This window comes from Nocardia sp. NPDC060259, from assembly GCF_042728775.1.
GTDB lineage: Bacteria > Actinomycetota > Actinomycetes > Mycobacteriales > Mycobacteriaceae > Nocardia.
The window spans coordinates 1-57,671 of record NZ_JBHXAY010000033.1; the positions used below are offsets into that span (position 1 = coordinate 1).

Consider the following 57,671-nt stretch of genomic DNA (forward strand, 5'->3'; position numbering starts at 1 on the left):
GCTACAGGGGAGCGGGCGTGGTGCAGCGTGGAATTGCTTCCACGCCCGCCGTTTTCATTCAGTTGTCGGATTCTGTTGTGCGATGCAGTTGTCGATATTCAGTTGTCGAGGAGAAACGCTGGTGCTCAACAGTTCCGGAGTTCCGGACTCTGGTTGAGGAGCTGGGCCCGCGGGCTGATGTAGCGGGTGTAGGTCTCGCCGCCGACCGCCGAGAGCGGGAAGGCCGCGACCCGATGGCAGTTCTGGAAGGCGAGTTTCACGCCGAAATGCCGTTCCAGCCCGCCGCGAATCGCGTCGGAGGCAAGGGCGCGCAGCAGCTGGCCGCGGGCCACCTCGTCCGGCGGCGGTACCCGGTTGTCGGCGTACTCCTCGGCGCCTGCCTGCAGCTCACCGGCTACCCGGCTCACCACTTCCCAGGCGTAAGGCAGTGACGTGCGGACGCATTCGACGAATTCTGCGTCATCGATATCGCCCTGTTCGGCGCGCTCGAGCAGTGCTGCGGGAACATCGAGGGACATGGCGCTCTCCTCCTGCTTGGTGGTGGTCGGCGGGATGCGATGCCACTCGAGTCTAAACGAAATTCGTTGTCAACAACACTGGATTCACTCTGAAAGCGCTTTTCGGAGTGCGCTTTTCGCGTCGGCGTACAGGCCGCTGATCAGTTCGCCTACCGGTAGCTCGGTGGTCAGCGAATGCGCTTGCCCCGCCCACAGATTCACATCGTCGGGGTTGCCGGCGGCGCGGCCCGCGGCGCGCAACGGTGCGGTGGCGTAATGGATTTCGGGGTAGGCGGCAGGCGCGGTCGCGGTGTGCTCGGTGAGAAAACGGTTGCGGATTCCGCGCGCACGTCGTCCCGTGAACGCGCGCGTCAGCATGGTCGGTTCCGCCGACCCGAGCGCGGCGCGGTGCACGGCGTTGGTCCCGGCCTCCGGGCAGCGCAGCAGCGCGGTGCCGAGCTGCGCGGCGGCCGCGCCCGCGGCGAGCACGCCGGCCAGGCCCGCGGCGGTGGCGATGCCGCCCGCCGCGACGATCGGGCGGTCGGTGACGGCGGTGAGCAGCTGGATCAGCGTCAGCAGGCCGGGCGGGTCGACGGCGTCGTCGGCCGGATCGTCGAGGAAGCAGGCCCGGTGCCCGCCCGCCTCGGCGCCCTGCGCGATGAGGGCGTCGGCACCGGCGTCGATCGCGATCAGTGCCTCGGCGGGCGAGGTGACCGTCACCCACACCTCCGTGCCGACCGCGTGCAGCCGGTCGACCTCGACCGCGGTGGGACAGCCGAAGGTCGTCGACACCACCGCGACCGGGTCGGCAACCAGCAGGTCGAGCTTGTCGGCCCAGCCGTCGGTGTCGTGTTTGGGGGTGCCGAGCGGGAAGTCGGCGCCCAGCTCGGCGAGGTAGGCGGCGTAGATCGCGGGCTCGGCGACCGGGCCGGGCGCGAACAGATTCATGCCGAACGGGGCGGCGGTCGCGGCCCTGGTCGCCGCGATCTGGTCGGCCATCGCGTCCGCGGCGAGGTAGCCGGCGGCCAGTTGGCCGAACCCGCCCGCGTCCGAGACGGCGACCACCAACTCCGGGGTGGACGGGCCGCCTGCCATGGGCGCGGCGACGATGGGGACACGCAAACTCTCGATCACCATCTCCCGAGTCTGTCCTTTCGGCGCCCCGGCGGGGCGCGCCGACGGCGCGTGTGACCCGCTCGGCAACGGGATCGTTACTGTGAGACAGGCCTCCCACCTGCGAGTTCGAGATCGAAGGTTGCGGAATGGTCACGACCGGGTAGAGTTCCCGTCACAACGGATGCCGAACCGTTACACGCGGTTCGGTGACGGGAACCGCCAACGCGGATTCCGGGCCGGTCGCAAGCCGGTTTCGTTTTCCTTGTTGTCGGACGCTAGGACGAAACTTTGTCGCAGCACCGTGTGGGCCCCGAATCCATCTCCGTCAAGACCCTGCTGGGTGACGGAGGCGCCGGGCGCCCGAGCCGGCACCGCGCCGAACCGTCGCGTACCGATCGGGTGCGGGTCGCCGCCAGCGCCGCGGTCGCCGCAGGCGCCCTGGTCGGCACCGCAGCCTCGATCGCCCCGGCGATCTCCTACGCAGCCCCGCTGCTGCCGACGCACAACGACGACGTCGAGGAATCCGTCGTCTCCGATTCCGCTCGCGAGGCCGCCGAGGTCAGCCTGGTCGCCGCCAAGCAGGTCGCCGCGCCCGCCGCCGATGCGCCCGTGCAGGTCGACGCGGTCGCCGCGCCGATCGCCGCCCCCGTGGCAGCGCCGTTCGGCATCGGCAACCTGCCGCCGGAGATCTCCGGCCCGCTCGCCCAGGTCGAGGACATCATCCAGGGCATCCAGCACCAGGTCGCGCCGCCGCAGGCCGCCCGCCCGGTCGCAGGCCCGATCAGCTCCGGCTATGGCGCCCGCTGGGGTGCCATGCACTACGGCCTGGACTTCGCCGACACCCTCGGCGCCCCGATCCACTCCGTGTCCAGCGGCACCGTCATCGAGGCGGGCCCGGCCTCGGGCTTCGGCCTGTGGGTGCGGGTGCTCCAGGACGACGGCACCACCGCCGTCTACGGCCACGTCAACGAGATGCTCGTCAAGCAGGGCCAGCGGGTCAACGCGGGCGATGTCATCGCGACCGTCGGCAACCGCGGCCAGTCCACCGGCCCGCACCTGCACCTCGAGATCTGGGATCAGGGTGGCGGCAAGATGGATCCCCTGCCTTACCTCGCGTCCAAGGGTGTTCCGATGGAGTGGGGCCCCTCCTCGCACTGAGGGTTCGTGAGCGCGGATTCGTCCGTGAAAGCCAAGTGACGGTGGTTCGGTATGAGCCCCGTCACTTTGCTGTGTGATCCGGCAACACCGCTTGGCGCCGGGCCGATACTCCTCAAGGCCCTAGTACCCGGGGCCCGGGAAATTGGGGCTGTCGGCACGACATTCGGTCGGTATGCCGCTCCTCGATATGATGGCTCGATCTGCACGGGGCGGCCGTTCGCGCGCGTCCAGGCTCGATGAGAGGTGAATGAACCCGAATGGAAACTGCCCGCCGTTCTGCCCGCGGTAACCGCCGTCGCCGGTCGAGCAGTCCGACATTCGGGCAGTTGCTGACCGGGGCCGTCGAGTCGGCCGCCGATGCTGTCGCCATCCGGTTCAACCCCACCGGCGAGCCCGCCGACCAGCGTGAACTCACCTACCGCGCGCTCGACGAGGAATCATCGCGCTTGGCCAGGGAGCTGATCGCCCGCGGCGTCGGCCCCGGCGACATCGTCGCCGTCGCGATCACCCGCTCGATCGAATCGGTGCTCAGCGTCTGGGCGGTGGCCAAATCGGGCGCGGCCTACGTGCCGATCGACCCGGCCTACCCGGCCGAGCGCATCGCCCACATCGTCACCGACTCCCACGCGGTGCTCGGCGTGACCACTTCCGCGCACCGGGCCGGGCTCGGCAACTCGACGACCTGGCTCGAACTCGACGACCCCGGCGTGGCGGCTGCCGTCGCCGCGCAGCCCGCGCACGCCATCTCCTACAGCGACCGGGTGCGCACGCTCGACGAGCGCCACCCGGCCTACGTCATCTACACCTCCGGTTCCACCGGTCTGCCCAAGGGCGTGGTGGTGACCCAGGCGGGCCTGTCGACAATGGCCGCGGTGGGTGGGCAGTACCGGGTCACCGCCGAGTCGCGGGTGACCCACCTGAGCTCGCCCAGCTTCGACTTCTCCCTGATGGAGATGCTGTTCACCTTCACCGCGGGCGCGACCCTTGTTGTCGTCCCGCCGACCGTGTTCGGTGGTGATGAGCTCGCCGATCTCGTTCGCCGTGAACAGGTCTCGCACCTGCTGATCACGCCCGGCGCACTCGAGTCGGTGGACTCCACCGCGGTCGACAGCGTCCGCGTCGTCGTCACCGGTGGTGACAAGCTCGGCCCCGAACTGGTGGATCGCTGGGCGAGCGCCGGCCGTTCGGTGTTCAACGCCTACGGACCCACCGAGGCCACCGTCATGGTGACCACCGGCGAGATGGCCGCGGGCGAGCCGGTGACGCTGGGTTCGGTGATCCCCGGCGTGGCGGCGTTCGTGCTCGACGCGCGCCTGCGCCCGGTCCCCGCCGGCGTGGTCGGCGAGCTGTACCTGGCCGGTCCCGCGCTGGCACAGGGCTATCTCGACCGCCCGGCACTGACCACGGAACGCTTCGTGGCCAACCCGTTCGGCGCCGACGCCGGCGCGCCGGGCGGACGGCTGTACCGCACCGGTGACCTGGTGCGCCGCAACGCCTCCGGCGCGTTCGAGTACCTCGGGCGTTCGGACTTCCAGGTGAAGATCCGCGGCCTGCGCATCGAGCTGGGCGAGATCGACAACGCGCTCACCACGCACGCCGACGTCGACTTCGCGGCCACCCTCGGCCGCACACTGACCAACGGCGTGACCTCACTGGTCGCCTATGTGCTGCCCCGCGCGGGCGCCGCGGTGACCCCGGCCGACCTCGCCCACCACCTGTCGGGTCTGCTGCCCGCGTACATGGTGCCGGCGGCGATCATGCTGCTCGACGAGATCCCGCTGACCCCGGTCGGCAAGCTCGATCGAAAAGCGTTGCCGGAGCCCACCTTCACCGCCCGCGAGTTCCGCGCGCCGAGCACGCCGATCGAGGAGATCGTCGCGCAGGTGTTCGCGGCCCTGCTGGTGCCCGGTGACGACCCGCCGCGACCGGCGGGCCCGGAGGCGGTAGCGGAGCGTGACCACGCAGGGCCCTCGGGAGCGGCGACATCGGGCACAGCGCAGCGGGTCGGTGCCGACGACGACTTCTTCGAGCTCGGCGGCAACTCGCTGCTGGCCGCCCAGGCCGTGGCCAGGATCGGTACCGCGCTCGACGCCAGGGTGCCCGTGCAGCTGGTGTTCGAGGCGTCGACGGTGTCGGCGCTGGCCGCCCGGGTCGAGTCGCATGTGGGCGCGGGCACCGGCAACCCGCTGACCGCGCAGGCCCGTCCCGAGCAGATCCCGCTGTCGTACGCGCAGCAGCGGATGTGGTTCCTGAACCGTTTCGATCCGGCCAGCGGCGCCAACAACATTCCGCTGCCGGTCCGTCTGTCCGGCAAGCTGGATCTGGCCGCGATGCGTGCCGCGGTGACCGACCTGGTCTCCCGCCACGAGGTGCTGCGCACCATCTACCCGGTATATGGCGTCGCGACCGAGGGCCCTGCGTGGTCACGCTCCGCTACCTCCTCCGGGCCCGCCGATCGCAACGCGGTGGTCGACGGCAACGCCGTGCAGCTGGTGCTGCCGGTGAGCGATCCGCGCGCGGTCCCGCTGATGAAGGTGGTCGACGCGACGGCGGAGCAGCTGCCGCAGCTGATCGCCGAGCAGGCCGTGGCCGGGTTCGATGTCGCGGTCGCGCCGCCGGTGCGGGTGCGGCTGTTCCGCCTCGGCGCCGAGGAACACGTGCTGCTGTGCGTGGTGCACCACATCGCCGCCGACGGTTTCTCGATGGCGCCGCTGACCCGCGACCTGATCGCCGCCTACTCCGACCGGCTGCGCGGCAACGCGCCGCACTGGCACCAGCTGCCGGTGCAGTACGCCGACTTCACCCTCTGGCAGCGGGCGACGCTCGGCGCCGAATCCGACCCGGATTCGCTGCTGGCGCAGCAGATCTCCTACTGGCGTGACGAATTGTCCGGGCTGCCGGAGCAATTGGACCTGCCCGCCGACCGCCCGCGCCCCGCGGCGATGACCAACCGCGGCGCGAGCTACGACTTCCGGATCGACGCGGAGGTGCACGCCGCGCTGGATCGGCTGTCCCGCGAACACAATTCGACGCTGTTCATGGTCGTGCACGCGGCGCTGGCCGTGCTGCTGGCGCGCCTGTCCGGCACCACCGACATCGCCGTCGGCACCCCCGTCGCGGGCCGTGGCGAAGCGGTGCTCGACGACGTGATCGGCATGTTCGTCAACACCCTGGTGCTGCGCACCGAGGTGGACCCCGCGCGCAGCTTCGACGAGCTGCTCGGCACGGTCCGCGGCACCGATGTCGCCGCCTTCGGCCATGCCGACGTGCCGTTCGAGCGGTTGGTCGAGTTGCTCGATCCCGCCAGGTCGATGGCCAGGCACCCGCTGTTCCAGGTGATGCTCACCTTCCAGAACCTGGCGGGCACCGAGCTGCAACTGCCGGGCCTGACCGTCTCCGGCGTCGATCTGGCTGTGCCGTTCGCGAAGTTCGATCTCGAACTCACCCTGGTTCCGCTGGAAACCGACGGCGTGGCCGCCGGTGTGTCGGCGGCGTTCACCTACGCCACCGACCTGTTCGACGAGGCCACCGTCGCCGGTTTCGCCGATCGTCTGGTCCGGCTGCTGTCGGAAGTGGTGGCCGATCCGGCCCGCCCGGTCGGTGCGATCGAGCTGCTGGAGCCGGTCGAGCGCACGCGAATCCTGGAGCAGTGGAACGACACCCGGCACGAGCTCGCGCCCGCGCTGCTGCTCGACGGCTACCGTGCCGCGGTCGCCGCGCATCCCGATGCGGTCGCGCTGGCCTACGAGGGCGCCGAGCTGACCTACCGCGAGTTCGACGAGCGGGTGAACCGGCTGGCCCGGCTGCTGGTGGAGCGCGGGGTCGGCGCGGAGTCGCTGGTCGGGCTGGCCGTGCGCCGGTCGCTCGACCTCGTTGTCGGCATGTACGCGATCGTCACCGCGGGTGGCGCCTACGTGCCGCTGGATCCGGATCATCCGGCGGAGCGGATCGCCCACATCCTCGATACCGCGCAGCCGGTGTGCGTGCTGACCACCACCGCCGACGCGGTGGAGGTGGCTGCGCTGAATGGCGCCGCCACGCCGGTGATCACGATGGATACCGTTGCGCTGGACGGCTTCCCGGGTGAGCCGCTGAGCGCGGCGGAGCTGATCCGGCCGGTGCTGCCGCAGCACCCGGCCTACGTCATCTTCACCTCGGGTTCCACCGGCCGCCCGAAGGGTGTCGCGGTGTCGCATCAGGCGATCGACAACCAGATCGCGTGGATGCTCGCCGAATACCCGCTCGGCCCTGGCGATGTGTACCTGCAGAAGACCGCGACCACGTTCGACGTGTCGCTGTGGGGTTACTTCATGCCGCTGCGTAGCGGCGCGAAGCTGGTCGTCGCCACCCACGACGGACACCGCGACCCCGCCTACATCGCCGAAATCATTGCGGCGCAGGGCGTCACGATGACCGACTTCGTGCCCTCGATGCTGACCGTGTTCGCCGCGCACACCACCCCGGGCGCCATCCCCACCCTGCGCGACGTGTTCGCCATCGGTGAGGCGCTGCCGCCGGAGACGGTCGAGGCGCTGCGCGCGGTCTCGCCCGCGCAGGTGCACAACCTCTACGGCCCGACCGAGGCCGCCGTGTCGGTGACCTACTGGCCCGCGGGCGAGACCGACCGTGGCTCGGTGCCGATCGGTGTGCCGCAGTGGAACACCCAGGTGTACGTGCTGGATTCGCGGTTGCGTCCGGTGCCGTCCGGTGTCGTCGGCGAGCTGTACCTGGCGGGCGATCAGCTCGCGCGCGGGTATGTCGCCCGGCCCGACCTGACCTCGGATCGCTTCGTGGCCAACCCCTTCGCGCCGGGTACGCGGATGTACCGCACCGGTGACCTGGTCGTGTGGCGCACGCCGACCGCCGACACCCACGTCCTGGAATACCTGGGCCGCACCGACTTCCAGGTGAAGTTCCGCGGCCAGCGCATCGAGCTCGGCGAGATCGAGACCGCGCTGCTCGCCCAGCCCGCCGTGAGCCAGGCCGTCGCGATCGTGGCCGATTCGCCCGCCGGTGAGCAGCTGGTCGCCTACGTGGTGCCCAAGCCGGGCGAGCGGATCGAGCAGGCGCCGTTGCTCGCCGCCATCGGTGAGTCGTTGCCCGCGTACATGATTCCGGCCGCGCTGGTCGCGCTGGACGCGTTCCCGCTCAATCCCAGCGGCAAGCTCGACCGCAAGGCGCTGCCCGCGCCGACCTTCACCGCGGGCGAGTTCCGCGCGCCGGCCACCCCGACCGAGGAGATCGTGGCCGGCGTCTACGCCGAGCTGCTCGGGATGGCCCGGGTCGGCGCCGACGACGACTACTTCGCCCTCGGCGGCAACTCGCTGATGGCCACCCGCGCCATCGCCAGGATCAACGAGGCGCTCGACGCCGAGGTCACCATTCGCGACCTGTTCGAAGCGCCCACCGTGACCGCGCTGGCCGCCCGGATCGGCGCTGCCGGCGGTGCGTCCGCCCGGCCCGCACTGGTCGGCGCCGAACGGCCACAACGGATTCCGCTGTCGCTGGCCCAGCAGCGCATGTGGGTGCTCAACCAGCTCGACCCGGCCTCTGGCTCGTACAACATCCCGTTCGCCATCCGGCTGACGGGCGCGCTCGACGTCGCCGCGCTCGATGCCGCGGTGCTCGATGTGCTCGGCAGGCACGAATCTCTGCGAACCCGCTTCCCGGTGCAGGTCGGCACCACCGCGCGTGCTCACGCCGCCGGGGCTGATGCGGTGTCGAACGACGGCGCGCCGGAAGGCCGAGTCGTCGGGCTCGGTACTTCAGGCGGGGCGATCGAGGGCGCACCGGTCCAGGAGATCGTGGCGGTTGCCGATGTGCTCCCGAACGGCCTCGAGGTCGAAACCACCGCCGACGTCTTGTCGAGGGCCGCCGAACTGGCTGCCGCCGGGTTCGATGTGACTCGCGAAGTACCCGTGCGGGCGCGGCTGCTCACCGACGGGTCGACCGCCGACTGGCTGCTCGTCTTCGTCGTGCACCACATCTCCGCCGACGGCGCGTCGCTGGCCCCGCTGGCCCGTGACCTGATGACGGCCTATGTCTCGCGCGCCGGGCAGCAGGCCCCGGCCTGGACGCCGCTCGCGGTGCAGTACGCGGACTTCGCGCTGTGGCAGCGCGCGGTCGTCGGCGCGGACGACGAGCCGGGCTCGGTCGCCGCCGCACAGCTCGACTACTGGCAGACCCAGCTGGCAGGCGTCCCGCCGCTGCTCGAGCTGCCGCAGGACCGGCCGCGTCCGGCAGTGCCGACCCTGCGCGGCGCGACCACCGAACTGCGGCTGCCCGCCGACGTGCACGCGCAGCTGAACCACATTGCGCGCGAGCACAAGTCCTCGCTGTTCATGGTCGTGCACGCGGCGCTGGCTGTACTGCTGGCCCGGCTGTCGGGCACCACCGACATCGCCATCGGCACCGCCGTCGCCGGTCGTGGCGAGCGGGCGCTCGACGAGCTGGTCGGCATGTTCGTCAACACGCTGACCCTGCGCACCGCCCTCGACCCGGCCGGGTCCTTCGACGAGGCCGTCGACCTGGCGCGCGAGACCGATCTCGGCGCCTTCGCCCATGCCGACCTGCCGTTCGAGCGGGTCGTCGAGGTGGTCGCGCCGGGCAAGGGCAGCGCGCACAACCCGCTGTTCCAGGTGGCGCTGACCTTCAGCAACAACGAGGCTGCCGCGCTCGAACTGCCCGGCCTCACCGTGTCCGCGCTCGAGACCGCGGTGGCGGCCAAGTTCGACCTGCAGGTCGATGTCGAGCCCCGGTTCACCGCCGAGGGCGCGCCGGACGAGCTGGTCACCCTGTTCAACTACGCCACCGACCTGTTCGATGAGTCGACCGTGCGCACCATCGGCGAGCGCTTCGCCCGCATCCTGTCCGCGGTCGCCGCCGACCCGCAGATCCGCGTCGGCGACATCGACATCCTGGACGAGCAGGAACGCGCCCGGCTGCTCGCCGGGGCCGCGCAGGCGCCCGCGCCGACCAGCCCGTCGGGCGGCACCACGCTGGCGCAGGCCTTCACCGCGGCGGCCGAGGACGAGCCGGACGGCCCCGCGCTGGTCTGGGGCGACGACTCGCTGACCTACGAACAGCTCGACCACCGCTCCTCGCGGCTGGCCCGGCTGCTGATCGGCCGCGGCTTCGGCCCGGGTGCCGGTGTGGCCGTTGACCTTCCGCGCGGGATCGACTGGGCGGTGGCGGTCTGGGCGGTGCTCAAGGCAGGCGCCGCGGTGCTGCCGGTGTCGGGCGCGCTGCCTGTCGAACCCGCGGCCAAGATCGGCATCACCGCGGGCACCGCTCCCGAATGCGACTTCGAGTGGGTTGTCCTCGACGATCCGGCGATCCGGACGGAACTGTCGACGCAGTCGGCCCGCCCGGTGACCTACGCCGACCGCACCAGGGCCCTGCGCGGCGGCGACCCGGCGTTCGCCGGTGCCGACGGTGTCCGCAGCTACGACGAACTCGCCACGGCGGGTGCGCAGGTGCGCACCGGCACCGAGCTGACCTTCGAGTCGCGGACCTTCGGCAACGGCGCGGCGGACAGCTTCGCCGCGCTGGTCGAGCCGGTGGCCGCCGGTGTGGCTGGCGCGTCGATGGTGCTGGTGCCCGATGCCGAGGACGGCTTGTCGACGGTGCTCGCCGAGGAATGGGTGAGCCACCTGTTCGGTGATCGCGTCGGGATCGAGGCGGTCGACACCGCCGGTCTCGACGATCTGCAGGCGCTGATCGCCGCCGACGCCGCGCCGGGCAACACCGGCCAGGCCGAGGTCGTGCTGGTGCTGGGGGACCTGCGTACCCCGGTGGCCTGATCCGGTACCGGCGTAGCGGGGCAACGAGTTTTGGTGAGGTGGAATCGCGATGACTAGACCTGTACGGACGCGCCCGGTGCGGACCCGGCGCGCCAGGGTGACCGCGCTGCCGCAGCTGCTGGCGACCGCTGTGGAGATCAATCCCGACGGTGTCGCCGTGGTGCTCGCCGATGCCGGGCACACGCTCGGCAGTCTGGGCTACGCCGAGCTCGACGAGCGTTCCAGCCGGATCGCGCGGCTGCTGATCGACCGCGGTATCGGTGCGGGCGACCTGGTCGCCATCGGTATCCCGCGGTCGATCGAGTCTGTGCTCGCGGTGTGGGCGGTCGCCAAGACGGGCGCCGGTTTCGTGCCGGTCGACCCGAACTATCCGCCGGATCGCGTGGCGCACATGGTCACCGACTCCGGGGCCGTGTTCGGACTGACCGTCGCCACGGTCGCGGACCGGCTGCCCGCCGAGGTGGATTGGCTCGCCCTCGACGACGACGCGATCGTGCCCCGGCTCGACGAGGTCGCGGGCGATCCCGTCACCAATGCCGATCGGGTGCGTCAGATCCGTGCCGAGGACCTGGCCTACGTCATCTACACCTCCGGCTCCACCGGTCTGCCCAAGGGCGTCGCGGTGACCCAGGCCGGGCTGGCCGGGTTCTGCGAGGAGCAGCGCCTGCACTACGGCGTCGAATCCACGTCGCGCACGCTGCATTTCGCCTCGCCGTCGTTCGACGCGTCGCTGCTGGAGCTGCTGCTCGCGGTCGGCGCGGGCGCGACCATGGTGATCGTCGACCCGAGCGTCTACGGCGGCGACGATCTGGCCGCGCTGCTGCGCCGGGAACGGGTGACCCACGCCTTCATCACCCCCGCCGCGCTGGCCTCGATCGACCCGGCCGGACTCGACGACTTCCGGGTGGTGGCCGTCGGCGGCGAGGCGTGTCCGCCGGACCTGTTGCGGCGCTGGTCGATTCCGCTGGCTGACGGAACCTTGCGTGAGTTCCACAATGTCTACGGGCCCACCGAGACCACCATCGTCACCAATATCAGTGTGCCGCTCAAGCCCGGCGACCCGCTGACCATCGGCGGGCCGCTGCGTGGTGTCGCCGAGTACGTCCTCGACGACCGGCTCGGCCCCGTCCCGCCCGGTGTCACCGGCGAGCTCTACATCACCGGCGCCCAGCTGACCCGCGGCTATCACGCGCGGCCCGGCCTCACGGCGTCCCGGTTCGTCTCGAATCCGTTCGACCCGGCCGGTTCCCGGCTCTACCGCACCGGCGACCTGGTCCGCTGGACCGCCGACGGTGCGCTGGAATACGTGGGCCGCAACGACTTCCAGGTGAAGATCCGCGGTTTCCGGATCGAACTCGGCGAGATCGACGCGGTGCTCTCGGCACACGAGAGCCTGGACTTCGCCGCCACCGTCGGGCACGAACTCGACAACGGCGCGACGATTCTGGTGTCCTACGTGCACGCCGCGCCCGGTGCGAGTGTCGACAACGCCGCGCTCACCGCGTTCGCCGAGCGCAGCCTGCCCGCGCACATGGTGCCGACGGTGCTGATGGAGCTCGACACCATCCCGCTGACCCCGGTCGGCAAGCTGGACCGGCGGGCGCTGCCCGCGCCGGTGCTCGAGCACGCCGAATTCCGGGCGCCCGCGACACCGGTGGAGCAGATCGTCGCGGGCACCTTCGCCCAGGTCCTCGACCTCGACGCGGACACCCAGCTCGGTCTCGACGACGACTTCTTCGCCCTCGGCGGCAACTCGCTGCTGGCCACCCAGATCGCCGCCCGCCTCGGCGCCGCGCTCGACACCGACTTCCCGGTTCGCCTGCTGTTCGAGGCGCCGACGGTGGAGGCGCTGGCGCGGCGACTCGCCGAATCCGCCGGCGCCGGTGCGCGTCCCGCGCTGGTCGCGGGGGAGCGGCCGGAGCGGATTCCGCTGTCGCTGGCTCAGCAGCGGATGTGGTTCCTCAACCAGTTCGATCCGGACTCGGTCGCCTACAACATCCCGATGGCGGTGCGGCTGAGCGGCGCGATCGACGTGGAGGCGCTGCGGGCGGCCGTGGGCGACCTCGTCGCCCGGCACGAGACCCTGCGCACCATCTACCCCGAGACCGACGACGGGCCGATCCAGCAGGTGCTGCCGGAATCGGCGGCGACGCCCCAGCTCGAGGTGCGCCGGATCGCCGCCGCGGAACTGGGCGCGGCCATGCACGCGCTCGGTTCGTCCGGGTTCGATGTGCGCGGTCAGGTGCCATTGCGGGTCGCGCTGTTCGAACTCGGCCCCGACGAGTCGGTGCTGGCCGTCGTCGTGCACCACATCGCCGGTGACGGTTCCTCGCTGACCCCGCTGACCAGGGATCTCATGCTCGCCTACGCGGCACGCTCGGCGGGCTCCGCACCGGCCTCGGCGCCGTTGGCCGTGCAGTACGCCGACTACGCGCTGTGGCAGCGGGCGCTGCTCGGCAGCGAGGACGACCCGGCCTCGCTGGCCTCGGCCCAGCTGGCCTACTGGCGTCAGGCGCTGGCGGGCCTGCCCGATCAGCTCGACCTGCCCGCCGACCGCCCGCGCCCCGTCGTGCAGTCCTTCGCGGGCGGCCGGGTGCCGATCGAGATCGACGCCGACACCCACCGCGCGCTGCTGGCCCTGGCCCGCGCCCAGGGCGCCACCCTGTTCATGGTGGTGCACACCGCGCTGGCGGTGACGCTGGCCCGGCTGGCAGGCACCGGCGATCTCGCGATCGGTACGCCCATCGCGGGCCGCGGCGAGGCCGCCCTCGACGACCTGATCGGCATGTTCGTCAACACCCTGGTCTTCCGCACCACCCTGCGGCCGGGCGAACCGTTCACCGACCTGCTCGCCCGCCAGCGCGACACCGACCTGCAGGTCTTCGCCAACGCCGACCTGCCGTTCGAACGCCTCGTCGAGGCGATCAACCCCGCCCGCTCGACCGCGCGGCATCCCCTGTTCCAGGTCGGCCTGTCCTTCCAGAACCTCACCCGCACCGGCCTCGAACTCGGTGAGCTCGCGGTCGAGGGCGTCGACGTGGACTTGGCGGTCTCGCAGTTCGACCTGCACGCGGTCGTCGCCGACACCTACGACGCCGACGGCGTCGCCCAGGGCATCAGTGGTGTCTTCACCTACGCCACCGACCTTTTCGACGAATCGACCGCCCGCGATTACGCCGACCGTTTCGCTCGGGTGCTGGCCGCGGTCGCCGCCACACCGCAGCGTCCCGTCGACGAGCTGGAACTGCTCTCCGCCGCCGAGCGCGAGCGAATCCTGCACGGCTGGAACGCCACCGGGCATCCGTGCCCGCCCGCGACACTGGCCTCGCTGTTCGCCGAGACCGCCACCGGGCACCCCGACGGCGTCGCGCTGGTCGACCACGACGGCACACAGCTGACCTACCGCGACTTCGCCGACCGCGTGCATCGCCTCGCACGGCACCTGATCGCGAAGGGCGTCGGCGTGGAAGACCGTGTCGCACTGGCGATCCACCGATCCACCGAGCTCGTCGTCGCCATGTACGCGGTAGCCCAGGCCGGTGCCGCGTACGTGCCGATCGACCCGTCACAACCCGCCGACCGGATCGGGCACGTGCTCGACACCGCCGCCCCTGTCTGTGTATTGACCACGGCGGGATCGGGATTCATCCAATCTGCATCCTCGACGGCAGGCGTAGCCGCCATCCACACCGGCGAACCAGCCACCGCGCGTGCGGGATTCACATCCGGTGCGGCACCGGTGGCCGGTGTCGATACCGCCCCGGTCGGCGAACCAGCCATCGCACGGGCGGAATCCGCACCAGGTTCGGCGCCGCTGATCGTCCTCGACACGCTCGACCTGTCCGCATTGTCGGGCGCGCCGATCGCGGCGAACGAGCGGCGTGGTGTGCTGCGACCGGAGAACACGGCGTATGTGATCTTCACGTCGGGATCGACGGGCAAGCCGAAGGGTGTCGCCGTCTCGCACGGCGCGATCGTCAACCAGTTGCAGTGGAAGACAGCGGCCTTCGACCTCAGCCGGGACGATTCGGTACTCCTCAAGACGGCAGCCACGTTCGATCTGTCGGTCTGGGAGTTCTGGTCCGCCGCCGTGTGCGGCGGCACGCTGGTGATCGCCGCACACGACGGGCACCGTGATCCGGCGTACCTGCTCGGTGTCATGGCCGAACGCGCGGTGACGACCCTGCACGTCGTCCCCTCGATGCTCGACGCCCTGCTCACCGAATCCGGTGGCACGCTGCCGACGGCGCTGCGCCGGGTGCTGGCGATCGGCGAGGCGCTGCCCGCCGCGACCGCGCAACGCTTCCTCGCCGCGAATTCCGCCGCGCTGCACAACCTGTACGGCCCGACCGAGGCCGCCGTCTCGATCACCGACCACCGCGTGACCACCGCCGACCGCACGACGGTCCCGATCGGCGCCCCGGAGTGGAACAGCCGCGTCTACGTCCTCGACGCGCGCCTGCGCCCGGTCCCGGTGGGCGTGTCGGGCGAGCTGTACCTCGCAGGCGCCCAGCTGGCCCGCGGCTATTTCGGCCGCCCCGACCTCACCGCCGACCGGTTCGTAGCCGACCCGTTCGCCGGAACCGATGGCCGGATGCCCGACCGGCCGACTCCGCCGCGCCATGGTGCCGCCGGAGCCAGGATGTACCGCACCGGCGACCTCGTAGCGTGGACCGCCGACGGCGAACTGGAATACCGCGGCCGTACCGACTTCCAGGTGAAGATCCGCGGCTTCCGCATCGAGCTCGGCGAGATCGAGGCCGCGCTGCTGGCCGCACCGCAGGTCGCCACGGCCGCGGTGCTCGCCAAGTCCGATCCGCAGCTCGGTGACCGGCTGGTCGCCTACGTGGTGCCCGCACCGGATTTCGAGCTGACCGCGACGGCAGCGAAAGCCGCCGTGGCGCAGGTGCTCCCGTCGTACATGGTGCCCGCGGCCTTCGTCGTCCTCGACCGGCTGCCGCTGAACGCGAACGGCAAACTCGACCGCGCCGCGCTCCCGGAACCGGTGCTCGAACCGCGCCGGTACCGGGAACCGGTGGGCGAGAACGCGATCGCCGTGGCCGAGGTGTTCACCGAGGTGCTCGGTGTCGAACGCCCCGGCCTCGACGACGACTTCTTCTCCCTCGGCGGCAACTCGCTGCTGGCCACCCGGGTGGTGCACCGGCTGCGCGAGCGCACCGGTACCGAGCTCACCGTGGCCGCCTTCTTCGCCGACCCGACCGTGGCGGGGCTGGCCGACCGGCTCGCGGCCGGTCCGGCGGGCCTCGGCGGCGACCTCGACGCGGCACTCGCGGTGACCCTGCCCCTGCGCCGTGGCGGCGGGGAGCCCCTGTTCTGCCTCCACCCGGTCGCCGGTCTGGCCTGGGCCTACGCGGGCCTGGCCCCGCACCTGCCCGAGGACCGCCCGATCATCGGCATCCAGTCGCCCGCGTTGACCGATCCGGACTTCCGGCCCGCCACCGTGGACGACCTGATCGACCGCTATCTCGCCGAGATCAGGGCCGCCCAGCCGCAGGGGCCGTATCACCTGCTCGGCTGGTCCCTTGGCGGCGTCCTCGCGCAGGCCGTGGCGACCAGGCTCCAGGCCGCGGGGGAGACCGTAGCCTCGCTGACCATGCTGGACAGCCTGCCCGGCGCCGATCTGGCCCATTTCGGCGCCGAGTTGCGCGATGCCTTCCGTGAGCTCGGCATCCCCGATCAGCAGCTGCCCGCCGCCGACCGGTTGTCCGCACTGGGCGACGACGCCCTGGCCGCGCTGCACGCGGCGCTGGCCGGGTCGACGCCGATCTCGCTGCCGCGATTCGTCGGCATGTACCGCGGCGCGTTGCACACGATCGGATTGGTTACCCAGCTGACGCCGGCCCGATTCGTGGGTGATCTCACCTACTTCACCGCGCTGCGGACGACCGGGAACGTCCCGGGTGGCGCCTCCCGGTGGCGGCCGTACATCAGCGGGGTCATCGCCGATCATCCGGTCGACGCCAGTCATCAACAGATGCTCGGTCCGGTGGCCGCGGCCACAGTCGGTCCGGTAACAGCGCAGGTCACCGCCGTTTCCGGCCGTTAAATCGATAGCTCCACGTAACAGGCTCGCGGCAGTTTACGATTCTGTTGCTGAGAGTTCGGTGTGTCGTGGCGCACACCTCGGCGAGGGTCGGCGACAGTGGTTAGGTATGACTATGCTGTGTCCGACCCGGCTGCCGGACGCGAGAGGTGTATTGGTCTGTGGAAACCCCCCGCCGCACGGGCCGTGCCGGTCGTCGACGTACTGCCGGCACACCGCTGTTCGGACAATTGCTCACGGCCGCGGTCGAATCCGCGGCCGAGTCGATAGCTGTCCGCTACAACCCGACCGGGATGCCGGGCGGGGAGCGCGAGCTCACCTACCGGCAACTCGACGAGGAATCCTCACGCCTGGCACGTGAACTCATCGACCGTGGCGTCGGCGCGGGCGATGTCGTCGCGATCGCGATCGCGCGGTCCATCGAGTCCGTTCTCGCGGTCTGGGCCGTCGCCAAGGCGGGCGCCGCCTACGTGCCGGTCGACCCGGCCTACCCGAGCGACCGGATCGCCCACATCGCCGCCGACTCCGGCGCGGTGCTCGGCCTGACCACCGCGACGCATCGGGCCACCCTCGGCACCGGTCTCTACTGGATCGAACTCGACGATCCGGTGGTCGCCGAGCGCATCGCCGTGCGGCCCGCGCACGCGGTGAGCTACGCCGACCGGGTCAGGCAGATCGACGAACGCCATCCCGCCTATGTCATTTACACCTCCGGCTCCACCGGCAAGCCCAAGGGCGTCGTCGTCACCAACGCCGGACTCGCCGCACTGGTCGCCGCCGAGCGCGAACACTACGGTGTCGAACCGGATTCGCGGGTGCTGCACGTTTGCTCGCCGAACTTCGACGTGTCGGTACTGGAACTGCTGCTGGCCTTCGCGACCGGCGCGACCCTGGTCATCTCGCCGCCGCGGATCTTCGGCGGTTTCGAACTCTCGGATCTGCTGCGCCGCGAACGCATCACGCATCTGCTGATCACGCCGGGCGCGCTCGAGTCGGTCGACCCGGCGGGTCTGCCCGATCTGCGCACGGTCGTCGTCGCGGGTGACCGGTTCGGTCCGGAACTGGTCGGCCGCTGGGCTACCAACGGCCGCGCCTTCTACAACGGCTACGGACCGACCGAGGCGACCATCCTCGCCACCAGCACCGGGCCGCTGCACGTGCGCGCGCCGATCACCATCGGCAGCGCGGTGCCCGGTATGGGCCTGTATGTCCTCGACGCCCGGTTGCGGCCGGTGCCGGCGGGGGTCGTCGGCGAGCTCTACCTGTCCGGTCCCGCACTGGCACAGGGGTATCTGGGCAGGCCGGGGCTCACCGCCGAGCGCTTCGTCGCCTCACCCTTCGGTACCGGCAGGCTCTACCGCACCGGTGACCTGGTGCGCAGGCTCGAGACCGACGGGTCGCTGGAATACCTGGGCCGCACCGACTTCCAGGTCAAGGTGCGCGGTTTCCGGATCGAGCTCGGCGAGATCGACAACGCGCTCACCGCGCACCCCGACCTCGACTACGCGGTCACCGTCGGCAAGACCATGCCCTCGGGCGCGACCGCGCTGGTGTCCTATGTGCTGCCCAGGGTCGGGCGCACGGTCGATACCGGAGCGCTGGCGGAATTCCTGTCCGGATCGCTCCCCGCGTACATGATCCCGGCCGTCATCATGGTGCTCGACGCACTGCCGCTGACCTCGGTGGGCAAGCTCGATCGCGCCGCGCTGCCGACGCCGGTGTTCACCGCGCGCGGGTTCCGCGCCCCGGCCACCCCGGCCGAACAGGTCGTCGCCGACGTGTTCGCCGCGCTGTTGCTGCGCGACGGTTCCGGCCGGGTCGGCGCCGACGACGACTTCTTCGAACTGGGTGGCGACTCGCTGCTCGCCGCGCAGGCCGTCGCCCGGATCGGCGCCGCGCTCGACGTGCGGGTCCCGGTCCAGGCCGTCTTCGAGGCGCCGACCGTGGCCGCCCTGGCGAACAAGGCCGAGCAGCAGCGCGTTTCGGCACATTCGCTCGCCCTGACCCCGCGGCCGCGACCCGCGCTGGTCCCGCTGTCGTACGCCCAGCAGCGAATGTGGTTCCTCAACCGCTTCGATCCGGCCTCGGCGGTCGACAACATCCCCGTCGCGGTGCGCCTGTCCGGCCGGCTCGACCTGCCCGCCCTGCGCGCGGCCGTCGCCGACCTGGTCACCCGGCACGAGGTCCTGCGCACCGTCTACCCGGTGTCGGATGGCGTCGAGCAGTCCGGCCTCGTGCTCGACGGTGAAGGCCACCAGGTGGTACTCGCCCCCGGCGATCCGGTCGCGGCGCCGGAGTTCGACGTCGTCGAGGTGACCGAGGCCGAGCTGGGCGAGGCCATCGCCGCCGCCGCGCTGACCGGCTTCGACGTGACCGCGGCCCCGCCGGTGCGCGTCCGGGTGCTCGAACTGTCGGAGGTCGAGCACGTCGTGGTGTGCGTGGTGCACCACATCGCCGCCGACGGTTTCTCCTTCGCGCCGCTGACCAGGGACCTGCTGACCGCCTACGCCGAACGCCGTGGCGGCGACGCGCCGCAATGGCCGCCGCTGCCGGTGCAGTACGTCGACTACACGCTGTGGCAGCGCGAGCTGCTCGGCGACGAGAACGATCCGCAGTCGCTGCTGGCCGCGCAGGTCGCGTTCTGGCGCCGGACCCTGTCCGGCCTGCCCGAACAGCTGGAACTGCCCACCGACCGGCCGCGTCCCGCCGTCGCCAGCCGGGCGGGCGGCACGCTGAGCATCCAGGTGCCCGCCTCCGTGCACGGCGGGCTGGCCGCGCTGGCCCGCGAGCACAACGCGACGCTGTTCATGGTCGTGCACACCGCGCTGGCGCTGCTGCTGGCCAGGCTGTCCGGCACCCGCGACATCGCGGTCGGCACCCCGGTCGCCGGTCGCGGCGAGCAGGCGCTCGACGATCTGATCGGCATGTTCGTCAACACCCTCGTGCTGCGCACCGAGGTCGACCCGGCGGCGAACTTCATCGACCTGCTCCGCGATGTCAGGGCGGGTGACCTCGCGGCCTTCGGCCACGCCGACGTGCCGTTCGAGCGCCTCGTCGAACTGCTGGAGCCGGTGCGCTCGACCGCGCGGCATCCGCTGTTCCAGGTGATGCTGACCTTCCAGAACCTGGCCCGCAACGATCTGGCGCTGCCCGGTCTCGCCGTGTCCGCCGCCGATTTCGCGGTGCCGCTGGCGAAGTTCGACCTGCAGGTGGAGCTGGCCGAGCAGATCGGCGCCGACGGTGCCCCGCAGGGCATGGCTGCCTCGTTCGTCTACGCCACCGACCTGTTCGAGCACGCCACCGTCGCCGATTTCGCCGACCGCTGGACCCGGGTGCTGGCCGCGGTGGTGGCCGATCCGTCGGTGCCGGTCGGCGATATCGATGTGTTCGCCCCCGGTGAGCGGGAACTCGTTCTGCGTGAAGGTGATTCGCCCGGCATCGCGGTCCCGGAGGTCACCCTGGCCGACCTGATCTGCGCGCAGGCGCAGCAGCGGCCGGACGCGATCGCGGTGCGGGCGGGGGAGCGCTCCCTTACCTTCGCCGACCTGCTCGGCCGCGCCTCGGCGCTGGCCCGAACGCTGATCGCCTACGGCGCGGGCCCGGAAACCCTGGTGGCCGTTGCCGTTCCGCGCACCGAGGAACTGCCGGTCGCGCTGCTGGCCGTGCTGCTTTCCGGCGCAGGTTACCTGCCGATCGACTCCGGATATCCCGCGCAGCGCCTGGAATACGTCCTCGCCGACGCGAAACCCACTGTGCTGCTGACGACGTCGTATGAGCGCGCGCTGGTGCCCGCCGTGGTGCGACCGGCGGGCCCGGAGGCGGCAGCGGAGCGTGACCACGGAGGGCCCTCGGGAGCACCGCAATCGAACACAGCCCTGCCGGTGGTGCTGCTCGACGAGGATCTCGGCTACTCGAACGAGCCGCTGCGCCCGGCCGAGCGGCGCGCGACGCTGCGCCCGGACCACCTGGCCTACGTCATCTACACCTCCGGGTCCACCGGCCTGCCCAAGGGCGTCGGCGTCAGTCACCGCAATGTGCTCGAGCTGTTCGCCAACACCCAGCTGCTGTTCCACTTCGACCCCGACGACGTGTGGACGGTGTTCCACTCCTTCGCCTTCGACTTCTCCATCTGGGAACTGTGGTGCGCGCTCGCGGGCGGTGCGTCGGTGGTCGTGGTCGACCATGTCACCTCGCGCTCGCCGATCCAGTTCAGGGAGCTGCTCGCCCGCGAACAGGTGACCGTGCTGAGCCAGACCCCCACCGCGTTCGCCCAGCTCGACGAGGCCGACCGGGCCGCCCAGGCCGCGGGCGCGACGCCGCTGCCGCTGCGCTACGTCGTCTTCGGCGGCGAGGCCCTCGATCCGCGCAAGCTCAACCGCTGGTACGCGCGCTACGGAACCGATGCCGCCGCGCCGCAACTGGTGAACATGTACGGCATCACCGAGACCACGGTGCACGTCTCGCATCTGACGATGGACGCGGGCGCCGCCGAACTGCCGAGCAGCCTGATCGGACGCGCGCTGCCCGGCCTGTCGGTGGCCGTGCTCGACGACCGGCTGCGGCCGGTGCCGTTCGGCGTCGCCGGTGAGCTCTACATCGCGGGCGGCCAGGTCTCCCGCGGCTATCTCGGCAAGCCGGGTCTCACCGCGACCCGCTTCGTCGCCGACCCGTTCGGCCCGCCCGGCTCCCGCCGGTACCGCTCCGGTGACCTCGGCCGCTGGATCGGTTTCCGCGGCACGCCCGCCCTGGAATACGGCGGTCGCGGCGACCAGCAGGTGCAGCTGCGCGGGTTCCGGATCGAACCGGGTGAGATCGAGGCCGCGCTGCTCGGGGTGCCCGGCGTCGGCCAGGCCGCCGTCGTCGTCCGCCCCGACGAGCACGCGGGCGACCGGCTGATCGGCTATGTCGTCCCGGTCGACGGCGCGGTACTCGACCCGGTCGCCGTGCGCGCCGAGGTCGCCGAATTCCTCACCGGCTATATGGTTCCCGACGCGGTCGTGGTGATCGCGAGCCTGCCGCTGACCGCCAACGGCAAGCTCGACCGGGCCGCGTTGCCCGCGCCCGAGTTCACCGCGGCCACCGCTTTCCGGGCGCCGACCACCCCGATCGAACTGAGCGTCGCCGAGGTCTTCGCGACGCTGCTCGGGGTGCCCGAAGTCGGCCTCGACGACGACTTCTTCGACCGCGGCGGCAACTCGCTGCTGGCCACGAGGGCCATCGCCCGCATCGACCAGGCGCTCGGCACCGATCTGGTGGTCCGCGACCTGTTCGAGGCGCCGACCGTCGCCACGCTGGCCGCCCGGGTGCGGCCCGGCGCGGTCGCCGCACCGCGCCCGCCGCTGATTCCGGCGCAGGATCGGGGCGTCATCCCGCTCTCGCCCGCTCAGCAGCGGATGTGGCTGCTCAACCGGATCGACCCGGATTCCCCGGCCTACAACATCCCGCTGGCGCTGCGCCTGCGCGGCGCGCTGGACACCTCGGCGCTGCGCTACGCGGTCGCCGACGTGCTGGAACGGCACGAAGCGCTGCGCACCCGGTTCCCTGCGGGCCCGGACGGGGCGCCGTACCAGGAGATCCTGCCGGTCAGCGCGGTCCTGCCGACCGGCCTGCCGATCGAGGAGTGCGACGACCCGCGCGATCGCGTGATGTGGCTGCTCGCAGGCGGTTTCGATGTCACGGAGCGAATTCCGTTGCGGGCCGGGCTGTTCACGGTCCCGACCGACGATCCGCTGGCCGAGGAAGAGCACGTGCTCGCCGTGGTGGTGCAGCACATCATCGCCGACGGCGCCTCACTGGCGCCGCTGGCCCGCGACCTGGTGATCGCCTACCGGGCCAGGGTCGAAGGCCGCTCGCCGAGCTGGGCGCCGCTGCCGGTGCAGTACGCCGACTACGCGCTCTGGCAGCGCGAGGTGCTGGGCGAGGAGACCGACGAGAACTCCACCGCCGCACGGCAACTCGATTTCTGGCGGCACACGCTCGCCGGGCAGTCGGGCACCGTCGAACTGCCGCACGACCACCCGCGACCCCCGCACGCCTCGCTGCGCGGCGCCGATGTGAGCACCACGCTGCCCGCCGACGTGCACGCCCGGCTGGCCGAGATCGCGCGCAGCCACAACGCGTCGCTGTTCATGGTCGTGCACGCGGCGCTGGCCGTGCTGCTGTCCCGTGTCTCCGGCAGCACCGACATCGCGATCGGCACTCCGATCGCGGGCCGCGGCGAACCCGAGCTCGACGATCTGGTCGGCATGTTCGTCAACACGCTGACCCTGCGCACCCAGGTCTCGCCGCTGCGCGGCTTCGACGAGCTGGTCAGCACGGCCCGCGAGGTCGACCTGGCCGCGTTCGCCAATGCCGACCTGCCGTTCGAGCGGATCGTCGAGGAGGTGGCGCCCACCGGCACCGTCTCGCACAATCCGCTGTTCCAGGTGGTGCTGTCCTTCCACAACACCGAGGCGCCGGTGCTGCGGCTGCCCGGGCTCACCATCGAGGCGCTCGACCTGGCGGCCCGGCCCGCCAAGTTCGACCTGCAGGTCAATGTGGAGCCGCGGCTGACCGAGACGGGCGAACCCGACGTGCTCGGCATCGTCTTCACCTACGCCACCGACCTGTTCGACGAGCACACCGTCGCGGCGTTCGCGCGCGGCCTCACCGAGATCGTCACCGCGGTCGCCGCCGATCCCAGGGTCCGCATCGGTGACATCGATCTGCGTGACGCCGGGGAACGCGAACGCGAACTGACCGCGGCCGCCTATGCCCCCGCACCGTCGGCCAACGGCGCCGCGCTGGCTCAGGAACTGGCCTCCGCGGTGGAGGAGGACCCGGAGGCCCCCGCCATCGATCTGGGCGACGCCGAGCTCGCCTACCACCAATTCGATGCCCGCTCTTCCCAATTGGCGCGCTCGCTGATCGCCCGCGGCGCCGGACCCGGCACCGGTGTGGCGGTACGGCTCGATCGCGGGGTGAACGCGGCGATCGCCACCTGGGCGGTGCTCAAGGCCGGCGCCGCGGTGGTACCGCTGGTGGCGATGGACGCCGAGCTGCCCGACCGGCTCGAGGTGAAGCTGGGCCTGACGATCGATATCCTCGACGCGCCCGACGGCCTGGACTGGTACGACCTGGCCGACCCCGCGCTGAAGGCGGAGCTGGCCGCGGAGTCGCCGCGCCCGATCGGCTACGCCCACCGGACCCGCGCCCTGCGCGGTGACGATGTCGCCTTCGTCGGCGGTGGCCGCACGTTGAGCTACGACGAGCTGGCCGGGGCCGCCGAGCGGGTCGCCCAGCGGACCGGGCTCGGCTTCGAATCACGGACGAGGGCAGCGGGGCGGCCGGATTCGGTGGCCGGTGTGCTGGAGATCGTCGCGACCGGAATTGCCGGCGCGACGCTGGTGATGGCGCCGGACGACGGCGGCGAGGACGAGGTGAGCCATGTGTTCACCGAGTCGGCGGTGGCGGTGGCCGCGCCCGGCGACGGCGCCGGTGCGACGATCGTCGCCCTGAACGAGATGATCGGCAACGCCGGGCAGCCGCAGCAGCGGCGCGCGGCGGTCGGGATGGATGGATAGGTGCAGGTGCGCATGACCGGGCAACGGCTAGTCGACTCCGTCGATCGGAGGGAACGGGCGTGACCCGGGCCAGCAGGGCTTCCGGCGCCCGGGCCCGGCAGCGCGGAAAGTCGCTGCCGCAATTGCTGTCCGTCGCCGTGGAATCCAACCCGGGCGGCCTCGCGCTGTCCTGGGACGACGGCGTGTCCGCACCGGTGCGCTGGACCTACGCCGAGCTCGACGAACGCGCCAACCAGCTGGCCCGGCTGCTGATCGCGCGCGGTGTCGGTCCCGAGGACATCGTCGCCATCGGCATCCCGCGTTCGCCGGCCTCGGTGCTGGCTATGTGGGCGGTCACCAAGGCCGGTGCCGCGTTCCTGCCGGTCGACCCGAACTATCCGCCCGCCCGCGTCACGCACATGCTCGCCGATTCCGGCGCGGTGCTCGGTCTCGCGGTCGGCGCCGCGCTGGACCGGCTGCCCGGCACCGTCGACTGGCTGTGCCTCGACGATCCGGCCGTGCGCAGCGCCGCCGAGGAGCAGCCCGGCGACCCGGTGACCTTCGCCGACCGGGTGCGCCCGCTGCGGCTGACCCACCCGGCCTACATCACCTACACCTCGGGCTCCACCGGCCTGCCCAAGGGCGTCGTGGTGACCCACGCGGGCCTGGCCGGATTCTGCGCCGAACAGCGCGCGCTCTACGGCATCGAGCACACCTCGCGGACCTTGCACTTCGCCTCGCCCTCATTCGACGGCGCCGTGCTCGAACTGCTGATGGCGGTCGGCGCCGCGGCGACCATGGTGATCGCGCCCGCCGGGATCTTCGGCGGGCCCGAGCTCGCCGAGGTGCTGCGCCGCGAGTCGGTGACGCACATGTTCATCACCGCCGCCGCGCTCGCCTCGGTGGACCCGGCCGGGCTGGACGACCTGGTCGTGATCGCCAGCGGCGGCGAGGACGTCCCGCCCGCCATGGTCCGCCGCTGGGCCACCGAATTGCCCTCGGGAACACGGCATTTCCACAACGGCTACGGGCCGACCGAGACCACCATCATGACCAACATCAGCGCCGCGCTGGCGCCGGGCGCGGCCGTGAACTTCGGCCCGCCGCTGCGCGGGGTCACCGAATACGTGCTCGACGAACGCCTGGTCCGGGTGCCGGACGGGATGATCGGCGAGCTGTACATCGCGGGCAACGAGCTGGCCCGCGGCTATCACGGGCGACCGGCGCTGACGGCATCCCGTTTCGTCACCGACCCGTTCGATCCCGCCGGTGGACGCATGTACCGCACGGGCGACCTGGTGCGCAGGCGTCCCGACGGCGCGGTCGAGTTCGTCGGCCGCAACGACTTCCAGGTGAAGGTCCGTGGTTTCCGGATCGAGCTCGGCGAGATCGACACCGTGCTCACCGCGCACGACAGCGTCGACTTCGCCGTGACCGTCGGTCACGAACTCGACAACGGCACAACGATTCTCGCCGCCTACGTGCACGCGATGCCGGGCGCGACGATCGACCTCGACCAGCTGCTCGCACACGCCAAGGCAGGTCTGCCCGCGCACATGGTGCCGACCGCGCTGACCGTGCTCGACACCATCCCGCTGACACCCGTCGGCAAGCTCGACCGCGCCGCGCTGCCCGCACCGGTCTTGCGCGCCAAGGAGTTCCGCGCGCCATCGGGGGCGATGGAGGAACTGGTCGCCTACATCTTCACCGAGTTGCTCGCGCCGGAGCGCCCGGTCGGCGCCGACGACGACTTCTTCGCCCTCGGCGGCAATTCGCTGCTGGCCACCCAGGCCGCGGCCCGGCTCGGTGCCGAGCTGTCGGCGCGGGTGCCCGCGGGTCATGTCTTCGAGAGCCCGACGGTCGCCGGCCTGGCAGTGCTGCTCGAACCGCTCAAGGGTGCGGGCGGCCACGCCCCGCTGACGCGCCGCGAGCGGCCCGAGCTGATCCCGCTCTCGCCCGCGCAGCGGCGGATGTGGTTCCTCAACCAGTTCGATCCGAACTCCACCGCCGAGACCATCCCGTTCGCGCTGCGGCTGGCCGGTCCGTTCGACGCGCGGGCCCTGCACGCCGCGCTGACCGACCTGGTGCACCGGCACGAATCCCTGCGCACCTACTACCCGGTCTACGACGGCGGGGCGCCCGATGGCCAGGTGGCCGACGGTGTCGGCCACCAGGTGGTGCTGCCGATCGCCGACGCGGTGCCCGATGTGCTGGTCGACTCGCTCACCGAGGACGAATTGCCGCTGTGGCTGGGCGAATTCGCCGCCACGGGCTTCGACGTCGCCGCCGGTGTGCCGCTGCGGGTGGCGCTGGCCGAACTCGGCCCGCGTGACCACGTGCTCGCGGTGGCGCTGCACCACATCACCGCCGACGGCGCTTCTGTCGCGCCGCTGCTGCGCGACCTGCTCGGCGCCTACCTCGCGCGCCGCAACCGGTCGCGGCCGAGCTGGCAGCCGCTGCCGGTGCAGTACACCGACTACACGCTGTGGCACCGCGAACTGCTCGGCAGCGAAGAGGACCCGAATTCGCTCGCCACCGCGCAGATCGCGCACTGGCGCGAGGCGCTGGCCGGGCTGCCCGATCGCCTCGACCTGCCCACCGATCGCCCGCGCCCGCCGGTATTCACCGGCCGCGGCGCCGAATTCGGCTTCCAGATCCCGGCGTCGGTGCACGCCGCGGTCGCCGCGCTGGCCCAGCGCAGCGGCGCTTCGGAGTTCATGGTCGTGCACGCCGCCTTCGCGGTGCTGCTCGGCAGGCTCGCGCACGCCGACGACATCGCAATCGGCACCCCCGTCGCCGGGCGCGGCGCGCGCGAACTCGACGACCTGATCGGCATGTTCGTCAACACCCTGGTGCTGCGCTCGCGCATCGACCAGCGGGCGAGCTTCGCCGAGCTGCTGCGCGAGACCAAGCGCGCCGACCTGGCCGCCTTCGGCAATGCCGACCTGCCGTTCGAGCGTCTGGTCGAACTCCTGGATCCGGTTCGTTCGCAGGCCCACCACCCGCTGTTCCAGGTCGCGCTGTTCTTCCAGAACCTGGATCTGCCGAACCTGCGGCTGCCCGGCCTCGACGCGGCACCCGTCGAATTCGACGGCGTGGTAGCGCGTTTCGACCTCCAGCTGACCATCGTTCCCGGCAGCGACCCGACCGAGCCGATGGCCGCGTCCTTCAACTACGCCACCGATCTGTTCGACGCCGAGTCGATCGAGACGCTGGCCGGTCGCTTCACCCACCTGCTCGACGCGGTCGCCGCCGACGCCGATGTGGCGATCGCCGACATCGACCTGCTCACCCCGGCCGAGCGTGAGCAGACGCTGGTCGCCTGGAACGGGACCGGGCACCCGGTGCCGCCGGAGCTGATGCTGGACGCGTATCGCCGTGCGGTCCAGGCGCATCCGGATGCCACCGCGCTGGTCTACGAGAGCACCGAACTGACCTATCGGCAGTTCGACGAGCGCGTCAATGCACTGGCCCGGCTGCTGATCCAGGCCGGCGTCGGCCCGGAAGGGCTTGTCGGCCTGGCGATCCGGCGATCGCCGGAACTCGTCGTCGCCATGTACGCGGTGCTCACCGCCGGTGGCGCGTACGTGCCGCTCGACCCGGATCATCCGGCCGAGCGCATCGCCTACATTCTCGACACCGCCCGCCCGGCCGCGGTCGTGAGCGCCGAGGTGATGGCGGTGCCCGCGGGGACCGAACTGCTGCTGCTCGACGAGCTCGACACCCGGGGTGTGCCTGTCGACCCGGTGCGTCCGGCGGAGCTGCGCGCGCCGCTGCGCGCCGATCACCCTGCCTACGTCATCTTCACCTCCGGTTCCACCGGCAAGCCCAAGGGCGTCGCGATCTCGCACGCGGCCATCCACAACCAGCTGGTGTGGATGCTGGCGAAATACCCGCTGGCCCTGGGTGATGTGTATCTGCAGAAGACCGCGACGACCTTCGATGTGTCGCTGTGGGGCTATTTCATGCCGTTGCGGGTCGGCGCGACGCTGGTGCTCGCCACCCCGGACGGGCATCGTGATCCGGCGTATCTGATCGACCTGATCGATCGGCACAAGGTGACCGTCACCGATTTCGTGCCGTCGATGCTCACGGTGTTCGCGGCGCAAGCGGCGTCGAACGGTGCGGCTCTCGACGGCGCTGAGCGGTCATCCGCGCCCGCCGGTCGCGACGTGGTGCCGGGCTCGATGCCGTCGTTGCGCGAGGTGTTCGTCATCGGCGAGGCGCTGCCGCCGGAGACCGTCGACGCCATGGCCGCGGTCAGCTCGGCTCGGCTGCACAACCTGTACGGGCCCACCGAGGCCGCTGTGTCGGTGACCTACTGGCCTGCCCGCGCGGGCGAGCGCACGGTGCCGATCGGGCTGCCGCAGTGGAATACCCGTGTCTACGTGCTGGATTCGCGGCTGCGACCTGTACCGCCCGGTATCGCGGGTGAGCTCTATCTCGCGGGTGACCAGCTCGCCCGTGGCTATGTCGCGCGGCCGGGTCTGACCGCGGACCGCTTCGTCGCCGACCCGTTCGACGCGGGCAAGCGCATGTACCGGACCGGCGATCTCGTGGTGTGGCGCCGTCCCACCACGACCGCGCCGCATCGCCTGGATTACCTGGGTCGCATCGACTTCCAGGTGAAGTTCCGTGGTCAGCGGATCGAGCTCGGTGAGATCGAGACCGCGCTGCTCGCGCACGAATCCGTGAGCCAGGCAGTGGCTTTGGTCGCCTCGACCGATCTCGGTGACCAGCTCGTGGCCTATGTCGTGCCGGGACCCGGTCACGCGGCGGAGCCGGACCGGCTCCAGGCTTTCGCCTCGAAAACCCTGCCCGTCTACATGGTTCCGGCCGCCGTCACCGTGCTCGACGCGTTGCCGCTCAATGCCAGCGGCAAGCTTGATCGCAAGGCGCTACCCGCACCACACTTCACCGCGCGTGCCTTCCGTGCTCCGAGCACCGAGCAGGAGCGCTTGGTCGCGGCACTGTTCGGAGAAGTGCTCGGCCGCACCGATATCGGCGCCGACGACGACTTCTTCGCCCTCGGCGGCAACTCGCTGATCGCCACCAAGCTGGTCGCCCGCCTCGGCGCGGCCACCGGCGGCCGGGTCGCCGTGCGCACCCTGTTCGAGACCCCGACCGTCGCGGGCCTCGCCGCCGCGCTCGACCCCGACGCTGGTGTGGAATCCACCAGTGGGCTCGGCACGCTGGACCGCCCGGCCGAGCTGCCGCTCTCGCCCGCCCAGCGGCGCATGTGGTTCCTCAACCGCTTCGACCAGGGCTCCGATGGTGACGGCGCCGCCGCCTACAACCTCCCGTTCGCGCTGCGCCTGACCGGCAGCCTGGACGTGGCCGCCCTCGCCGCCGCACTGCGCGACGTGCTGGCCAGGCACGAAGTGCTGCGCACGATCTACCCCGACACCGGTGACGGTCCGATCCAGCAGGTGCTCCCGGTCGAGCAGGTCGACTTGGACGTGTCTGTCCACCGCGTCGCGGCTGATCTCGTCGAGCAGATCACCGCGCTCGCGGCGACCGCGTTCGATGTGACCACCGAGGTCCCGCTCCGGGTTCGGCTGTTCGATCTCACCGGCGCCGAGCCCGACGCGCCCACCGAATACGTGCTCGCTGTCGTGGTGCACCACATCGCCGCGGACGCGTCGTCGATGGTGCCGCTGGTGCGCGATGTGACCACCGCCTACCTGGCGCGCACCGCAGGCCGCGCACCGGGCTGGGCCGCGCTGCCGGTGCAGTACGCCGACTACGCGCTGTGGCAACTGGACCGGCTCGGCGACGAGACGGACACCGATTCGGCTGCTGCCAAGCAGATCTCGTTCTGGCGCGACGAATTGTCCGGCCTGCCGGATATTTTGGAGCTGCCCGCCGATCGCCCCCGTCCCGCCGTGGCCTCGCTGGCCGGCGGCCGGGTACCCGTGCGGGTCGACGCGGCCACCCACGCCGGGCTCGCCCGGATCGCGCAGGACAGTGGCGCCACCGTATTCATGGTGCTGCACACCGCCTTCGCCGTGCTGCTGGCCCGGTTGGCCTCGGCCGCCGATGTGGCTGTCGGCACCCCGGTCGCCGGGCGTGGTGAACGCGAACTCGACGACCTGATCGGCATGTTCGTCAATACCGTCGTGCTGCGTACCCGCTATGACGGCAATGCCGCCTTCACCGATCTCCTCGCCGCCCAGCGCGCGAGCGACCTGGCCGCCTTCGCCGCCGCCGACGTCCCGTTCGAGCGGCTCGTCGAGGTGCTCGATCCGCCGCGCTCCACGGCCCGGCATCCGCTGTTCCAGGTGGGCCTGTCCTTCCAGAACGTGGATCGTGCCGCGCTGGAACTGCCCGGCCTGCGGATCGCGCCGGTGTCGGCGGAACTGGCTGTCTCGCAGTTCGATCTGCATCTGATCGTGGGCGACGGCTACGACGCCGACGGTGCGCCGACCGGTATCGAGGGCTTCTTCACCTACGCCACCGACCTGTTCGACGCGGCCACCGTGGCGGCGTTCGCCGATCGGCTCACGCTGCTGCTCGACGCGGTGGTGCGCGAGCCCGGCGTGATCGTGGGCGATGTCGACCTGCGTACCGCCGCCGAACGTGCCGCCGAGATCATCACCGGCGCCGCCGATCTCGCTGTTTCCGCCGGCACACTGGCCGACCTGCCGTCGCTGGCCCGCCCCGAGGCCGTCGCGCTGGTCGCCGACCTACCCGAGGGGCGCCTCGAACTCACCTACGCCGAGTTCGAGGCGCGGGTGAACCGCCTCGCCCGCCACCTGATCTCGCTGGGCGTCGGCCCGGAGTCCCTCGTCGCGCTCGCTCTGCCGCGCTCGATCGACCTCGTCGTCGCCATGTACGCGGTGACCCGATCCGGCGGCGCGTACGTGCCGATCGATCCGGACCAGCCCGCCGATCGCACCGACTACATCCTCGGCACGGCCGCGCCGATCTGCGTGCTCAGCAACGGTTTCCGCACCGATGCCGCACCGGTGGTCCGGGTCGATCATCCGGTGCTCCGGTCCGTCGACCCGGCGCCGGTCACCGACGCCGACCGCCGCGCGCCGCTGCGCCCGGAGAACACGGCCTACGTCATCTTCACCTCCGGCTCCACCGGCCGCCCCAAGGGTGTCGCCGTGCCGCACGCCGCCGTTGTCAACCAGCTGCACTGGCTGCGCGGCGAATTCGGCACCGACGCCACCGATGCCTTCCTGCTGAAGACCCCCGCCACCTTCGACCTGTCGGTGTGGGAATTCTGGTCCGCCGCGGTCTGCGGCGGCCGCCTGGTGATCGCCGCCCCCGACGGACACCGCGACCCCGCCTACCTGGACGCGCTCATCACCGACGCCGGGGTCACCACATTGACCGCGGTCCCCTCGCTGCTGGACGCGCTGTCCGGCTACTGGGAGGCAGGCCACCAGTCGGCGACGCACACCGTCGAGCAGCCGCTGAGGCGCATTCTCGCCATCGGCGAGGCACTGCCCGCCCCGCTCGCGCAGCGCCTGCTGACCGCGCTGTCCGATACCAGGATCGACAACCTGTACGGCCCCACCGAGGCCGCCGTCTCGATCACCGACCACCGGGTGACCTCGGCCGATGTGCTGACAGTGCCCATCGGCACACCCGAATGGAACTGCCGCGTCTACGTCCTCGACGAGCGCCTGCGCCCAGTCGCCCCTGGCGTCAGGGGCGAGCTGTATCTCGCGGGCGTGCAGCTGGCCCGCGGCTACCTGCGCAAGGCCGCGCTCACCGCCGAACGCTTCATCGCGGACCCGTTCGAGCCGGGCGCTCGCATGTACCGCACCGGCGACCTGGTCGCCCGCAACGGTGACGGCACCCTGAATTACCTGGGCCGCACCGACTTCCAGGTGAAGATCCGTGGTTTCCGGGTCGAGCCGGGCGAGGTCGAAGCGGCCCTGCTCGGTCTGCCCGAGATCACGCAAGCCGCGGTGCTGGTCCACGCCGATCCACACTTCGGGGATCGACTGGTCGCCTACATCATCGGCACGGAACCCGATGCGGCGCAGGTGAAGTCCGCGCTGCGTGACAAGTTGCCCGCCTACCTGGTGCCGGATGCGTTTGTCGTGCTCGGCGAACTGCCGCGCACGGTCAACGGCAAGCTGGACCGGGCCGCGCTGCCCGCGCCGGTCTTCGAGGCCGCCGCGTTCCGTGCGCCCGTGACCCCGACCGAACAGCTCGTCGCCGGGGTCTACGCCGAGATTCTCGGTGTCGACGCGGTCGGCGCCGACGACGACTTCTTCGCGCTCGGTGGCAACTCCCTGCTCGCCACCAGGGCCGCCGCCCGCATCGGCGCCGCACTGGATCGGGCAGTCGGCGTTCGCCTGCTGTTCGAGGCACCGACGGTCACCGACCTCGCCCTGCGCGTGCACCGGTCCGACGAACTCGCCGCGCTGCCGCTGGTCGCCGGACCACGCCCGGAACGACTGCCGCTGTCGCTGGCACAGCAGCGGATGTGGCTGCTCAACCAGCTCGACCCCGACGCCACCGTCTACAACATTCCCGCCGCGATCCGCCTCACCGGCGCCCTCGACCTCGCCGCCCTCGGCGTCGCCGTCGGCGACCTGTTCGCTCGGCACGAGGTCCTGCGCACCCGCTACCCGGTGTCGGGTGGCGCCGCTCCTGCCGGCTCCGCCTGGTCGCGCTCCGCGCCTGCCGGTCGCTCTGCCGATCGAGGCCTCCAGAGCGGCGAGCCGGTGCAGGAGATCCTCGCGCCCGGTGCGGTGCACATCGACCTGACGCCGGTGCCTGTCACCGCTGACGAGCTCGAGGACGAGGTGCGCCGCACGGTCGCCACCGGGTTCGACGTCACGACCGCGCCGCCCGTGCTACTGCGGCTGCTGCGCCTCGGCGCCGACGACCACGTGCTGGTGTTCGTCGCGCATCACATCGCCGCCGACGGCTTCTCGATGGGTCCGCTCACCCGTGACCTGGTGCTGGCCTACACCGCGCGCACCGAGGGCGCGACGCCCGCTTGGTCGCCGCTGCCGCTCCAGTACGCGGATTACGCGGTGTGGCAACGGGAATCGCTCGGCGACGAAGCCGATTCCGGCTCGACGGCCGCCGCGCAGCTGGCCTACTGGACCGGGGAACTCGCGGGCGTGCCCGAGGAGATCGCGCTGCCCGCCGACCGGCCGCGCCCGCCCGTGCAGTCCTTCGCGGGCGCCGTCAGCACCATCGAGATCGACGCGACGCTGCACGCGGACCTGGCCGGGCTGGCCCGCGCCGAGGGTGTCACCGTGTTCATGGTCGTGCAGGCCGCGCTCGCGGTGCTGCTGGCCCGCGTCAGCGGCACCGACGACGTCGCGATCGGCACCCCGATCGCGGGCCGCGGTGCCCGTGAGCTCGACGATCTCGTCGGCATGTTCGTCAACACCCTGGTGCTGCGCAGCCGGATCGCCGAGGCCGAGCCGTTCACCGCCCTGCTGCGGCAGACCCGCGACACCGACCTGCGGGCCTTCGCGCACGCCGACGTCCCGTTCGAGCGGGTCGTCGAGGCGGTGCAGCCGGCCAGATCGGCGGGCAGGCATCCGCTGTTCCAGGTGGCGCTGTCGTTCGAGAACCTCGCCCCGGTCGCGTTCGAACTGCCCGGCATCGGGGTGAGCGCGCTGGACGCCCGCACCGCCGAAGCCAAGTTCGACCTGCTGCTCACCGTGCGCGAACTGCCCGACCACGGCGGCATGCACGCCGAATTCACCTATGCCACAGACCTGTTCGACGAGTCGACGGTGCGGGCCTTCGGTGCGCGGTTCACCCGCGTGCTCGCCGAGCTGGTCGCCGATCCGGAGATCGCGGTGGGTGACGTCGACCTGCTCGACGACGCCGAGTTCACCGCGCAGACCACCTTCGCGGGCAGGCCCGCCGAACCCGAACGCACGCTGTCGCAGCTGATGGATGCCGCCGTGCGCGCCAACCCGACGGGTGTCGCCGTGCGCGGTGACGGCCGCGGCTTCACCTACACCCAGCTCGACGCGGCGGCCAACCAGCTGGCCCGCGGACTCATCGCCCGCGGCGCGGGACCGGACGTCGCTGTCGCCGTGGCGATCCGGCGGTCGGTCGAATCGGTGCTCGCCGTCTGGTCGATCGCCCGCACCGGCGCGATGATCGTGCCGATCGATCCCGGGTACCCGGCCGAGCGGATCAGTCACATGGTCGCCGACGCCGACGCGGTCTTCGGCATCACGCTCACCGCCGAGCTCACCGGGCTGCCCACCCTGCCCGGCGACGGCGGCTGGGTCGCGCTCGACGATCGGAAATTCATGGGCGAGGTCGCGGGCTACGCCTCGGTCGGCCTGCGCGAGATCGAGCTGCGTTCCCAGCCGCGAACCGGCAACGGCGCGTACATGATCTACACCTCCGGCTCGACCGGTCTGCCCAAGGGCGTCGTCGTCACCCATGCCGGGCTCGCCAACTTCTGCGCCGAGCAGAAGGAGCGCTACGGCCTCGATGCCGACACGCGCGCACTGGCTTTCGCCTCGCCGTCGTTCGACGCGTCCATGCTCGAACTGCTGCTCGCGCTCGGCGGCGCAGGCACGCTCGTGGTGGCACCAGCGGGCTCGGTCGGCGGTACCGAGCTCGCCGAGCTCATCCGGTCCGAAAACGTGACGCACACCTTCCTCACGCCTGCGGTCGTCGCCACGCTCGACCCTGCCGGTGTGCCCGGCCTGCGCGCGCTGGTAGTCGGCGGCGAGCACGTGCCGGAAGATCTCGTCGCACGCTGGAACACCTTGCCGCAGCGCAAGTTCCACAACGGTTACGGTCCCACCGAGACCACCATCATGACCTGCATCAGCGACCCGCTCGAGCCGGGCGCGGCGGTGCATATGGGCGGTCCGATCCGCGGCATCCGCGCGCTGGTCCTCGACGAGCGCCTGCGTCCGGTCCCCGAGGGCGTCACCGGTGAGCTGTACCTGGGCGGCATCCAGCTGGCCCGCGGCTACCACCGCCGCTTCAGCTTGACCGCAACACGCTTCGTCGCCGACCCGTATGGACCCGAAGGCTCCCGCCTCTACCGCACCGGCGACCTCGTCCGCCGCCACGGCGACGTCCTGGAGTTCGTGGGCCGCAACGACTTCCAGGTGAAGATCCGTGGCCTGCGGATCGAACTCGGCGAGATCGACGCCGTCCTGGCAGCGGCTCCCGGCGTCTCCTGGGTCACCACCCTCGGCCGCGACAACGGCGCGGGCGCGACCATGCTGGTGTCCTACGTCCTCGCCGAACCGGGGGAGCGGCTCGACCCCGCCGAACTCACCGCCCTGGCCGCGCGGGTACTGCCCGACTACATGGTGCCCGCCGCGATCGTCGTCCTCGACGAACTCCCGCTGACCCCCGCGGGCAAACTGGACCGGCGCGCACTGCCGGACCCGGTCACCGTGCGCAGCGAGCACCGGCCGCCGCGCACCGCGGCCGAACGCGTCGTCGCCCGGGTGATCGGCGAGGTACTCGGCCACGACCGGGTCGGCCTCGACGACGACTTCTTCGCCCTCGGCGGCGACAGCATCACCGCCATCCAGGTGGTCTCCCGGGCCGCGGCGGCGGGCGTGGTGCTGCGCCCGCGTGACCTGTTCGACGCGCGCACCGTCGGTGCGCTCGCCGGGCGCGCCGAGGTCACGCTGGACGCGGGCACGCGGCCCGCCGCCCTGCCGCTGACCGCCACCGCGGCCCAGCTGGTCGAGGCGGGGGAGAGCGCGGTCGAACCACGGGCCGTGCTGCTCGACGTGCCTGCGGACTGTTCCGACGAGGCGGTCGCCGAGGTCGCCCACGCCGTGATGAACCAGCATCCGATGCTGTGGGCGGTCCTCGACCGCTCCGGCGCCACACCGGTTGTGGTGATTCCGTCGCAGGAGGAGCGAACCGGCGACGCCTTCCGCAAGCTCGACGCCACCGACGGTGAGTCCTCGCTGCCGGTCGACGATATCGTCGCCGCGGCCGCCGCCGCGCTCGATCCGGACGAGGGCCGCAATATCCACTTCGTGCTCACCGGCAACGGCGAGCGCGGCTCCACCCTGGTCGTGGTCGCCAACGCCCTCGTCCTGGACGAGGCGTCGTGGCGTTCGGTCGTCGACCAGCTGACCACCGCGTGGAGCCGCGGCCGCCACGCGGCACCCGCCGCACCCGATGCCGGGCTCGGCGATCTCGTGCGCAGGCTCGCCGACTACCCGTCCTCGGCCCGCGCCCGCACCGAACGCGAGTACTGGCATCGCGCGATCCGTTCCAGGGCAGCCGAATCCGCGGATCTGGGCCAGCGCAACCGGGTCTCGCTGAGCATCACCGGCGAGGGCACCGCCGCTGTCGGCACGGTCGCCGAGGCCTACCGCGCCACCATCGACGAGGTGCTGCTCACCGCCGCCGCGCTCGCCCTGGCCACCGCGGCCGACTCCGCCGCCGCGCGGGCGATGGGCACCGTGGTCCGGCTGCGCGCCGACCAGCGCGTGCTCGGCAGGCCCGACGCGGAGAACGTCGTCGGCGGGTTCACCACCGACTACCCGCTGGCGCTGCGCCTGGAGGGCGTCGACATCGCCGACGCGCTCGTCGGCGGACCGGCCGCCGGTATCGCGCTGGCCCAGATCAAGGAACTGCGCCGGACCGTGCCCGCGCACGGTGCCGGCTTCGGCCTGCTGCGCTACCTCGACGTCGAGGCCGCCGACAGCGTGCGCGCCCTCGACCGTGGCCGGTTCGCGGTGCGCTTCCGCGATCTGCGCCCGGCCAGGGTGCACACCGACGTCACCGCCGACGACCTGGCACTTGCCCTGACCGTCGACGCCACCGACGACGGCATGGTCGCCCGCTTCGACTACGCCACCGCGGTGCTCACCGCCGACGCGGTCAAGACCTTCGCCGAACACTGGATCCGCGCGCTCGGCGGCCTCGCCGAACACGGATTGCGCCCCGGCGCAGGCGGATTCACCCCGTCGGACTTCCCGCTGGTGCGCCTCGGCCAGACCGAACTCGGCCGGCTCGCCCGGCGCTACCCGCTGCTCAGCGACGTGTGGCCGGTGACGCCGCTGCAATCGGGCATGCTGTTCCACGCCCTGCTCGCGGAGAACTCGGTCGACCCCTACATCACCCAGTTCGTCCTCGACCTCGACCCGGCCGTCGACGCCGAGCGACTGCACCGCGCCGCGCAGACGGTGCTCGACCGGCACGACAACCTGCGCGTCGCCTTCGCCACCGACGCCGCGGGCACCCCGCTGCAGGTGGTGCTCGACGACATCGACGTGCCGTGGCAGGTCATCGACGTGGCGTCGTCCGGCGTCGATCCCGAGGGCCCTGCGTGGTCACGCTCCGCTACCGCCTCCGGGCCCGCCGGTCACGACGCGGCCGCGTCCTACCAGCGGATCAGAGCGGCCGACGTGGCCGCGCACTTCGACATGGCCGTCGCGCCCCTGCTGCGCTTCACCCTGGTGCGCACGCCGGACACCGCGCACCTGCTGGTCACCAGCCACCACATCCTGATCGACGGCTGGTCGACCCCGTTGCTGCTGCAGGAACTGCTCACCGCCTACGCGGTCGGCGCTCGCACCAGGCGCCTGCCGAAGCCGGCGCCCTACCGCGACTACCTGGCCTGGCTGGTCGAGCAGGACCCCGAGGCCGCGCGCCAGGCCTGGCGGGCCGCGCTCACCGGTCTCGCCGAGCCGACCCCGCTGGCCCCGGTCGACCAGGGTCGCGAGATCGCCACGGGGACAGGCGAAACCGGCTTCGCGCTGTCGCAGGCCGACACCGCCGCGCTGAGCGAACTCGCCGCAGGCCTCGGCGTCACGGTGAACACCGTGGTCCAGGCCGCGTGGGGCGTGCTCATCGCGCGCCTCGTCGACCGCGACGACGTCGTGTTCGGCGCGACCGTCTCCGGCAGGCCCGCCGCGCTCGACGGCGTGGAACGCATGGTCGGCCTGTTCCTCAACGCCATCCCGGTCCGGGTGCGGGTGCGTCCCGGCGACACCGTCGCCGAACTGCTGCGCGGGCTGCAGGACGATCAGGCCGCGCTGCTCGATCACCACTACCTCGGACTCGGCGAGATCCAGGAGATCGCGGGCATCGAGGCCCTGTTCGACTCGCTGGTCGTGTTCGAATCCTTCCCGGTCGACCGGGAAGGCCTGGCCAAGGCCGCCACCGGGTCGGCCGCCGTCACCGGAATGGACGCGACCAACGGCACGCACTACCCGCTGACCGTGCAGGTCGTCGCCGACGGACAGCTGCGCGTCTCGGTGAAATACCTGCGCGACGTCTTCGGCGAGGACACCGCGACCGCACTGGCGCAACGCTTCTCGATGCTGCTCGCCCGCTTCACCAGGACCCCGCACGCGCGGATCGCCGAGATCGACGTGCTGCTGGCGGAGGAACGCGCGACCCTGTCCGCGGTCAACGCCACCGACGCGCCGGAGCTGCTCGACGAGTCGACCCTGCTGTCGCTGTTCGACGCGCAGGTGACGAAGTCACCCGACGCCGTCGCGCTCGTCGAGGGCGAAACCTCGCTCTCCTACGGCGAATTCGACGCCAGGGTGCGGGCTCTCGCCGCCGCGCTGCGCGCCGAGGGCGCGGGCCCCGAGGCGCTGGTCGCGGTCGCGATGCGACGCGGCATCGATCTGGTGACCGCGATCTACGCGGTGCTGCGCACCGGTGCCGCCTATGTGCCGGTCGACCCGGATCATCCGGCCGAGCGCACCGAGCGGGTACTGGCCGCGGCCGCTCCCGTCTGCGTGCTCACCACCGGCGGTACCGGATTCGACACCGCCGCGGCAGTGCCCGTCGTCGAGATCGACAACCTGGGTACGGCCGCGCCGGTGCCGATGGCCGCGCCGCGGCCGGACAACCTGGCCTACGTCATCCACACGTCCGGCTCCACCGGTACGCCCAAGGGCGTCATGCTCACCCACCGCCAGCTGGTCGCCCAGTTCCGCTGGGCGCAGCGCGCCTACCCGCACGGCCCCGGCGACGTGGTGCTGCACAAGACACCGGTCACCTTCGACATCTCCACCTGGGAGCTGTTGTGGCCGTTGCAGACCGGCGCGACCGTGGTGATCGCCGAACCCGACGGCCACCGCGATCCGGTCTACCTGGCCCGGGTGCTCGCCGAACGTGCCGTCACCACGGTGCATTTCGTGCCGTCCATGCTCGACGCCTTCCTCACCGACGGCAGCGAGGCCGAGTTCCCCGCGCTGCGACGGGTATTCGCCGCCGGTGAGGCGCTGTCGGCGTCGACCGCACGGCGGTTCGCGCAGGCATTGCCCGGCGTCGACCTGATCAACTGGTACGGCCCGGCCGAGGCGACCGTCGTCACCGCCGCGCAGGCCGAAGCCGGTGCCGCCGTGAGCATTCCGATCGGCGCTCCCGTCGCCAACACCCGCGTGCATGTGCTCGATCGGCAGCTGCGGCCGGTGCCGCCCGGCACCGCGGGCGAGCTGTACCTCGAAGGCGTGCAGCTGGCGCGCGGCTACCTCGGCGCGCCCGCGCTGACCGCCGAGCGGTTCGTCGCCCAGCCCGGTGGCGGCAGGCTCTACCGCACCGGCGACGTGGTCCGCTGGACCGCCGAGCAGGAGCTGGAGTACCTGGGGCGCAGCGATTTCCAGGTGAAGTTGCGTGGTCAGCGGATCGAGCTCGGTGAGGTCGAGGCCGTGCTGCGCGAGTACCCGGATGTCCGGCACGCCGCCGTCGCCCTCGTGCACGGACCGACCGGCGACCGGCTCGTCGGCTATGTGGTCCCCGCCGAGAACGGCAAGCCCGAGACGGCGGCACCCGCCGCCGGCTACTCGATCGAGAGCGGTAACGGCCTCGACGAGACGGCGCTGCTCGCCCATGCTCGCGCGGCGCTGCCGTCGTACATGGTGCCATCGGCCCTGGTGACGCTGAAGTCGTTGCCGCTCAACGCGAGCGGCAAGCTCGACCGCAAGGCGCTGCCGGTGCCAGCGGTCACCACCCGGCCCTACCGCCCGCCGACGACCCCGCTGCAGCGCGCGGTCGCCGAGGTGTACGCGGAAGTTCTCGGCGCGGGCAAGGTCGGCCTCGACGACGACTTCTTCGAGCTCGGCGGTAACTCGCTGGTCGCCACCAGGGCGATCAGCAGGCTGCGGACCAGGATCGGCGCCGAGGTGCGGGTGCAGTGGTTCTTCACCGACGCCACGGTCGCCGCGCTGGCCGACCGCATCGACGCCACCCAGTCCGGAACCGGCGACTACGACCTCGAATCCGACGACGCCCTCGGCGTGCTGCTGCCCATCCGCAACCGGGTGCCGCACGGCACCGAAGCGGGTGGCCCGCTGTTCTGCGTGCATCCGATGTACGGCCTGTCCTGGTGCTATGCCGGTCTGGCCCAGTACATTCCGGCGCGGCGGCCGATCTTCGGCCTGCAGTCGCCCGCGCTGAGCGAGGCGGGCTACCTGCCCGGCACGCTCACCGAGATGGCCCGCCGCTACGTCGCCGAGATCAGGGCCGAGCAGCCGCACGGTCCGTACCGGCTGATGGGCTGGTCGCTGGGCGGTGTGCTCGCACACGCCGTCGCCACCGAACTGCAGGCGGCGGGGGAGCGGGTCTCGCTGCTGGCGATGCTCGACTCGCACCCTGACATCGACGTCCCCGATTTCCACACCGCGGTCCGCGACGCGCTCGCCGAACTCGGCGTCGACCTCGGCGCGGCACTGCCCGCCGCGGGCGTGCGCGACCTCAGCGAGGACGGGCTTGCCGCGCTGCACGCGATCATCCCGGCCAACATGGCCGTGCTCACCCCGGAACGGGTGCGCCGGATCTACCGCAGCGCCGTGCGCTCGGCCGAGCTGATCGCCGAGCACCGGCCCGCGGTGTTCCGGGGCAGGCTGGAGTACTTCAGCGCGCTCGGACACGAGACGGCGGCACGGAATTGGTCGCCGTATGTCGACGGCGAGGTGCGCGACCGGCCGGTCGCGGTGGTGCATGATCAGATGACCTCACCGCAAGCGCTGGCCGAGATCGGACCGCGCCTGGCGGAGCTGCTCGATGCGGGTGACCGGGAGGCAGGGGCCCGATGAGATCGGTGTGGCTGGTGAGGCATGATATGACCGCGCTGTTGTAACGATTCCTACTGTTGTAGCGGCCTGGTAACCCGTAGGGTTCTGGCGTGGTGCAACCCATTCGAAACGAAGCGAAGGTGCGAAATTGATTCGTCGGCACTCCCGGCGTCGTGGCTCCCGCGCCGCGGCGATGATCGCGGCAACCGCAGTGGCCGCCGGACTGATGTCCGGCCTCGGCACGAGCCCGGCCTCGGCTGATCCGATCATCGATTCCAAAACCCTGCTCGCCAACCCCGTTTCCGAGGACGGCTCCAAGATCGTCAAGGCCGAGGTCAAGGATTCCCGCAGCCTGCGGCTGCACGTGTACTCCGCGGCCATGGACCAGAACATCATCGTCGACGTGCAACGCCCGGCCGACGCCTCCGTCCCGCGCCCCACCCTGTACCTGCTCAACGGTGCCGGTGGCGGCGAGGACGCCGCGTCCTGGGTCGCCAAGACCGACGCGCTGGCGTTCCTCGGCGACAAGAACGTCAACGTCATCCAGCCGATCGGCGGCTCCTGGAGCTACTACACCGACTGGATCAAGGACGACCCGGTCGTCGGCCGCAACAAGTGGAAGACCTTCTTCACCGAGGAACTTCCCCCGCTGATCGACGGCGCGCTGGGCACCAACGGCGTGAACGCCATCGCCGGCCTGTCCACCTCGGGCACCACCGTGCTCGCGCTGCCGATCGCCAAGCCCGGCCTGTACAAGGCGGCCGCCGCCTACAGCGGGTGCGCGCAGACTTCCGACCCGGTCGGCTCCGAGTTCGTGAAGCTCACGGTCGAGACCTGGGGCGGCGGCGACACCATGAACATGTGGGGTCCGCAGGGCTCGGAGGAGTGGGTCGAGAACGACCCGTACGTCAACGCCGAGGGTTTGCGTGGTGTCGATCTCTACGTCTCCACCGGCAACGGCCTGCCCGGCCCGTACGACACCCTCAACGGTCCGCACGCGCTGCCCGGCCCCTACGGCCTGGCCAACCAGATCATCATCGGTGGCGTCATCGAGGCAGGCACCAACTTCTGCACGCACAACCTGGCCAACCGGCTCCAGGAGCTCGGCATCCCGGCGACCTTCAACTTCCGTCCCAACGGCACCCACTCGTGGGGCTACTGGCAGGACGAGCTGAAGCTGTCGTGGCCGGTCCTGGCTCGCGGCCTCGGCCTGTAAGGTCTGCGCGTTCGACGAAACCGCCCCGGTATCGCCGGGGCGGTTTTCGTTTGCCGGACCGCCTCTCGACGTTTGCGAATTGTGGTTAACTTAGGTTGACTGGTCCGGCGCTGCCGACAGCCGTCTACAGCCCTGGTTCGCGGAACGGAAGTGAGTGCATGGTCGCCGATCGCAGTGAGGCCGAACGCGCCTGCGAGCCGACCACCGCACCGGCGCGGGTCGTGCGCCGCAGGCCCAAGGACCGCAAGATCCAGATCATGCGGGCCGCCGCCCGTGCGTTCAGCGCGCGCGGCTACTACCCGGTCGGCGTCGACGAGATCGCGGCCGAGGTCGGCATCTCCGGCCCCGCCCTGTACCGCCACTTCGCCAACAAGTACGCACTGCTTGTCGCCGCGGCCGAGGAAGGCGCGCGCGGGCTGCGTGACGTCGCGAAAGCCGCCGACGACCCGGCGCTGAGCGCGGAGGCCAGGCTCGACGCGCTGCTCACCGCCGTCGCCGAGCACAATATCGACATCCGCCGCGAGGCGGGCCTCTACCGCTGGGAACGCCGCTATCTCGAGCGCGAGGACCGGGTGCGCATCCGCGCGTTCTATCGCGAACTCGAGGCGATGGTCGCCGCGCCGATCGCCGAACTGCGGCCGGAGGCGAGTGCCGACGACGTCACCCTCCTCGCGGTCGGCGCGCTGAGCGCGCTGGCCAGCATCGCCGCGCACCGCACCACCCTCTCGCACACGCGCATGCTCGCCGTGCAGCGCGATATGGCCTGGGCGATCGTGCGCGCCGAGCTGCCGCCCGCACCGGCCGAGGCCGAACCGGACAAACAGAACCGCGGTCTGCCGGTGACCTCGAAACGCGAACAGCTGCTCACCGAGGCGATCCGGATCTTCGGCCGCAACGGCTACCACGAATCGGGCATCGAGGAGATCGGCGCCGCCGTCGGCATCAACGCCTCCAGCGTCTACCGGCACTTCGACAGCAAGGCCGACCTGCTCGCCGCCGCCTTCCACCGCACCGGCGACCGCCTGGCCGTCGCGATCGGTGAGGCGCTGGCCGAGGCCGAGACCCGCGCCGACGCCGCCGGCCGCATCGCCGACCGCTACGCCCGCCTCACCTTCGCGACCCCGGAGATCATGCCGGTCTACTACGCGGAGTTCAGCAATCTCCCGCAGGCCGAACAGCACCGGCTGCGCGCCATCCAGCGCCAGAACATCCTCGAGTGGGCAAACCTGCTCGACGACGAACCGATCGAAGCGCGCTTCCGCGTGCACGCCGCGATCGGCCAGATCATCGACGTCGGCAGGCTGCTGCGCTTCGACTCCCGCCCCGAACAACTCGCCCGCCTCGGCGCACTGACCGGCGCCGTCCTCCTCGGCGGTGCGGCCCGACCAGAACTGAACGACCGCTAGCGGCCGTGGCGGAGCCGGAAGATGGCTTTGGCCGTGTGCAGATGGCCGGGATGACGGTCGAAGGTCGATAGTCGAATCGGGGCACGGTAGCGCCTGCGGGCGATCGACATCGTGCGGCTGAATTCGCGCAAGCCCTGCCGGCCGTGGCTGTGGCCCTGCCCGTACTCGCCGACGCCGCCGAACGGCAGGGCCGGGATGCCGGTGAACGCGGTCGACGAATTCACCGTCACCACACCGACTCTCAGCTGTTCGGCGATGAACTCGGCGCTGGGGATGTCGCGGGTGAACACGGTGACCGCGATGCCGTTGCCCGCCGCGTTCACCCTGGTCACCGCGTCGGCGAGGTCGGCGACGCGGTTCACCACCAGCACCGGGCCGATGCCCTCACCGGTGATCGCGATGCTCTCCTCCGGCACCTCCGCCAGCACGATCGGCTCCACGTAGGGGTCGCGGAAGGAATCGAGGCCGCCGAGGACCGCGTGCCCGCCGCGGGCGATGGCATCGCGGACCTGCTTGCGCACCACGTCGACCTGGGTGGCATTGATCATCGGGCCGTAGGCGGCGCGATTGTCGGCGCCAGGCCGCAGTTTCGCGGCTCGGTCGGCCACCCTGGCGAGGAAGTCGTCGAACACCGAGTCGGCGACATAACAGCGCTGGATGCCCGAGGCGTTCTGGCCCGCGTTGGCCATCGCGCCGAAGACCGCGGCCTCGGCCGCCGCGTCGAGAACGGCGTCGACGTGCACGATCATGCTGCCCTTGCCGCTGTGCTCCACCACGACCGGCGTCAGCGTCTGCGCGCACAGTGCGATCACGTCCCGCCCGCCCGCTTCCGGACCGGCGTAGGCGATCTTGTCGACCTTGGCCCTGCACAGCGCGGTCGCGGTGCGCGCGTCGCCGGTGACCGCTTGCAGCACCGGCTGATCGGGCACCACCGCGGCCCAGCTCTCGGCCAGCCAGGTGCCGACGCCGGTGGTCAGCTCGTGCGGGTTGAACACCACCGCGTTACCCGCGGCCATGGCGTAGGCGATCGAACTCATCGGCGTGAAGACCGGGTTGTTCCAGGCGCCGAGCACACCGACGACGCCCAACGGCAGATAGCCCACCGAGGCATGCTGATTGCGGGTGAACCAGCCCGTGGCCAATCGTCTACGGCCCAGCGTGCTCTGGGCATTGCGGGCGGCCCAGTCCAGATTCTCCACCGCCAGCATCACTTCCAGCGTGGCGTCGGCCTCCGGCTTGCCCGTCTCGTCGCGCAGGACCTCCACCAATTCGCAGGTGCGCCTGGCGATATGGCTGCGCCAGTCCAGCAGTAAGCGCTTGCGGGCACCGAATCCCAGTTCGCCCCACCAGTTCTGGGTCGCGCGGGCCGTGCGCACCGCGCGGGTGACCTCGGCCTGCCCGTGGACCGGATACTGCGCGAGCTTTTCGCCGGTGCGCGGGTCGAACGACGTCAGCACGTCGGATCGCCCCGTCGGCGCGGCGGCGCCTGCCGGTGCTGAGTCGCCCATTGTCACCTCTCACGAGATCGAACACGCCCGCGCGCGGGCCGGTGAGACGAGTGTTTCCCCGACGCCAGCGTATGGGCGCGGGGGCCGAGCCGACAAGGTCATCGCACTGCCCTTCCACTGCCCCCGTGAGCAAGACCACAGCAGCCACGCCACCGGCCGGGTCCGCGCAGACCGGACCGGGGAAACCTGCGGACCGGTAACATCGCGCCGAACGGTATGGATCACTTACCGGGAAGCAAATTCCGTGTGCGCTCGTCCGAGCATGGGCGCCGCACCCGGCCGATGGTGGAGAGTTGATGCCGAGTTCGATCTCAGTGGATTCGCCCGCAGGTGGCGTCGCGTCGCGCGGTGGTGAGCCCGCGGTGCTGGTGTCCGACGTGCGCAAGTCCTTCGGCGATGTGCACGCGTTGCGGGGCATCAGTTTCCAGGCCGAAAAGGCCAGCGTGCTGGGCATCCTGGGACCCAACGGCGCCGGGAAGACCACCACGGTCAAGATCCTGTCGACGCTGCTGCGCCCCGACTCCGGCACCGCGGTCGTCGCCGGGCACGACGTGCTCACCGACAGCGCGGCCGTCCGCCGGTCGATCATGATGACCGGCCAGTACGCCGCCCTCGACGAGAACCTCTCCGGCCGGGAGAACCTCGAGCTGTTCGGCAGGCTGATGGGCCTGGCCAAATCGGCCGCCCGCAAACGCGCAGACACCCTGCTCGAGGAGTTCGACCTGGTCAGTGCGGGCAAGCGGGCCGTGCGCAACTACTCCGGTGGTATGCGCCGCCGCGTCGACATCGCCTGCGGGCTGGTCGTGCGGCCCGAGGTCGTGTTCCTCGACGAGCCGACCACCGGTCTGGACCCGCGTAGCCGTCAGGGCGTGTGGGACCTGGTCACCGCGCTCAAGAACCAGGGCATCACGGTGCTGCTGACCACGCAATACCTCGAAGAGGCCGACGTGCTCAGCGACAACATCATCGTCATCGACAAGGGCACCGTCATCGCCGAAGGCACCGCCGACGAGCTCAAGGCGCGCACCGGCGGCAGCTTCTGCGAGATCGTGCCGCTCGACGTCAGCCGGATCCGGGCGACCGTGCAGGCCCTCGGCGACCTGGTCCCGGCCGCCGTCGCCGCCGAGGTCGACGGCGCCGACAAGCTCTCCATCCCGGCCCCCGAAGGCGCGGCCACCCTGGCCGAGGCACTGCGCAGGCTCGACAACGCGGGCATCGACCTGGCCGACATCGCGCTGCGCAGGCCGTCGCTCGACGACGTGTTCCTCTCGATCACCGGGCATTCGGGCGGGCACCAGTGAGCGTGCCGACCCTCCGGGCGGACGAGCTGTTCGCCACGGTCCCCGCGGCGCACCCGAGCAGCTTCGCCCAGTGGCGTGCGCTGACCGGCCGCGTCGTGTGGACCATGGTCACCAAGGGCGAACTGATCGTCGCGGTGATCTTCCCGCTGGTGGTGACGCTGGGCTTCTACCTGCCGCTGCGGTACGTGATGAAGTTCCAGGGCATCGACTACGCCCAGTACGTGATGCCGATCGTCGTGCTGCAGACGATGGCGATGACGATGATGTCGAACGCCCAGCTGGCCGCGTTCGAAGCGCTCACCGGCTTGAGCACCCGGCTGCAGACGATGCCGATCGGCACCATCGTGCCGCTGGCGTCGCGCATCAGCGCGGGTCTGGTCCGCTCGGTGGTCTCGCTGGTCGCGACCATCGGCTACGGCTACCTGATCGGCTTCCGCTTCGACGCCGGGTTCGGCCAGGCCATGCTGTTCTGTGGCTTCGCGCTGCTGGTCGGGCTGGTGCTCACCTTCGGCGCCGACGCGCTGGGCAGCCTCACCAAGAACCCGGAGGCGTTGAGCCAGGCGCTCACGCTGCCGATCCTGATCTTCGGCATGCTCTCCACCGGCTTCGTGCCGGAGCAGAGTTTCCCGTCCTGGATTCGTGGGTTCGCCCGCAACCAGCCGATCTCGCAGTTCTCCCAGACACTGAGCGATATGGCCGCAGGCGGCGCCAGCTGGGACGGCGTGTTGGTGTCGCTGGTGTGGCTCGGCGGGGTCAGCATTTTCTTCCTCCCACTGGCGGTGTGGGCGAGTGTGAGGCGATCATGACGACAGTGGATACGACCGAGCGGATCGACCTGCCGACGGCCGCGGCCAAGACCGCGGCCGAGCTACCCGTGGTCGACGCCAAGCCGGTGACCTCGGTGTCGGTGTGGTTCGTCCACAGCCTGCTCCAGTGCAAACGGCTGCTCATGGTGTGGCTGCGCGACCCGTCGACCACCATCCAGACCATCGTGTATCCCGCGGTGACCCTGCTGATGTTCCAGGTCGTGCTCGGTGACTCGATCACCGATGCCACCGGCATGCCGAGCATCTACGGCCAGGCCGCGCTGCTCACCCTGATCGCCGCGATGACCGGCGCGGTGGTCAGTGCGCTCGGCTTCAAACGCGACAAGGCCAGCGGACTGCTCAGCCGCTTCTACACGATGCCGCTGAACCGGGCGTCGCTGCTCACCGGCCGGCTGCTGGCCGAAGCGCTGCGCATCCTGACCACCACGGTCATCGTGCTGCTGGTCGCGGTGCCGCTCGGGTTCCTTTTCATGGAGGACCCGCTGGCGAACATCGCGCTGATCTGCATCCCGGTGCTGTTCGGTCTCGGCTTCGCCGTCATGGTGACGGCGTTGGCGACCATCACCGAGGGCGTGATGCTGGTCAGCCTGATCGGCATCCTCAATACGCTGCTGATGTTCTTCAACTCCGGATTCGTCCCGGTCTTCGCGTACCCGACCTGGTTGCAGGACGTGGTCGCCAACCAGCCGATGAGCTGCGCGATCGACGCGATGAAGGGCCTGTCCTACGGTGGTCCGGTCGCCGAACCGCTGCTGAAGACGGTGGCGTGGACGGTTGGGATGGTGGTGGTCTTCGCCTACCCGGCGATCGCAGGCTACAAGAAGGCGGCCGAGTCGTCGTAGGTTCGTCCGGCCTCGAACGGCACGTGGGTCAGCCCACGTGCCGTTCCGCGTCCGCGGGCGCGAACGGGTAGTCGAGCCAGCGATCGCGGTTGGTCCAGCCGACGAGGTCGTAGCGCCAGCGGAACGGCCAGGTGTGGGCGACCGTGTTGAACAGGACGGCGCCGAGTGCGGTGTAGTCGTCGTGCGCCGACAGCAGCGCCCGCTGACCGCGTTCGGACTCGGTGAAGAACGCCTCGAACATCGCGATCGACTGATCGGTGGTGAGTCTGCCCAGACCCCACAGCCCGCGCATCCGCATCCAGTACACCGCGCGCGCCTGCCACGGCCACAGCGCAGCGATCGGATCACGGCCCTGCCGCACCGCGCTGACAGCGGTGTCGATCAGGGCGAGCGAGTCGGCCACGGAGTAGCCGGTGCACGGGTGCATCATCCCGCCACGTGACCCGAACGGGACCGCCACCGCGGTGCCCTTCTTCGGCGGCGGCTGGTCGAGGGGGTAGTGCGCGGCCTCGTGCGGCTCGTCCCCGGTGAGCCGGATGCCGTGCGCCGCGAGCCTGCTCAGCGTCCGCTTGCGTAGCTCGTGCTGCGGCATTCCGCCGCGCAGGCCGAGGCTGGTCTCCTCGAAGATCACCGTCCCGTCGCCGAGCGGCACCGCGTACAGGAACGACGGCGGCTCGTCCGGCCCAGCGCCGTTCTCCGGCCGCCAGTCCAGCAGCAGGCCCTCACCGTCGGCGACCATCGGCGCCGCGGTCTCCGCGTCGACGAAGATCCCGTGCGCCGACGCCGCCCTGCGCTTGCCCAGCGTCGGCAGACCCCGCGTATCGAACACCGTCGCCGCCGGGATCACCGTCCCGTCCGCGAGCTCCACCTCGTGCTGCTCGACCCGAACCGCCCGATCGGCGAACACCGTCGCGTCGTCGAGCGCCAGCGCCGCGTGCAGCCCCGACTTGGACAGCACGCAGTACGGCCGCTCGATCCGATGCTCGGTCTTCGTCCACACCGTCGGCGCCGCGATCCGCTGCGCGATCGCACTCTCCGGCAACCACGCGGGCAGCTCGTCCACCCAGCACGAGAACGTCGGCGGGAACAGCCGCTCCGGCCGCGGATCCACCGCGGCCACCCGCAACCCCGCCACCGCAGCGCGATGCGCCAACCCCCGTCCGGTCGGCCCCAACCCGACCACACAGATATCGAATTCCCGCGCGACGCTCACGCCCGCATTCAATCCGCTGCCCGCACCCGCGCGCAACCAACCGGAGGCGTGACGTCTCCGGCGAGGTCAGGTCAGCGCGGCGTGACCCAGGTGGTGATGTCGGCGTGGACGACCTCGATGCCGTCCTTGTCGTAGATCGACACCGGCACGATCAGGTTCACGCCCTCGGTGATCGCCGCGAAGTCGGGGATCTCGTCCAGTTTCGCCACCGCGCGCAGCCCGGACTCGGCCTTGGCCAGGTACTGCACATTCATCGCCTTGGGAATCCAGCGGTGGGTGGTGGGGACGGTGGCCTCGCTGAGCATGCCCATCGCGACCTCGGCCAGATTGCAGGCCGCGATCGCGTGGAAGGTGCCCAGATGGTTGTGGATGCCGAACCACTTCGGCGAGGTCACCTCGCAGATGCCGGGCTCGAGCCGCACCACCTGCGGCAGCACCGTGCCGAAGTAGGGGACCCGCGCGACCATGCCGAGCGAGAACAGCGCGTGCCCGATGCGGTTGTCGGGCAGTTTCTTCCAGCCGCGGTACGTGGCGGTTTCCTGTGTCATTCCCTTATCTTACTCAAAAGTAAGATAGCGCGTAACCCTCCGCCGACCAGGGCGAGCGTCGCGCCAGCTACCATGGTCCGGCACAGCCCAGCCGGCGAGGCGGTCCAGGTAGATGCCCCTATAGGGGCGTGATCGATACCTCATGACCCCCGATTTGAAGAGCGTCGTCGGCATGGTGCATACTGTTCGGGTTGCCTTGCGCAGGATTGTCTTCTCTTCGGAGCGGGCGAGGTGGAGCGAGGCGAGCAGTAGTTTGTATCCCGCCGCTTCGGCGGTGTGGATACGTTCGGGACCACGTTCCCGGCCAGTGGTGAGTAAGTGACCAGGGCCGGAGAATGAGCGAATGGGCGACACGCCCGACCGCGTGGACCGGAGAACCATGACAGATGAACAGCGGCGAGGACTGGGCGGTGCCCGGTGGCGTTCTGGCGTCTTTCGTGTGTTCGGGCTGTGCAAATGAGGGTGGTGCAGGAGCCAGCTCCTGTGACCACGAAGGAAAGCGGAGAAAAGGACACTTAGCGTGGCGGGACAAAAGATCCGCATCAGGCTCAAGGCCTATGACCACGAGGCGATCGACGCGTCTGCGCGCAAGATCGTGGAGACGGTGACCCGCACTGGCGCCCGTGTGGTCGGGCCTGTGCCGTTGCCCACCGAGAAGAACGTGTACTGCGTCATCCGTTCGCCGCACAAGTACAAGGACTCGCGCGAACACTTCGAGATGCGTACGCACAAGCGCCTCATCGACATCCTCGACCCGACGCCGAAGACGGTCGACGCGCTTATGCGCATCGACCTGCCGGCCAGCGTCGACGTCAACATTCAGTGACGGGGACTCGAGATATGACTGACAACAAGAACCGGCCCGCAGCCGGCATCCTGGGCACCAAGCTCGGCATGACCCAGGTCTTCGACGAGAAGAACCGCGTCGTCCCGGTCACCGTCATCAAGGCGGGCCCGAACGTGGTCACCCAGATCCGCACCGTGGAGCGCGACGGCTACTCGGCCGTGCAGATCGCTTTCGGCGCCATCGACCCGCGCAAGGTGAACAAGCCGACTTCCGGCCAGTTCGCCAAGGCCGGTGTCACCCCGCGCCGCCACGTCACCGAGATCCGCGTCGCGGATGCCTCCACCTTCGAGGTCGGCCAGGAGCTCTCCGCCGACGTCTTCGAAGAGGGCACCTACGTCGACGTGACCGGTATCAGCAAGGGCAAGGGCTTCGCAGGCACCATGAAGCGTCACGGCTTCAAGGGCCAGGGCGCCTCGCACGGTGCGCAGGCTGTGCACCGTCGCCCGGGCTCCATCGGTGGCTGCGCCACTCCCGGCCGCGTGTTCAAGGGCATGCGCATGTCGGGCCGTATGGGTAACGACCGCGTCACCACGCAGAACCTCTCGGTTCACAAGGTCGACGCCGAGAACGGCCTGCTCCTGGTCAAGGGTGCCATCCCTGGCCGCAAGGGCAACGTCGTGATCGTCAAGAGCGCCGTGAAGGGTGGTGCGCACGCATGACCAGCCTCGACAAGAAGGCCAACCTGACGCTGACCGTTAAGGCCGCAGGCGGCAAGACCGAAGGCACCGTCGAACTCCCCGCGGAGATCTTCGACGTGACCGCCAACGTCGCGCTGATGCACCAGGTCGTCATCGCGCAGCTGGCCGCCGCTCGCCAGGGCACCCACGCCACGAAGACTCGTGGTCAGGTCTCCGGTGGTGGCAAGAAGCCGTACCGCCAGAAGGGCACCGGCCGCGCCCGCCAGGGTTCGACCCGTGCGCCGCAGTTCGCCGGCGGTGGCACCGTCCACGGCCCGCAGCCGCGTGACTACAGCCAGCGGACCCCCAAGAAGATGAAGGCCGCCGCCCTGCGTGGCGCCCTGTCCGACCGGGCCCGCAACGAGCGCATCCACGTGATCACCGAGCTGGTCGCGGGTCAGACCCCGTCGACCAAGGCCGCCAAGAGCTTCCTGTCCGAGCTGTCGGACCGCAAGAAGTTCCTGGTCGTCGTCGGTCGCGAGGACGTCGCCGCGTGGAAGAGCGTGGCGAACCTGCAGAACGTGCTGCCGATCGCCCCGGATCAGCTCAACACCTACGACGTCCTCAACAGCGACGAACTGGTGTTCAGCGTCGAGGCCCTGAACGCGTTCGTTCACGGTCCCGCCGAGGCGGCCCAGGAGGAGAGCAAGTGAGCACCATCGCCGACCCCCGCGACATCCTGCTCGCACCGGTCATCTCGGAGAAGTCCTACGGACTGATCGAGGAAGGCACCTACACCTTCCTGGTGCACCCGGATTCGAACAAGACGCAGATCAAGATCGCCGTCGAGAAGGTTTTCGGCGTCAAGGTCACCAGCGTCAACACCGCCAACCGTCAGGGCAAGCGCAAGCGGACCCGCTTCGGTTACGGCAAGCGCAAGGACACCAAGCGCGCGCTCGTGACCATCTCGGCCGACAGCAAGCCCATCGAGATCTTCGGAGGCCCGGTCGCGTAAGCGGCTGGTCATCCAGAAAGTAGAGAAGAACTCATGGCAATCCGTAAGTACAAGCCGACAACGCCGGGCCGTCGTGGCTCCAGCGTCTCGGACTTCGCCGAGATCACCCGGTCGACGCCGGAGAAGTCGCTGCTGCGCCCGCTCACCAAGTCCGGTGGTCGTAACGCGCACGGTCGCATCACCACGCGTCACCGCGGTGGCGGTCACAAGCGTGCCTACCGTGTCATCGACTTCCGTCGCCTGGACAAGGACGGCATCCCGGCCAAGGTCGCTCACATCGAGTACGACCCCAACCGCACCGCCAACATCGCTCTGCTGCACTTCGCCGACGGCGAGAAGCGCTACATCATCGCGCCGAAGGGCATCCAGCAGGGCAGCCCGATCGAGTCCGGCCCCACGGCCGACATCAAGCCGGGCAACAACCTGCCGCTGCGCAACATCCCGACCGGTACCACGATCCACAACGTGGAGCTGCGTCCGGGCGGCGGCGCCAAGATGGCCCGTGCCGCAGGCATGAGCATTCAGCTGCTGGGCAAGGAAGGGCCGTACGCGACCCTGCGTATGCCCTCCGGTGAAATCCGCCGTGTCGACGTGCGCTGCCGCGCCACCGTCGGCGAGGTCGGCAACGCCGAGCAGTCGAACATCAACTGGGGCAAGGCCGGCCGTATGCGCTGGAAGGGCCGTCGTCCTACCGTCCGTGGTGTCGTCATGAACCCGGTCGACCACCCGCACGGTGGTGGTGAGGGTAAGACCTCCGGTGGTCGCCACCCGGTCTCCCCGTGGGGTCAGCCTGAGGGCCGCACCCGCAAGCCCAACCGCCCGAGCGACAAGCTCATCGTTCGCCGCCGCAAGACCGGCAAGAAGCGCTAAGGAGGAGGTAAGAAATGCCACGCAGCCTCAAGAAGGGCCCGTTCGTCGACGACCACCTCCTCGCGAAGGTGGACGTGCAGAACGAAAAGGGCACGAAGCAGGTCATCAAGACCTGGTCGCGTCGCTCGACCATCATCCCCGATTTCATCGGCCACACTTTCGCCGTCCACGACGGTCGCAAGCATGTCCCGGTGTTCGTGTCGGACAACATGGTCGGCCACAAGCTCGGTGAGTTCGCGCCGACCAGGACGTTCAAGAGCCACGTCAAGGACGACCGGAAGAGCAAGCGGCGATGACTGAAACCAACACCGAAACGGTTCAGAACCCGACTGCCCGCGCTACCGCTAAGCACGTGCGGGTCACCCCGATGAAGGCGCGTCGCGTCGTGGACCTGGTCCGCGGCAAGCGTGTCGAGGACGCCCTGGCGATCCTGAAGTTCGCGCCGCAGGCCGCGAGCGAGCCGGTTGCCAAGGTCGTGGCCAGCGCCGCGGCGAACGCCGAGAACAATCTCGGCCTCAACCCGGCCACCCTGGTCATCTCGACGGCTTTCGTCGACGAGGGTGCCACCATGAAGCGTTTCCAGCCGCGGGCCCAGGGCCGCGCGTTCCGGATTCGCAAGCGCACGAGCCACATCACCATCGAGGTCGAGAGCGTGCCCACCGCCGGCGCCACTCGTAGCCGCCGGAAGGGAGGGGCAAAGTAAATGGGACAGAAAATCAACCCCCATGGCTTCCGCCTCGGTATCACCACCGACTGGAAGTCGCGTTGGTACGCGGACAAGCAGTACGCGGAATACGTGAAGGAAGACGTTCAGATCCGCAAGCTCCTCGCCACCGGCATGGAGCGGGCAGGCATCTCGAAGGTCGAGATCGAGCGCACCCGTGATCGCGTCCGTGTGGATATCCACACCGCGCGTCCCGGCATCGTGATCGGTCGCCGTGGCGCGGAGGCCGACCGCATCCGCGCCGAGCTGGAGAAGCTCACCAAGAAGCAGGTTCAGCTGAACATCCTCGAGGTCAAGAACCCCGAGTCGGATGCGCAGCTGGTTGCTCAGGGTGTGGCCGAGCAGCTGTCCAACCGTGTGGCGTTCCGTCGCGCGATGCGTAAGGCCATCCAGTCGGCCATGCGTTCGCCGAACGTCAAGGGCATCCGCGTGCAGTGCTCGGGCCGCCTCGGTGGCGCCGAAATGTCGCGCTCGGAGTTCTACCGTGAGGGTCGCGTCCCGCTGCACACGCTGCGCGCGGACATCGACTACGGCCTCTACGAGGCCAAGACCACCTTCGGTCGCATCGGCGTGAAGGTCTGGATCTACAAGGGTGACATCGTCGGTGGTCGTCGTGAGCTGACCGCTGCCGCTGCTGCTCCGGAGCGCCCGCGTCGCGAGCGTCCGAGCCGCCCTCGTCGGTCCGGCGCCACCGGCACCACCGCGACCAGCACCGAGGTCGGGCGTGCCGCCACTGCAGTGGCGGAGGCTCCGGCAGAGAGTCAGGAGGGCTGACGCATGCTGATGCCCCGTAGGGTCAAGCACCGCAAGCAGCACCACCCGAGTCGCTCCGGCATGTCCAAGGGCGGCACCGCGGTGGCGTTCGGTGAGTACGGCATCCAGGCTCTCGAGCCCGCCTACGTCACCAACCGTCAGATCGAGTCGGCGCGTATCGCGATGACCCGCCACATCAAGCGTGGCGGCAAGATCTGGATCAACATCTACCCCGACCGCCCGCTCACCAAGAAGCCTGCCGAGACCCGCATGGGTTCCGGTAAGGGTTCGCCGGAGTGGTGGGTCGCGAACGTGAAGCCCGGTCGGGTCATGTTCGAGATGTCTTACCCGAATGAGGAGATCGCTCGCGAGGCCCTGCGTCGCGCGATGCACAAGCTCCCGATGAAGTGCAGGATCGTGACCAGGGAGGAGCAGTTCTGATGGCTACCGGAACACCGGCCGCAGAGCTCCGCGAGCTCAACGAAGAAGAGCTCGTGGCCAAACTGCGCGAGAGCAAGGAAGAGCTCTTCAACCTGCGCTTCCAGATGGCGACGGGTCAGCTCGACAACAACCGTCGTCTGCGCGTCGTCCGCCACGAGATCGCGCGCATCTACACGGTCATGCGTGAGCGCGAGCTCGGCCTGGCCACGGCACCCGCTGGCAAGGGAGATGCGGCATGAGCGAGAACCAGGAAGAGCGCAACAGCCGCAAGGTACGCAGCGGCTACGTCGTCTCGGACAAGATGAACAAGACGATCGTCGTCGAGCTGGAAGACCGTCACCGGCACAAGCTCTACGGCAAGATCATTCGCACCACCTCCAAGGTGAAGGCGCATGACGAGAACGAGATCGCCGGCGTCGGCGACCGCGTTCAGCTGATGGAGACCCGTCCGCTGTCGGCCACCAAGCGCTGGCGTCTGGTCGAGGTCCTGGAGAAGGCCAAGTAAGGTCCCTCCTCGATCCATCGAGATCGTTGCACGAAGGCCCGTTTCCCACTGGGAAGCGGGCCTTCGTCGTTCCTGTACCGGCTCACCTCAGCCGGACATACTGGACATTGTTAGTATGTAAGTGTACTGTTGTGGCACCATCTTCCGATGAGCTTTCGACTGGAGATGGTCGATGAAGTACGAAATTGGCTCCACCAGATGAGGCAAACCGACAGGGCTACCGCAATACTCATCGGTCAGGCTGTGACGGCGCTGCTCGATGAGGGCCCATCGCTGGGGCGTCCGTTGGTGGATCGAGTGAAGACTTCTCGTCTGCATAACCTGAAGGAACTGCGGCCGGGATCATCGGGGAACAGCGAGATCAGGCTCCTGTTCATCTTCGACCCTCGCCGCAATGTCGTATTGCTGGTCGCGGGCGACAAGGCAGGTAACTGGGTGGATTGGTACCGGACAGCTATCCCTGAAGCCGAGGCTCGATATGCGATCTACCTGAAAGAGAGGTACGGAGCATGAGTAGCACGCACTCCTACGACCGGAATGGCTTCCTGGAGGAGTTCTTTCCTGACGACACTGAGCGGGCGGAGGTCGAGTCCGGTGCTGAACATCTGGTGGCGGTCAGCCGCGCGATGCGGTTGGCCGAGATGCGCAAGCGGCTGAAGTTGACGCAAGCGGAAGTCGCGGCCAAGATGCACGTCCGTCAGGAGCGGGTGTCGGCTATCGAACGAGCCGATGTAACCGTCAGCGAACTGCGAACATTGGCCGCCTATATCGAAGCACTGGGTGGTCGCCTCGAAGTCGTCGCAGACTTCGGCGGCGAGCGACTCGTTGTCGGGTGACGTCTTGATAGCTGAACGGATACCCGGCGTTCCTGCGGTTCCGTGAAGACTGTGGATGAGGACGCTCCGCTGATCGATCCCTGGCGAATCTGACGGTTGCCAGGCGGCTGGTGCGGACCCTGGCGCGGTAGCGGCGTGCGGAATAATTCGGTGGCGGTGCAGGTCGGTGGGCTGTCACGCTTCGACGATGCGGGCCTATCGAGATGTGCTGGCGATCGGGGCGGTGCGCAATATCGTGTTGCTCGGGGCGTTGGTGCGGATTCCGCACTTCGCCGGGGCGGTGCTGCTCGCGGTGCATGTAGTGGAGACGTTGCACGGGTCGTTCCTGCAGGCGGGGACGCTCGCGATGGTGGTGACCGTCTGCGTCGCGGCGAGTGGGCCGTGGCGCGGTCGGCTGGTGGATCGGTTCGGGTTGCGGGCGACCATCGCGCCCGCGATCGTGCTCGGGGCCGTGTGCTGGTCGGTGGCGCCGTTCGTCGGGTATCTGCCGCTGCTGGTGCTCGCGGGGATCTCGGGGCTGTACGACATCCCGGTGTTCAGTGTGGTGCGGCTGGCGATCATCGCCGCGACGACGGAACAGCAGCGCCAGCCCGCGCTCGCGTTGGAGGCGGTCTCGGTCGAGGCGGCGTTCATGGTCGGGCCGGTGCTCGGGGTGGCGGCGGCGCTGCACTGGTCGACGACGGCGGCGCTGCTCGGCAATCAGATGTGCATGGTGCTCGCCGGGATCCTGCTGTGGGTGTGGAACCCCAAGCTGCGCTCCGAGGAATCCGCGGACGGCGCCGGACTGGTGGCCCGGCGCGCCTGGTTCCGTGTCGATTTCGTCGCCCTGTGTGGCATTGCGGCGGCGGCGGTCTGCGTGGTGTCGGCCTCCGAACTCACCTTCCTCTCGGCGGTGCGCGGTTTCGGCGCCGACCGCTGGCTCGGCGTGATCCTGGCGGTGTGGGGGCTGGGCTCGCTGCTCGGCGGTCTGCTCTACGGTGCGCTGCGGCGGCCGATTCCGGCCGATGTGTTGCTGATCGCGCTCGGCGTGGTGACGGTGCCGATGGCGATCGCC

The 57,671-nt window shown here is 70.4% G+C and carries 29 protein-coding genes (1 of these 29 running past the window's edge); 24 read left to right on the plus strand and 5 right to left on the minus strand.

Annotated features, from left to right (window positions below):
• Positions 1 to 125: 125 nt before the first annotated feature.
• Positions 126 to 518: an SCO5389 family protein gene (locus ACFWF2_RS15025; RefSeq protein ID WP_189030341.1), complete on the minus strand. Its 393-nt coding sequence runs from the start codon at positions 516 to 518 to the stop codon at positions 126 to 128.
• A gap of 84 nt (positions 519 to 602) precedes the next feature.
• On the minus strand, positions 603 to 1,634 hold the full coding sequence (locus ACFWF2_RS15030; protein ID WP_379308023.1) for a nitronate monooxygenase: 1,032 nt from the start codon (positions 1,632 to 1,634) through the stop codon (positions 603 to 605).
• A gap of 267 nt (positions 1,635 to 1,901) precedes the next feature.
• On the opposite strand from ACFWF2_RS15030, the gene ACFWF2_RS15035 reads away from it, so the two are divergent.
• The 7 genes from ACFWF2_RS15035 (at position 1,902) to ACFWF2_RS15065 (ending at position 43,770) form a co-directional block, all read left to right on the plus strand.
• Positions 1,902 to 2,771, plus strand: a complete 870-nt coding sequence (locus ACFWF2_RS15035; protein WP_379308024.1) for a M23 family metallopeptidase — start codon at positions 1,902 to 1,904, stop codon at positions 2,769 to 2,771.
• A 257-nt stretch (positions 2,772 to 3,028) separates the two neighbouring features.
• Positions 3,029 to 10,573 (plus strand): amino acid adenylation domain-containing protein, encoded by a 7,545-nt coding sequence (locus tag ACFWF2_RS15040; protein ID WP_379308025.1) that lies wholly within the window; start codon positions 3,029 to 3,031, stop codon positions 10,571 to 10,573.
• A gap of 76 nt (positions 10,574 to 10,649) precedes the next feature.
• Positions 10,650 to 16,640 (plus strand): amino acid adenylation domain-containing protein, encoded by a 5,991-nt coding sequence (locus ACFWF2_RS15045; protein WP_379308038.1) that lies wholly within the window; start codon positions 10,650 to 10,652, stop codon positions 16,638 to 16,640.
• A 158-nt stretch (positions 16,641 to 16,798) separates the two neighbouring features.
• Positions 16,799 to 24,199: an amino acid adenylation domain-containing protein gene (locus tag ACFWF2_RS15050; protein WP_379308026.1), complete on the plus strand. Its 7,401-nt coding sequence runs from the start codon at positions 16,799 to 16,801 to the stop codon at positions 24,197 to 24,199.
• A 59-nt stretch (positions 24,200 to 24,258) separates the two neighbouring features.
• The gene (locus ACFWF2_RS15055; RefSeq protein ID WP_379308027.1) at positions 24,259 to 41,169 is read left to right on the plus strand and encodes an amino acid adenylation domain-containing protein; all 16,911 of its coding nucleotides are present in this window, start codon (positions 24,259 to 24,261) and stop codon (positions 41,167 to 41,169) included.
• Between the two features lie 172 nt (positions 41,170 to 41,341).
• Positions 41,342 to 42,364 (plus strand): alpha/beta hydrolase, encoded by a 1,023-nt coding sequence (locus ACFWF2_RS15060; RefSeq protein ID WP_379308039.1) that lies wholly within the window; start codon positions 41,342 to 41,344, stop codon positions 42,362 to 42,364.
• A 158-nt stretch (positions 42,365 to 42,522) separates the two neighbouring features.
• The gene (locus tag ACFWF2_RS15065; protein ID WP_379308028.1) at positions 42,523 to 43,770 is read left to right on the plus strand and encodes a TetR/AcrR family transcriptional regulator; all 1,248 of its coding nucleotides are present in this window, start codon (positions 42,523 to 42,525) and stop codon (positions 43,768 to 43,770) included.
• Here ACFWF2_RS15065 and ACFWF2_RS15070 read toward each other — a convergent pair.
• A complete protein-coding gene (locus ACFWF2_RS15070) occupies positions 43,767 to 45,278 on the minus strand; it encodes an aldehyde dehydrogenase family protein (RefSeq protein WP_379308029.1) in 1,512 nt (503 codons plus the stop codon). The two genes, ACFWF2_RS15065 and ACFWF2_RS15070, sit on opposite strands and share 4 nt — an antisense overlap.
• Positions 45,279 to 45,574: 296 nt before the next feature.
• Between ACFWF2_RS15070 and ACFWF2_RS15075 the strand changes: the two genes are divergently transcribed.
• From ACFWF2_RS15075 to ACFWF2_RS15085, 3 genes are read left to right on the plus strand one after another with little or no spacing between them, the layout of a single operon-like run.
• The gene (locus ACFWF2_RS15075) at positions 45,575 to 46,579 is read left to right on the plus strand and encodes an ATP-binding cassette domain-containing protein (RefSeq protein WP_379308030.1); all 1,005 of its coding nucleotides are present in this window, start codon (positions 45,575 to 45,577) and stop codon (positions 46,577 to 46,579) included.
• Entirely contained in the window at positions 46,576 to 47,385 is an 810-nt protein-coding gene (locus ACFWF2_RS15080) for an ABC transporter permease (RefSeq protein ID WP_379308031.1), read from the plus strand. The genes ACFWF2_RS15075 and ACFWF2_RS15080 overlap by 4 nt, the downstream gene beginning before the upstream one ends.
• Positions 47,382 to 48,248, plus strand: a complete 867-nt coding sequence (locus tag ACFWF2_RS15085) for an ABC transporter permease (RefSeq protein WP_379308032.1) — start codon at positions 47,382 to 47,384, stop codon at positions 48,246 to 48,248. Before ACFWF2_RS15080 ends, ACFWF2_RS15085 begins: the two co-directional genes overlap by 4 nt.
• A 28-nt stretch (positions 48,249 to 48,276) precedes the next feature.
• On the opposite strand, the gene ACFWF2_RS15090 is transcribed toward ACFWF2_RS15085, so the two are convergent.
• Positions 48,277 to 49,461, minus strand: coding sequence for a lycopene cyclase family protein (locus ACFWF2_RS15090; protein WP_379308033.1), 1,185 nt, complete (start codon positions 49,459 to 49,461; stop codon positions 48,277 to 48,279).
• Positions 49,462 to 49,532: 71 nt separating this feature from the next.
• Positions 49,533 to 50,009, minus strand: a complete 477-nt coding sequence (locus ACFWF2_RS15095) for a hotdog fold domain-containing protein (RefSeq protein ID WP_379308034.1) — start codon at positions 50,007 to 50,009, stop codon at positions 49,533 to 49,535.
• A 520-nt stretch (positions 50,010 to 50,529) separates the two neighbouring features.
• Between ACFWF2_RS15095 and rpsJ the strand changes: the two genes are divergently transcribed.
• From rpsJ to ACFWF2_RS15165, 14 genes are all read left to right on the plus strand, one after another.
• Positions 50,530 to 50,835, plus strand: a complete 306-nt coding sequence (rpsJ, locus tag ACFWF2_RS15100; RefSeq protein ID WP_003938093.1) for a 30S ribosomal protein S10 — start codon at positions 50,530 to 50,532, stop codon at positions 50,833 to 50,835.
• 14 nt (positions 50,836 to 50,849) lie between these two features.
• Entirely contained in the window at positions 50,850 to 51,515 is a 666-nt protein-coding gene (gene rplC / locus ACFWF2_RS15105) for a 50S ribosomal protein L3 (RefSeq protein ID WP_019045016.1), read from the plus strand.
• Positions 51,512 to 52,186 carry a 50S ribosomal protein L4 gene (rplD, locus tag ACFWF2_RS15110; RefSeq protein ID WP_019045017.1) on the plus strand — a complete coding sequence of 225 codons (675 nt, stop codon included), beginning with the start codon at positions 51,512 to 51,514 and terminating at the stop codon, positions 52,184 to 52,186. Before rplC ends, rplD begins: the two co-directional genes overlap by 4 nt.
• Complete coding sequence (gene rplW, locus ACFWF2_RS15115; protein WP_019045018.1) at positions 52,183 to 52,488, plus strand: 50S ribosomal protein L23; 306 nt, start codon at positions 52,183 to 52,185, stop codon at positions 52,486 to 52,488. Before rplD ends, rplW begins: the two co-directional genes overlap by 4 nt.
• Before the next feature lie 33 nt (positions 52,489 to 52,521).
• Positions 52,522 to 53,358 carry a 50S ribosomal protein L2 gene (gene rplB, locus ACFWF2_RS15120; RefSeq protein WP_019045019.1) on the plus strand — a complete coding sequence of 279 codons (837 nt, stop codon included), beginning with the start codon at positions 52,522 to 52,524 and terminating at the stop codon, positions 53,356 to 53,358.
• Between the two features lie 14 nt (positions 53,359 to 53,372).
• Positions 53,373 to 53,654, plus strand: a complete 282-nt coding sequence (gene rpsS, locus ACFWF2_RS15125; protein WP_019045020.1) for a 30S ribosomal protein S19 — start codon at positions 53,373 to 53,375, stop codon at positions 53,652 to 53,654.
• On the plus strand, positions 53,651 to 54,061 hold the full coding sequence (gene rplV / locus ACFWF2_RS15130) for a 50S ribosomal protein L22 (RefSeq protein ID WP_189030373.1): 411 nt from the start codon (positions 53,651 to 53,653) through the stop codon (positions 54,059 to 54,061). The genes rpsS and rplV overlap by 4 nt, the downstream gene beginning before the upstream one ends.
• Positions 54,062 to 54,856 (plus strand): 30S ribosomal protein S3, encoded by a 795-nt coding sequence (rpsC, locus tag ACFWF2_RS15135; protein ID WP_067982377.1) that lies wholly within the window; start codon positions 54,062 to 54,064, stop codon positions 54,854 to 54,856.
• Positions 54,857 to 54,859: 3 nt separating this feature from the next.
• On the plus strand, positions 54,860 to 55,276 hold the full coding sequence (gene rplP / locus ACFWF2_RS15140) for a 50S ribosomal protein L16 (RefSeq protein WP_019045023.1): 417 nt from the start codon (positions 54,860 to 54,862) through the stop codon (positions 55,274 to 55,276).
• Positions 55,276 to 55,515, plus strand: coding sequence for a 50S ribosomal protein L29 (gene rpmC, locus ACFWF2_RS15145; protein ID WP_019045024.1), 240 nt, complete (start codon positions 55,276 to 55,278; stop codon positions 55,513 to 55,515). Before rplP ends, rpmC begins: the two co-directional genes overlap by 1 nt.
• The gene (rpsQ, locus tag ACFWF2_RS15150; RefSeq protein WP_189030375.1) at positions 55,512 to 55,781 is read left to right on the plus strand and encodes a 30S ribosomal protein S17; all 270 of its coding nucleotides are present in this window, start codon (positions 55,512 to 55,514) and stop codon (positions 55,779 to 55,781) included. The genes rpmC and rpsQ overlap by 4 nt, the downstream gene beginning before the upstream one ends.
• Before the next feature lie 147 nt (positions 55,782 to 55,928).
• Positions 55,929 to 56,294: a type II toxin-antitoxin system RelE/ParE family toxin gene (locus tag ACFWF2_RS15155; protein WP_379308035.1), complete on the plus strand. Its 366-nt coding sequence runs from the start codon at positions 55,929 to 55,931 to the stop codon at positions 56,292 to 56,294.
• On the plus strand, positions 56,291 to 56,617 hold the full coding sequence (locus ACFWF2_RS15160) for an XRE family transcriptional regulator (protein WP_379308036.1): 327 nt from the start codon (positions 56,291 to 56,293) through the stop codon (positions 56,615 to 56,617). Before ACFWF2_RS15155 ends, ACFWF2_RS15160 begins: the two co-directional genes overlap by 4 nt.
• A gap of 187 nt (positions 56,618 to 56,804) precedes the next feature.
• A protein-coding gene (locus ACFWF2_RS15165; RefSeq protein WP_379308037.1) for an MFS transporter crosses the window boundary here: on the plus strand, positions 56,805 to 57,671 show its 5' portion. It continues 360 nt past the right edge of the window; 867 of the gene's 1,227 nt are visible here — the first part of the coding sequence; the start codon lies at positions 56,805 to 56,807; its stop codon lies off the right edge, out of view.

Bases quoted from the DNA above. Each gene is read 5' to 3' on its own strand.
- ACFWF2_RS15160 (WP_379308036.1), top strand. From the start codon at position 56,291: ATGAGTAGCACGCACTCCTACGACCGGAATGGCTTCCTGGAGGAGTTC.
- rplC (WP_019045016.1), top strand. From the start codon at position 50,850: ATGACTGACAACAAGAACCGGCCCGCAGCCGGCATCCTGGGCACCAAG.
- rplB (WP_019045019.1), top strand. From the start codon at position 52,522: ATGGCAATCCGTAAGTACAAGCCGACAACGCCGGGCCGTCGTGGCTCC.
- rpmC (WP_019045024.1), top strand. From the start codon at position 55,276: ATGGCTACCGGAACACCGGCCGCAGAGCTCCGCGAGCTCAACGAAGAA.
- ACFWF2_RS15025 (WP_189030341.1), bottom strand. From the start codon at position 518: ATGTCCCTCGATGTTCCCGCAGCACTGCTCGAGCGCGCCGAACAGGGC.
- rpsS (WP_019045020.1), top strand. From the start codon at position 53,373: ATGCCACGCAGCCTCAAGAAGGGCCCGTTCGTCGACGACCACCTCCTC.
- rplV (WP_189030373.1), top strand. From the start codon at position 53,651: ATGACTGAAACCAACACCGAAACGGTTCAGAACCCGACTGCCCGCGCT.
- rpsC (WP_067982377.1), top strand. From the start codon at position 54,062: ATGGGACAGAAAATCAACCCCCATGGCTTCCGCCTCGGTATCACCACC.
- ACFWF2_RS15070 (WP_379308029.1), bottom strand. From the start codon at position 45,278: ATGGGCGACTCAGCACCGGCAGGCGCCGCCGCGCCGACGGGGCGATCC.
- rpsQ (WP_189030375.1), top strand. From the start codon at position 55,512: ATGAGCGAGAACCAGGAAGAGCGCAACAGCCGCAAGGTACGCAGCGGC.
- ACFWF2_RS15085 (WP_379308032.1), top strand. From the start codon at position 47,382: ATGACGACAGTGGATACGACCGAGCGGATCGACCTGCCGACGGCCGCG.
- ACFWF2_RS15155 (WP_379308035.1), top strand. From the start codon at position 55,929: ATGAGCTTTCGACTGGAGATGGTCGATGAAGTACGAAATTGGCTCCAC.
- ACFWF2_RS15095 (WP_379308034.1), bottom strand. From the start codon at position 50,009: ATGACACAGGAAACCGCCACGTACCGCGGCTGGAAGAAACTGCCCGAC.
- ACFWF2_RS15040 (WP_379308025.1), top strand. From the start codon at position 3,029: ATGGAAACTGCCCGCCGTTCTGCCCGCGGTAACCGCCGTCGCCGGTCG.
- ACFWF2_RS15060 (WP_379308039.1), top strand. From the start codon at position 41,342: ATGATCGCGGCAACCGCAGTGGCCGCCGGACTGATGTCCGGCCTCGGC.
- rplD (WP_019045017.1), top strand. From the start codon at position 51,512: ATGACCAGCCTCGACAAGAAGGCCAACCTGACGCTGACCGTTAAGGCC.
- ACFWF2_RS15030 (WP_379308023.1), bottom strand. From the start codon at position 1,634: ATGGTGATCGAGAGTTTGCGTGTCCCCATCGTCGCCGCGCCCATGGCA.
- ACFWF2_RS15065 (WP_379308028.1), top strand. From the start codon at position 42,523: ATGGTCGCCGATCGCAGTGAGGCCGAACGCGCCTGCGAGCCGACCACC.
- ACFWF2_RS15075 (WP_379308030.1), top strand. From the start codon at position 45,575: ATGCCGAGTTCGATCTCAGTGGATTCGCCCGCAGGTGGCGTCGCGTCG.
- rplP (WP_019045023.1), top strand. From the start codon at position 54,860: ATGCTGATGCCCCGTAGGGTCAAGCACCGCAAGCAGCACCACCCGAGT.